This window comes from Xenorhabdus sp. NBAII XenSa04 (genome assembly GCF_963866145.1).
GTDB classification, from domain to species: domain Bacteria; phylum Pseudomonadota; class Gammaproteobacteria; order Enterobacterales; family Enterobacteriaceae; genus Xenorhabdus; species Xenorhabdus indica.
Genome location: NZ_CAWMEB010000003.1, coordinates 1 through 57671 on the forward strand (window position 1 = coordinate 1; position 57671 = coordinate 57671).

The window sequence follows — 57671 nt, forward strand, 5'->3', positions numbered from 1 at the left end:
ACGGATTGAATACGTGACCTTGATTATCCAATATGTCATTTGTGTATTAGCTTATAGCTAAACGATATAAATATACAGTAAAGACAAATGAAAAGTAATGAGTTATCTCACAATAAGAAATTCGTGAAGAGTTAGAGTAATGTTTTATATTCTTGAATAATAAATATAATGGAGGGTAAATTCATATAATAGATAAAACAGTGTCATAAAACTATAATACCCACTAATTAAGCTAATTCGCTTGTTATTCATTATTATGATGACATCGTAATTTGATATCGCTTTTCTGGTTAATCCACATGAATATATCTCATTGCCTTGAAAAGTATATTCTTTTTTTGTGCTGGAAAGGGTAATCACGACCAGTGTCGGTACGGCTAATAGGCTGTTGTTTTCTGCGATATTTTGATGAGATGTATCGTAGTCATATTATTCCCAATTGAGGACAATTATCCTTGTATATTGGATCTCCAGTGCTGAATAAAAAGATTTCTTTTCTTGACCTTTAAAAATCGTCGTTATCGATAGGAGCATAGAAAAGATGGTAAGAACCGGAAAGCAATATATGGAGGATTTACGTGATGGACGCACTATTTTTATCAATGGCGAAAAGATCACAGATCATGTAGATCACCCGGCATTCAGGAATGCGATTAGATCTGTAGCGAATTTGTATGATTATAAAATTCAGTATGCGGATAAGATGACTTTCACAACAGAAGCTGGCGAGCAGTTGAGTTTATACTGGCAGTTGCCTTCTACCCCTGAACAGCTAATTGCGCGCGGTTATGCAGCATATGAATGGGCTAAGCAGACGGTGGGCTGGCTTGGCAGAAGCCCCGATTACACGTCATCGGCGTTAGCCGGAATGCTGACACATATTGAGTTATTCGAATCTTACTCTCAAGAACGCGCTGATGCTTTGCGAAAATATTTTGCCTATGCGAGTAAGAATGATCTTTATCTGGCTTATGCCCTGATTAATCCGCAAGGTGATCGTTCAAAGACACCTGGTGGACATGATAAGAATATCTATCATGCTCTTGGTGTAGTGGAAAAGAATGCCGAGGGCATTATTGTCCGAGGTGCTAAAATGCTTGCTACGGGCGCTGTATTGGCTGATGAAGTATTGGTCGGTACTACTAAGCCGCTGAAAAAAGTTGTTGATGAACGCTATGCGCTCTCTTTTGCTATGCCACTCAATACGAAAGGCATAAAAATTATATCCAGACGCTCCTATGAGTTTGGTGCTAATCCCACAGATTATCCCTTGTCATCCCGGTTTGATGAAAATGATTCAATGCTCTATTTCGATGATGTTCTGGTGCCTTGGGAAAGAGTATTTATCTTTGAAGATATCGATATGTGCACTAAGCAGATGGAGTCAACGGCTACGGAAATTTTGATGGATATCCAAAGCCTGGCCCGTTATGCAGTAAAACTGCACTTTTTAGCGGGATTAGCGCAGGCGATGGCTGAAACCAATGGTGTCTGCGAGTATCCTGCTGTGAAGGAATCACTCGCACAGCTCGCCTGCTATGCCATGAATATTGAAGGGTTGTTTAAGAGTGTGCTTCATTGCCCAAAAGTTCATAATGGATTTTATTTGCCTGATAAGACCATGCTTTATACGTATCGGGTGATCTCGCAGTCAATGTATCCAAATGTATTGGAGACAATCAGAAAACTGGCGGGGGGAGGCGTTTTGATGTTGCCATCAAGTGCGGCTGATTTAGAGGATGATGAAATTTTAAGTGTTATTGAAAAAACACAGTATTCATCCATTGCTTCACCTGTCGAAAGGGTCAGGTTGATGAAGTTGGTGTGGGATGCGGTAGGTTCAGAGTGTGCTTCAAGACACCATCAGTATGAACTGTTTTATGCCGGAGCTCCTTATCAAACGTTGGGGCGTCTTTACAGTCAATACGACTGGGAGTCATCAAGGGAACTGGTTGAAAGGATAAAAACGCTTTAAAGTCATTTTTATCCTGTTGCTATGTTTGTTCATCCTATTGTTACGTTAAATTTACCGGATAATAATGAATGGTAATAGTTGATAATGAAATATTCGGTAGAAAAAAGTGCCAGCATTGAGTGTTGGCACTTCTTATTCCGTATCAGTATAACTTGTCAGAATTTGGCCAAAAATAATTTATTGATAAAGCGCTTGCCATCCTGCCTCAACAAGTCCATAATGCCGCCTCATTTTTGGGTAGGCAGAGGAAAATTTCTCCAGTAGTGTCTAGAATGGGGAAGTGGATTCCGTTTTTATTGCCAATACCTAATACTTTTCCAACGAAGTGCAATCTCTATTTTTTATCCACAGTATTTAACGTAACTACCCTATTGAGTTGTCCGGCATTGCTTTGATTGTTACACAGAGTTATCCACAGGCAATACGATGACATTTAAGCTTTGTAACCCATTATTTAAAATAATATCCATTAATTAACTAATTGATAAATTAGAATAATTAGCTATTATTCAAAAATATTGAATTAATATTTATCCTTTCTTTGCGCCTTGATCAACAAAGCGTTTTTATTTTATTCACAAGGAAACAGACGGTTTTTTTAATAAGAAATTAAGCTGATTGTATATTAAGCATCTCTGGGTAACCCTTTAGTAATTGCCCGTATTAATCGTTTCTGTTGCGACGTTTGGACTTCAATTGCATTAGCGCTCCGACGAGATATCTGTTGAGCAATGGCCCAGTGAATATGTTCATCTAATACATCACTCAAGCCGATTCTTTTTTCTAGAATTAGTACAATTTCATCCCGATAAGGTGCGTTACCTAACGCAACTGAAATATTGCGCAGCCAACGTAGATAACCGATACGTCGTATGGCTGAGCCTTCCGTTATGCGCAGGAACTTTTCTTCGCTCCAACTGAATAAATCGAGTAACTTAGGCGTATGCAGTACGGCACGAGGGCTGAAATCATCTTCATCCGTTAATTGTGAGAAACGATTCCAGGGACAAATAAGTTGGCAATCGTCACAACCATAAATCCGGTTTCCCATCAATGGACGAAATTCTTCTGGGATAGATCCGTCGAGTTCAATCGTCAGGTACGAAATACAGCGGCGTGCATCAATCGTATAAGGTTCTACAATTGCTCCTGTCGGGCAGGTAGTCATACAGGCGACACAACGCCCGCATTGTTCTTCTTGAGGAGTATCGATAGGTAAGGGAAGGTTAATCAGTAATTCTCCCAGAAAGAACCAAGAACCCGATTCCCTGTTTAATATAAGTGAGTGTTTGCCAACCCAACCAAGTCCGGCTTTTGCTGCCAATGGGCGTTCCATAATGGGAGCTGAATCGACGAAGGGACGAAAATTCAGAGTCCCTTGGTATTCATGGAAGCTGCAATAGTCCTGTATTTGTTCACCTAGCTTTTTAAGCCGTTGGCGTAGCAGCTTATGGTAATCTCTACCCAGTGAATAACGGCTAACATAGCCCAGTTCAGGGTCATTCAATGTACTGGCAAAAGCCGCTTTGGTGGGCAGGTAATTCATGCGTACACTAATAACCCGCAAAGTGCCGGGCAGTAATTCATGGGTGCGTGCTCGCATCATACCGTGACGTGCCATCCAGTCCATTTCACCGTGGTATTGCTTATCGAGCCATTCCTGTAATCTCGGCTCTTCTGTGGATAAATCAGTGTCACAGATGCCAACTTGCTGGAAACCGAGGGAAAGCCCCCATTGCTTGATGTTTGTTGCCAGAAGACTCAGATCGAGAGGGGTTGCCATTAAATATTAATTTACTGCTATAAAAGGAGCGTAGAGTAACACAGGATAGATTGAAGACAAAAAATGTGGTATCCGGCTTGGTGTCAGCACAGAAGATGCTAAATGATAATAGCTAAGTTATGTTATGGTTATTGATTAAACTAATATTATTTGGCTGATATGCCTTTTTATATACCTTATGGATTTCAGGTCTCGACTTGAAAGAGGATGTGTATATTTCAATATCCTTCAATTTAATAAATACAATAGATAATTTTCGATGAAAGAACTCGTTTTATCACTTCCAAATGAAAATGCTACGGTTGCACTCGGCAATGCAGTGGCGGCAGCTTGCGAACGCGGCTATGTTATTTATTTATATGGTGATCTTGGTGCAGGAAAAACGACATTCAGTCGTGGTTTCCTGCAAGCTCTCGGTCATCAGGGACATGTAAAAAGCCCTACTTATACGTTGGTGGAACCTTATACCTTGCAACCACGTTCTGTTTATCATTTTGATTTGTACCGTCTGGCTGATCCAGAAGAATTGGAATTTATGGGGATTCGGGATTATTTTCATCAGGATGCCATTTGTTTGGTGGAATGGCCGCAGCAGGGGGCAGGTTTTTTGCCTGAAGCTGATATTGAGTTGCATTTGACCTATAACAATGAAGGTCGACAAGCGCGTTTTGTGGCGTTATCTGAATATGGTGAAAATTTACTGGATAATCTGAAATCCTTATGAAGGAATCCCTGACCATGATGAATGCCTTCTTCTCCGTGAAGACGATACAAAAATGGCAACCCCATTGGCTGATGGTGTGTATGTTGTTTGTGATATTAAGCCAACTGGTTATGACAACAGCAATGGCGTCTACGCTGTCAAATGTGCATGTGAGCAATAGTCCATCTGAAGCGACTGTGACGTTGGGGTTCACAGGCGGGCATCCTGAGTATCGTTTTTTCCCTCTGCATAGCCCTGAAAGACTGGTGGTGGATATTCTTCAATCTGCTAATTTCACAGGGTTGCCAATGCATTTATCAGGCCAGGGTCAGGCAAAACAAAATTTAGTAAAAGTAGTCCGAACCAGTCAGCCACCTGATTTACTTCATAAGCGAATTGTGCTGGAGTTGGCACAGAAGGCAACAGCAACTTCCGTTGTGAAGCAATCAGGCCATCAGTACCAGATTATCTTTACTCTGAAAGTAGAGGGTACTGCGAGTCCTTCATCAACATTGAAAGAAAAACCTGCATTCAGGAAAAATCCAGTATCAAATGAAGGTAAGCAATTACTAACAAATAAGCCAACTTCTGGTACAATGCTGACAAAACAAGCTGCTAAAACTGCGTCTGCTCATGGTGAACAATTTGCTCATGGTGAACAAGTAGTGAAAAAACAGCTAACTAAGGCAACTAAAGGAAAATATCCAATTGTTATTGCCATTGATGCCGGGCATGGAGGGCAAGATCCGGGGGCAATCGGGCAGCGAGGATTGCGGGAAAAGAATGTTACCATCAGTGTAGCGCGTAAACTGGAAGTACTCCTGCGCAATGATCCCATGTTCAAACCTGTCCTGACACGGAATGGTGATTATTTTATTTCGGTAGCAGGACGATCGGAGGTCGCCCGTAAACACAAAGCCAATATGCTGGTTTCCATTCATGCGGATGCTGCACCCAATCGTAGTGCCAAAGGAGCTTCTGTTTGGGTATTGTCCAATCGTCGTGCGAACAGTGAATTGGGGAATTGGCTGGAGCAGCATGAGAAACAATCTGAATTGTTAGGTGGTGCGGGAGATGCTCTTGCCAATGGTACTGATCCTTTTTTGAGTCAGGCTGTGCTGGATCTGCAATTCGGGCATTCACAACGGGTAGGTTATGACGTTGCTGTTCAGGTTTTGCATCAGTTAACTCAGGTTAGTTCTTTGCATAAACGCACACCAGAGCATGCCAGTTTGGGGGTTCTGCGTTCACCGGATATTCCTTCCATCTTGGTAGAAACGGGTTTTATCAGTAACTCGTCAGAAGAAGGGTTGCTGAGTTCTGATCAGTATCAAGAAAAATTGGCGCAAGCCATCCATCTGGGGTTACGTCACTATTTTCAGACTAATCCGTTGCAAACAGCACCAAAGTAATTTTAAACCGTGAGCAAGAAACTATACGTAGAATTAACATGTAAGAATTAACACGTAAGAAACAGTGAATAAGGTCGAATGATGGCTATCAGGATATTACCCCCACAATTGGCAAATCAGATTGCTGCTGGTGAAGTGGTTGAACGCCCTGCATCGGTGGTGAAGGAGTTAGTGGAAAATAGCCTTGATGCTGGCGCTACCCGCATTGACATTGATATTGAGCGCGGTGGCATAAAATTGATCCGTATTCGTGATAACGGCTGTGGTATTAGCAGGCAAGACCTCACGTTGGCATTGGCTCGGCATGCTACCAGTAAAATAGCATCTCTTGATGATCTGGAAGCCATTGTCAGTATGGGATTCCGAGGGGAGGCGCTAGCCAGTATCAGTTCCGTTTCACGGCTGACGCTAACATCTCGTCCTGAAAATCAGGCCGAAGCATGGCAGTCTTATGCTGAAGGCCGTGATATGGAAGTAACGGTAAAACCAGCTTCTCACCCTGTTGGAACGACGGTTGAGGTTTTAGACCTGTTTTATAACACGCCTGCCCGTCGAAAATTTCTGAGAACGGAAAAAACGGAGTTCAGTCATATTGATGAAGTCATGCGTAGAATCGCACTTGCCCGGCTGGATGTGGCGATCAATTTGAATCACAATGGAAAATTGGTTCGTCAGTATCGCCCGGCCAAAGAAGCATCTCAGCATGAACGTCGATTGGCAACAATTTGTGGCGCGGCATTTGTGCAGCAGGCTCTTGCACTATCATGGCAGCACGATTCTTTATCTATCAAAGGTTGGGTGGTTGATCCTATGAATACCGCTGTGGCTGGTGATACTCAGTATTGCTATGTTAATGGACGTATGATGCGGGATCGGCTGATTAATCACGCTATTCGTCAGGCTTACCAAGATCTGCTACAAGGAGAGCAGCAACCTGCTTATGTTCTGTACTTGGAGATCGACCCGCATCAGGTCGATGTCAATGTGCATCCGGCTAAACATGAAGTACGTTTTCATCAGGCGCGTTTGGTGCACGATTTTATTTATCAGGGCGTAGCAGCAGTATTGAAACAGCGGAGCAATGGCACTGAACCAGGACTTGATTGTCAGGAGAATACCGCTAATTGGATACCGGAAAATCGGCCTTCTGCGGGAGAAAACCATTTTCACCGACAACCAAAGACATTATCGGCAGAGTCGCCTTCAAATACACCATCATCTTCCCGTTCTCTATCTTCATCTTCGTCCGGGCAGCATGATAAGCAAAGGCAAGAACCACTCAAAAATCCATCTTCAGGCCAGTGTTCAGAACATGTCTCTAATCGGCAGCCTTATCATGGGGAAAATTATCAGAAAAAACAGGGGGAGTTGTATCAGAAACTGATGCAGTTTGCGTCGGAGGAAAAACAACCATTATTTCCTGAAAAGGCAACGCCTGAGAAACGGGGTTCTGGAAACCCAACGCCTGACACGGAAAAAACAACATTAACACCAACTCATTTAACTGCCGTACAGGGGAAAAGTAGTAGTTATAGTTTCGGCAAGGTATTAAGTATCTATGATTCTCACTATGCTTTGTTTGAGTCGGTGTCAGGCATTGGATTGTTGTCTTTACCTGTTGCGGAGCGTTGGCTGAGGCAGGCACAGTTAACTCCGGGAGAACAAGGGCTAAAATCACAACCACTGCTTATCCCATTGAAACTGTCTCTCGATCCGGCAGAAATGCGCGTCTTAAAGCAGAATAGTGAACTATTAAAGACTTTTGGTATTGAATCTACTGTCGCGCATGGAAAAGTAACCATTCATGCGGTATCGTTGCCTCTGCGCCAACAGAACCTGCCAAAACTTTTTCCGGCCTTGTTGGGTTATCTGATAGAGCAGCCATCGGCCTCTGTAGAACAGGTGGCGATCTGGCTTTCCCGTCATTTGGGGAGCGAACACGAAACGTGGAATGTTGCGCAGGCTGTTCAGCTTTTAGCTGATGTCGAACGTCTTTGCCCTCAGTTGGTGGAATCTCCGCCTGAGGGATTATTACAATTTATTGACTTACAAGCAGTGGTGGCACTTTTTAATCATGAGTGATTTAAAAACTCAACAATTGCCTACAGCCATTTTTATCATGGGGCCAACTGCCTCAGGAAAAACGGCATTATCAATCGCTTTACGTCATCATCTTCCGGTTGAACTGATTAGCGTTGATTCTGCATTGATTTATCGTGGCATGGATATTGGTACAGCGAAACCTTCCACAGAAGAACAGGTACAGGCACCTCATCGTTTGATTGATGTTTTGGATCCTGCCGAAGTTTATTCTGCTGCTGATTTTCGTCGTGATGCGGTGGAACACATGGCAGAAATTACGGCCGCCGGGAGAATTCCACTCTTGGTTGGCGGAACCATGCTATATTTCAAAGCATTACTAGAAGGATTATCGCCATTGCCTTCTGCAAATCCTAACGTGCGGGCACAGATTGAGCAGCAAGCAGCGGAAGAGGGGTGGGACGCATTGCATCGGCAGTTGCAGGAGATTGATCCGGTCGCTGCCGCAAGAATTCACCCAAATGATCCACAACGTCTTACTCGTGCACTGGAAGTTTTTCGGATTTCGGGTAAAACTCTAACTACATTGATTGAAACGTCTGGAGAAGTATTGCCTTATCGTGTTCATCAGTTTGCGATTGCGCCTGCAAGCCGTGAAGTTCTGCATCAGCGCATTGCTGCCCGTTTTGAACAAATGATCAAATCAGGGTTTGAAGATGAAGTTAAAGCGCTTTATGCTCGTAACGATTTGCATACAGATTTACCTTCCATTCGTTGTGTTGGTTATCGTCAGATGTGGTCTTATCTCGCAGGCGAAATCTCTCATGATGAGATGGTTTATCGTGGTATCTGTGCGACTCGCCAGCTAGCGAAGCGTCAGATCACATGGCTCAGGAGTTGGGACAATGTGACTTGGTTGGACAGTGATCAACCTGAACAAGCACTAAATACAGTCATGCAGGTTATTAGTACATAAATTTATTGATTGTGTACAATTGATCAGTACAAAGTGTCATTTTTGAGTAGTTAATTTTTCGAACCAATGGGTTCTTAGTTAAAAACAACAAAATAAGGAAAATATAGAATGGCTAAGGGGCAATCTTTGCAAGATCCATTCCTGAACGCATTACGACGTGAAAGGGTCCCGGTTTCTATTTATTTAGTCAACGGCATCAAATTGCAGGGTCAAATTGAATCTTTTGACCAATTTGTCATTTTGCTGAAAAACACAGTCAGTCAGATGGTTTATAAACACGCCATCTCTACTGTTGTGCCTTCTCGCCCAGTGTCTCACCATGGTAGCAATGCAAATGTGGGAGCCAGTGTAGGAAATTATCAGGCTAATACTAGCTCGGCGGCACAGCAGGAAAATGATATCGCTGAATAAATCAGTGATAGTGCCTGATGTAAATAAAAACATAGGTAGGGAGCCTTTACCTATGTTTTTCCTATGGATTTTACTCAGCCTGAGGGGTTGCACCGTTGTTTGATCGTTATGAAGGCGGAGAACTAGCTGTTCTGGTGCATGTTTTTTTCTCACAGGAAAAAGATACGGAAAATCTCGGTGAATTCGAATCATTGGTGACTTCCGCAGGTGTTTCTCCTGTGCAGATAGTGACAGGTAGCCGTAAGGCTCCGCATCCGAAATATTTTGTCGGGGAAGGCAAAGCAGAAGAAATTGCTGAAGCAGTCAAAAACAGTGGCGCAGATGTGGTGTTGTTTAATCATACACTCAGTCCTGCTCAGGAACGTAATCTTGAACGCCTGTGTCAATGCCGTGTTGTTGATCGCACGGGTGTGATTCTGGATATTTTTGCCCAGCGGGCAAGAACGCATGAAGGTAAGTTACAGGTAGAACTTGCACAATTGCGTCATTTATCCACCCGTTTAGTTCGGGGTTGGACTCACCTTGAACGCCAGAAAGGGGGGATTGGTTTACGTGGTCCGGGAGAAACCCAGCTGGAATCAGACCGCCGTATGCTGCGTGACAAGATCAAGCAGATTCTGGGGCGTCTCAATAAAGTAGAAAAGCAACGCGAACAGGGGCGTCAGGCACGTAATAAAGCGGATATTCCTACTGTTTCCCTCGTCGGTTATACCAACGCAGGGAAATCAAGTTTATTCAATAGAATAACCTCAGCTGAGGTATATGCTGCTGATCAGCTTTTTGCTACTCTCGACCCTACATTGCGTCGGATCAATGTGAATGATGTCGGTCCGGTTGTCTTGGCTGATACCGTTGGTTTCATTCGTCATTTGCCTCATGATTTGGTTGCAGCGTTTAAGGCTACTTTGCAAGAAACCCGGCAGGCAAGATTGCTGCTTCATGTTGTTGATGCGTCAGATAATCGTTTGGATGAAAATATCCTTGCTGTTGATAGTGTCCTGGAAGAGATTGAGGCGCATGAGATCCCTTCCCTACTGGTGATGAACAAAATCGATATGTTGGCTGATTTTGTTCCCCGTATTGACCGTGATGAGGAAAATCGTCCGGTGAGAGTCTGGCTTTCTGCTCAGACTGGAGAAGGTATCCCTCTGTTATTACAGGCGCTGACTGAGCGTCTTTCAGGGGAAATTGCGCATTATGAATTGCATCTTCCACCAGAAGCAGGGCGTTTACGTAGTCGTTTTTACCAGCTTCAGGCGATTGAACGTGAGTGGATGGAAGAAGATGGCCAGTTGGGGCTTGAAGTCAGGATGCCAATGGTTGATTGGCGTCGTCTGTGCAAACATGAGCCAAATTTACCAGACTATGTTGTCTGATTGATTGGCGCAGGACGACAAACAAGGTATCATTTTGTCTGCCATTTCAAGGTGCTTAAAGTCATGGAGTAGCGGTGATGGAATGGTGGTGATGAAATGACTGTGCCAGAATTGCAGTGACGAAATCAGCACTGTCAAAAGTATCACCCAAAAATATTGGTTGCTTACGAAACGATGAAAGTTATCGTTTCTGCCCATGGAGGCCGCTGTCAGACCTGTCAGGGACAGGCAATGGCCTGTGAAGTGGGAAGCCTCACCCGTCAGGGTGGAGAGCAGTCACCTCTGAAAAACCAGTGAAAAATTAAAAGTGGAGCTAAAACATGGCGTGGAATCAGCCCGGTAATAACGGACAGGACCGCGACCCGTGGGGAAGCAGCAATAATAATGGCGGCAACTCCGGCGGCAACAATAAAGGTGGTCGAAACCGTGGGGCAACTGATCTCGACGATCTGTTCCGTAAACTGAGTGAAAAACTCGGTGGTCTCGGTGGAAACAAAGGTGGAAATGGTTCTGGACAGAACTTTAAATTTGGTGGGCGTCTTATTGGTCTCGCTGTTGCTGCTGCAGTTGCTGTTTGGGTTGTAAGTGGTTTCTATACCATTAAAGAAACAGAACGTGGCGTTGTTACCCGATTGGGTAAATTTAGCCATATCGTGCAGCCCGGCTTGAACTGGAAGATGACATTTATCGACAGGGTTCGTGCTGTTAACGTTGAATCTGTTCGTGAATTGGCAACATCGGGTGTCATGTTGACATCGGATGAAAACGTAGTACGTGCTGAAATGAACGTTCAGTATCGTGTTACTGACCCTGCCGCTTATCTTTTCAATGTCACTAATCCTGATAACAGTCTGCGTCAAGCGACCGACAGTGCTGTGCGCGGGGTTGTCGGCAAATACACAATGGAAAAAATCCTGACTGCGGATCGTACTATTGTGCGTAACGATACCCAAAAGGTACTGGAAGAAACCATTCGTCCGTACAATATGGGGATCACTTTGTTGGATGTTAACTTCCAGACTGCGCGTCCACCTGAAGAGGTGAAAGCGGCGTTTGATGACGTTATCGCAGCCCGCGAAGAAGAGCAGAAAACGATTCGTGAAGCAGAAGCCTATAAAAACTCTGTCTTACCGATTGCCAAGGGTGACGCTCAACGTATTATCGAAGAAGCTAAAGCCTATAAAGTCAGTGTCGTATTGAATGCACAGGGTGAAGTGGCAAGTTTCGCTAAAATCCTGCCAGAATATAAAGCTGCACCGGAAATTACCCGTGAGCGCCTTTATATTGAGACAATGGAGCGTATTCTAAGTAATACCCGTAAAGTGATTGCAAATGAAAAGAGCAACAACATGCTGGTATTGCCACTGGATCAGGTTCTGCGTAGTCAAACTGAAGCCGCAAAGGTTAAGCCATCAGAAGTAAAGGTAACATCGGAGCAACGCAGCTCGACACATTCTACACCAACACACGGGCCATCTAGTTATAGCAACTCTGGTTATGGCAGTTCTGGCTATGATGATTCAAACAACCTGCGTGGTGATACGACAAGACAAGGGAGACCATAATCATGCGTAAGTCGTTCGTCTTTGCTATTGCCGCCGTATTGGTTGTGCTGTATTCATCGATATTTATCGTATATGAAGGTCAGCGTGGTATTATGCTGCGCTTTGGTAAAGTGGTGCGTGATGCTGAAAATAAGCCAATGGTTTATCAGCCCGGCCTGCATTTTAAAATTCCATTTATTGAAACTGTCAAAACACTTGATGCTCGTATCCAGACGATGGATATCAAGGCTGATCGCTTTCTGACAAGTGAAAATAAGGACCTGATTGTTGACTCTTATCTGAAATGGCGGATTAAAGATTTCAGTAGCTATTATCTGGCAACGGGGAATGGTTCGATTTCTCAAGCTGAAGTGCTGTTAAAACGTAAATTCAGTGACCGCCTGCGTTCTGAAATTGGTCGTCTGGATGTTCGTGGTATTGTGACAGACTCCCGTGGTCGTTTGACGACGGATGTGCGTAATGCTCTGAACCTGGGTACAAGTGACGATGATTCTTCCGCAGACAGTGCAATCGTCTCTGCTGCTGCCCGTGTGAAGAAAGAAACTAAAGGTGAACAACCCGCTTTCAACCCGAACAGTATGGCTGCGTTAGGAATTGAAGTTGTGGATGTCCGTATCAAGCAAATCAACTTGCCTGATGAAGTTTCTGGTGCAATCTACCAGCGTATGCGTGCAGAACGTGAAGCGGTAGCTCGTCGCCATCGTTCGCAGGGTATGGAAGAAGCTGAGAAGGTCCGTGCAGCGGCTGACAAATCTGCTACTGAGATTAAAGCAGCGGCATATAGTCAGGCACTGGTTTTACGTGGTGAAGGCGATGCAGAAGCCACTAAACTGTTTGCTGATGCTTTCAATAAAGATCCTGATTTCTACGCTTTTATCCGTAGCTTGCGTGCTTATGAGAAAAGTTTCAAGAATGAGGGGAATATCATGGTTCTCAGTCCGGATACTGATTTCTTCCGTTATATGAAAGAGCCGACTAAACAGCGTGATCATGTTAACCGTGTTGATCACTAATGAGTTCTGATAGGTGAATTGTTTTATATTCGCCTGAATTGAAAAAAGAAATCTCATCTGAGCCACTGTAAGAAAACTTACAGTGGCTTTTTCATGCTAGTTTTTTGTTTGCCATCATCACCAATATTTACTTAGCAGCCCATTAATATGACGAAACGAAATAACAGAAGTGAGAAAAAATACTGAAAGGTGCTAAATGAGATGTTAGAATCCATTTTTAAGCAACCGAGTGAACTTTTGAAATGGGTAAGAACGTTGTCGTATTGGGCACCCAATGGGGTGACGAGGGCAAGGGTAAAATCGTCGACTTGCTGACTGAACGGGCTAAATATGTGGTTCGTTATCAGGGCGGCCATAATGCAGGCCATACACTAGTCATCAACGGTGAAAAAACCGTTCTCCACTTAATCCCATCTGGGATCTTACGTGAAAATGTCATTAGCATTATCGCAAATGGGGTCGTTTTAGCACCAGATGCTTTAATGAAAGAGATGAAGGAGCTTGAATCACGTGGGGTTCCTGTACGTGAGCGCTTGCTTATTTCCGAAGCTTGTCCGTTGATCCTGCCTTATCATGTTGCATTGGATAATGCTCGCGAAAAGGCACGCGGTGCTAAGGCTATCGGTACAACTGGCCGTGGTATCGGGCCTGCATACGAAGATAAAGTGGCTCGTCGTGGCCTGCGTGTGGGCGATCTGTTCGATAAAGAAACTTTCGCAGTTAAGCTGAAAGAAATCATTGATTACCATAATTTCCAATTGGTTAACTATTACAACGAACCTGCTGTTGATTATCAGAAAACGCTGGATGATATTCTGGCAGTTGCGGATATTCTGACTGGCATGGTAGTTGACGTTTCTGACCTGCTTTACAAAGCAACTCAGAAAGGTGAACTGGTAATGTTCGAAGGTGCGCAGGGTACATTGCTGGATATCGACCACGGTACTTATCCTTATGTAACTTCTTCCAATACTACCGCGGGTGGTGTTGCAACTGGTTCAGGTCTGGGACCACGTTACGTTGATTACGTACTGGGTATCATTAAAGCTTACTCTACCCGTGTTGGCGCTGGCCCATTCCCAACTGAACTGTTTGATGAGACCGGTGAATATCTGCGCCAGAAAGGTCAAGAATTCGGTGCAACCACAGGGCGTAGCCGCCGTACTGGCTGGTTGGATATTGTTGCTATTCGTCGCGCGATCCAAATTAATTCTCTGTCTGGTTTCTGTATGACTAAACTGGACGTACTGGATGGCCTGAAAGAAGTGAAAATCTGCGTTGGCTATCGTAAGTCTGATGGTACTGTTATTGAGACGACTCCTTTGGCCGCAGAAAACTGGGAAGGTTTGGAAGCGGTATATGAAACTCTGCCAGGTTGGGATGAAAGCACTTTCGGTGTTAAAGAACACAGCCAGTTACCAGCAGCAGCATTGAATTATATCAAACGTGTTGAAGAGCTAACCGGTGTTCCTGTTGATATTATTTCTACAGGCCCAGATCGTTCTGAAACCATGATCCTGCGTGATCCATTTGATGCTTAATTGATGATTTTAAATCTTTAAAGTATTTACAACCGGGCTTTATGCCCGGTTTAAGTCACTGGCAAGTCCACAATGCCTACCTACTTATTGCTGTTGCCTTGTTCTTCTTCAAGTTAATGATCCCTTTTCCAGCAGCCATTTTGTGTTTAGCAGTAGCTGCGAGAAAAAATAGATTGTTGATCCTGGCGTATCTCATTCAGAATTGCTTGGGACCAATCCCTGGATTGATTTTTCGGCAGACAAGCCGAAGTGTTTGATAAAGTGAAATAAATTGATATTTAGATAATCTGCTGGTGAGCTAAGACGCTCATCAGCTTCTTGTAATGATTGCCCTTGATTTTTTCTCTTGCAAAGTCGTATAGCTTCGAATTTTATCACTCTCCACAAAAAGTTATGTTTACTATCTGATTTTGTGTTTTGAGGAGATAGAAGGAAAAGAGAGCCACTCGTTTTGCTTAATTTTTAAAATACCCACATAATGTGACCAGCTAATGATAAACCAATAATATCTGTTTGTTTGGTTATCAATAACCCCCCGTTATATTCAGCCACCCAGAGGTAAGTGTGCAGTTAACCAGTTTTACCGATTATGGCTTACGTGCCCTGATTTATATGGCTTCTTTACCAGAAGGCCAGATGACAAACATTACTGAAGTAACGGAAGTTTACGGTGTCTCACGTAATCATATGGTAAAAATAATTAATCAACTGAGTAACTTGGGGCTAGTTAATGCTGTTAGGGGGAAAAATGGCGGCATTAGTCTGGGTAAGGCTGCCAGCGAGATTAAAATCGGTGATGTGGTTCGTGCATTAGAACCACTTGGATTAGTTAATTGTAGTAGTTGCCATATTACACCTGCTTGTCGTTTAAAATCAGTATTGAATCGAGCAGTAGAAAATTTTTTGGCAGAATTGAATCAATATACTTTGGCCGATATGGTCGAAGACAATCGTCCCCTTTATAAATTGTTGCTGACAAAATGAAACAAGAAATGAAATATGGGGATAAACAGCTTACTGATGACAACAGAGGAATTGCGATGTCAAAAGATCCTTTTCAGGAACGAGAGGCTGAAAAATACGAATCTCCTATCCCAAGTCGGGAATATATCTTGGATATCCTTTCTAAACACACCACTCCGGTAAGTCGTCAGGAACTAGCACAGGAACTTCAGTTAACCAGCGCAGATGCACAGGAAGCATTGCGCCGTCGTTTGCGGGCAATGGAACGTGATGGACAATTAGTTTTCACTCGCCGCCAGTGTTATGCGTTACCAGAAAGATTGGACTTATTGAAGGGTATAGTGATTGGTCATCGTGATGGCTACGGTTTTCTGCGAGTGGAAGGCCACAAAGAAGATTTTTATTTGTCGGCAGAGCAGATGAAAATGGCGATCCATGGCGATGTTGTACTGGCACAACCTTTGCGTCCGGATCGTAAAGGTCGGGTTGAAGTTCGAGTTGTAAGAGTGTTGGAGCCAAAGAACAGCCAAATTGTTGGGCGGTATTTTATTGATGCTGGTATGGGGTTTGTTGTACCTGATGATAGCCGTTTGTGCTTCGATATCTTGATCCCTAAAGAGGAGATCTGTGGAGCAAGAATGGGTAATGTCGTCGTTGTGGAATTGACGAATCGCCCGACTCGCCGTACTAAAGCGATTGGCAAAATTGTTGAGGTACTCGGTGAAACGATGGGAACAAGCATGGCGGTTGATATTGCTCTTCGAACCCATGAAATTCCCTATAATTGGCCGCCAATGGTGGAAAAACAGGTCGCTGATCTGGATGAGAATGTACCCGAATTGGCTAAACAAGGGCGAGTTGATTTACGAGAATTACCATTGGTTACTATTGATGGTGAAGATGCTCGTGATTTCGATGACGCGGTTTATTGCGAAAGAAAACGGGGCGGTGGCTGGCGGTTATGGGTAGCGATTGCAGACGTCAGTTATTATGTGCGCCCACAAACTCCTTTGGATACCGAAGCACGCAGCCGTGGTAACTCAGTTTATTTTCCATCGCAAGTTGTGCCGATGTTGCCGGAAGTTCTGTCGAATGGATTGTGTTCACTTAACCCGGAAGTTGATCGCCTGTGTATGGTATGCGAAATGACAGTTTCCGCCCAAGGGAGACTCTCTTCATACAAGTTTTACGAAGCTGTAATGAATTCTCATGCTCGTTTAACTTACACCAAAGTATGGAAAATCTTGCAGGGCGATCAAGAGCTGCGTGAGCATTATAAACCATTAGTAAAGCATATTGAGCATTTACATGAACTTTATCAGGCATTGGATAAGTCGCGTGATGAGCGTGGTGCTATTTCGTTTGAATCTGAAGAAGCAAAGTTTATCTTCAATGCAGAACGTCGTATTGAACGGATTGAGCCGGTAGTACGTAACGATGCTCACAAACTCATTGAAGAGTGCATGATCCTGGCAAATATTGCGGCAGCCCGTTTTGTTGAAAAGCAGCGTGAACCTGTTTTGTATCGTATTCATGACCGACCGAAAGAAGAAAGTATTCTGAATTTACGCTCAGTCTTTAATGAATTGGGGCTGAGTCTATTGGGAGGTATGACACCAGAGCCAAAAGACTATGCTCAATTGATGAAAATAGTTGCTGAACGACCTGATCATGAACTATTGCAGACGATGTTATTGCGCTCTATGAAACAGGCCATTTACGATCCGGAAAACCGTGGGCATTTTGGTCTTGCTCTGCGTTCTTATGCACATTTTACATCGCCAATCCGCCGTTATCCTGATTTGGCATTGCATCGTGCGATTAAATACCTGCTGGCACAAGAGGATGGCACTGTTGAGCAGCATTGGACACCAACGGGTGGCTGGCACAATGATATGGAGCAGATGCTACAATTGGGTGACCACTGTTCGATGACTGAACGTCGGGCTGATGAAGCGACAAGAGATGTGGCAGATTGGCTAAAATGTGATTTCATGCAAGATCAGGTAGGTAATATTTTCACTGGTCTGATTACCAGTGTAACTGGTTTTGGTTTCTTCGTCAGACTGCATGATCTTTTCATTGATGGTTTGGTGCATGTTTCAACATTAGATAATGACTATTACCGATATGATAATGTCGGCCAGCGTCTGATAGGTGAATCTTCCGGGCAGACTTACCGACTCGGTGATGAAGTGGAAATTCGTGTAGAAGCGGTGCACATGGATGAGCGCAAGATTGATTTTATTCTGCTTTCTAGCACCCGCAAGGCTCGTAATAAAGGTAAGACTGCAAGAGATAAAGAGAAAAAAGGCGTTTCTGAACGTAAAAGTGCCAAAAAAGGGCGAGATTATAAAAAATCAGCCAATTTCGAGTCAGATCGTGTTTTCCGTCAAGACAGTGAGTTCCGTAAGAAGAAAAAAACGGAACAAGACAAACCAAACAATAAATCAGGTAAGAAGAAAAAAGTTTCAGACAAAACCAAAAAGATCACGGCAAAATTGAAAGCAAAACGCGCGAAAAAAACGCGAGAAAATAGCTGACAGCCAAAAAGCTAACAACTACAGATAATCAGGGGCGGTTTCTGCCGCCTTCTATTTTTTTAGGTATCATCCAGTCATGAGTGAAATTATCTACGGTATTCATGCCGTTAAAGCCTTATTGGAACGTGATCCACAGCGTTTTATGGAAGTTTATGTATTGAAAGGGCGCGAAGATCGTCGTTTAACTCCGCTGTTACAGGAATTGGAAAATATCGGTGTTTCAGTTCAACTGGCTAACCGTCAATGGTTGGATGTGCAGACAGAGAACGCGGTACACCAGGGTATTATTGCTAAGGTTAAGCCTGGACGACAATATCAGGAGAATGACTTACCTGATCTGTTAGCTCAATGGGAACATCCTTTCTTGTTGGTGCTGGATGGTGTCACCGATCCGCATAATTTGGGAGCTTGTCTGCGGACTGCCGATGCGGCAGGAGTTAATGCAGTTATTGTCCCTCGTGATCGTTCTGCTCAGTTGAACGCAACCGCAAAAAAAGTTGCCTGTGGTGCGGCAGAAAGTGTTCCGCTGATCCGTGTCACGAACCTTGCCCGTACTCTGCGTTTACTACAAGAAAATAATGTTTGGATTGTGGGAACTGCGGGGGAAGCCACGCATGCTTTATATCAGAGCAAACTGACAGGCCCGATGGCTCTGATTATGGGGGCTGAAGGTGAAGGTATGCGTCGATTGACCCGTGAACATTGCGATGAACTGATTAGCATTCCAATGGTGGGTTCAGTCTCTTCTCTGAATGTATCGGTAGCAACAGGAATCTGCCTGTTTGAGATTGTGCGCCAAAGAGGCGCCCAATAGTTGCTTGAGTTTTTTTTATTGTGCGGGTATAGTGACGCGTCAATTTTTCAGCCGTACTCAACACGTTCCTTGCCTCCATGGGCCACGGCTGACCCTGACAGGAGGCTGAATAATCCGTAAGGAGCAATGATAATGCGTCATTACGAAATCGTTTTTATGGTCCATCCTGATCAAAGCGAACAGGTTCCGGGCATGATCGAGCGTTACAGTGCGACTATCACTAACGCGCAAGGTCAGATTCACCGTCTGGAAGACTGGGGCCGTCGTCAACTGGCTTATCCAATCAACAAACTGCACAAGGCTCACTACGTTCTGATGAACGTTGAAGCGCCACAAGAAGCGATTGATGAGCTGGAAACTAACTTCCGCTTCAACGATGCCGTTATCCGCAGCATGGTTATGCGCGTTAAGCACGCAATAACTGAACCATCACCAATGGTTAAGGCTAAAGACGAACGTCGCAGCCGTGACCTGGTCTTGGAAGAAGACCTGGTTGATGATGTTGATGAAGCTGGGGATTCTGAAGAGTAATCATCGTGACAACCAATCGTTTGGTGCTTTCTGGCACAGTGTGCAAAGCACCGATACGAAGAGTCAGTCCATCCGGTATTCCGCATTGTCAGTTTGTGCTTGAACACCGTTCACAGCAACAGGAAGCCGGATTAAACAGGCAATCATGGTGCAGAATGCCCGTTATTGCCAGTGGACAGTTGTTACAGGAATATACTCACAGTATAACGGTCGGTAGTCGAATAACCGTTTCAGGATTCATTAACTCCCACCAAGGGCGCAATGGTCTTAACAAACTGGTTCTTCATGCCGAGCAGATTGAATTGATAGATTCTGGAGACTAGCCAAATGGCACGTTATTTCCGTCGTCGCAAGTTCTGCCGTTTCACAGCGGAAGGCGTACAAGAGATTGATTATAAAGACATTGCTACGCTGAAAAACTACATTACCGAAAGTGGTAAAATTGTACCTAGCCGCATCACCGGCACTCGTGCAAAATATCAGCGCCAGCTCGCTCGTGCTATCAAGCGTGCGCGCTACCTGTCTTTGTTGCCTTACACTGATCGTCATCAGTAATAGGCACAGTCCATTCACGACTTTGAGAGGATAAGGTAATGCAAGTTATTCTGCTTGATAAAGTAGCAAACCTGGGTAGCCTGGGTGACCAAGTTAGCGTTAAAGCGGGTTATGCCCGTAACTTCTTAGTTCCACAGGGCAAAGCTGTTCCTGCAACTAAGAAAAACATCGAATTCTTCGAAGCTCGCCGTGCTGAACTGGAAGCTAAACTGGCTGACATTCTGGCAGCAGCGCAAGCTCGTGCAGAGCAAATCAACGCACTGGGTTCTGTCACTATCGCTTCTAAAGCGGGTGACGAAGGTAAATTGTTCGGTTCTATCGGTACTCGTGACATCGCTGACGCAATTACTGCGGCTGGTGTTGCTGTATCTAAGAGCGAAGTTCGCCTGCCTAACGGCGTTCTGCGTACTGTTGGTGAACACGAAGTTCACTTTCAGGTACACAGCGATGTATTCGCACAGTTGAACGTTAACATCGTTCCAGAAGCTTAATCTCTGATTAGCGACAGAACATGTGAACACAAAAAACGCTGGCAATGCTGGCGTTTTTTGTTGATTATAATTCAAAAAATATTTTACAAGAGCAAAACTTCCTTTTAAATCCCTTCACGCGTTTACCCATCCAGACAGGGCTGTTATGCTTGAACCTTTATCCATTTAATAACAGGTAATTTCATGACAAAACCTTCTTTTGAATCTATTGAGGCGCGGGCAAGCTACGGTATTGGATTGCAGGTTGGGCAACAATTGCAGGAATCTGGTTTGCAGGGATTGGAGCCAGAAGCGCTGTTGGCAGGTTTGTGTGATGCATTGGAAGACCGTGCTCCGGCACTTCCTGTGGAAGAACTGCATCGTGCTCTGCGTGAAGTACATGAACGTGCTGATAGCGTTCGTCGTGAACGCCAGCAGGCGATGGCAGAAGAAGGCAAAAAGTTCCTGGCAGAAAACGCACAGCGTGAAGGTATAAACAGCACAGAATCTGGTTTGCAATTCTCTGTTCTGACTCAGGGTAATGGCACAATCCCTGCCCGCAATGATCGTGTCCGTGTTCACTATACTGGCCGTCTGATTGATGGCACTGTGTTTGATAGCTCTGTACAACGTGGAACACCAGCAGAATTCCCTGTCAGTGGTGTGATCCCAGGTTGGATTGAAGCGCTGACTCTGATGCCTGTTGGTTCCAAGTGGGAACTCTATATTCCGCATAATCTGGCTTATGGTGAGCGTGGTGCCGGTGCTTCTATTCCTCCTTATAGTACATTGATCTTTGAAGTCGAATTACTTGAGATTCTGTAATTCTGATCAATAAAATAGCTGGCTACTGGCTAGCCGGCTATTTTATTTTAGAAAATGCAGAGGTGTAAGATGTTACAACAGATCTGCCAATTGGCACGGGAAGCAGGAACAGCAATCATGGCGGTTTATCATGATGAGCAACCGTTACAAGTAAAACATAAAACGGATGATTCACCTGTTACCGCGGCGGATTTTGCCGCCCATAAGATCATTAAAGCGGGTTTGACGCGTATTTCGCCTGATATTCCGTTGCTGTCAGAAGAAGATCCGCCAACATGGGATGAACGAAAAAACTGGCAGCGTTATTGGCTGGTGGATCCGCTGGATGGAACAAAAGAGTTTATTAACCGAAATGGTGAATTCACCGTTAATATTGCACTGATTGAGGATGGTGTACCCGTAATGGGGGTGGTTTATGTGCCCGCACATGATGTTCTTTATTCAGGGCAGGAACGTCAGGCGTGGAAAGAAACGAATGGGCAGAAATTTCCCATTAAAATTGTTGCTGCAATACCGCCCACTGTTGTAGTTAGTCGTTCGCATATGGATGATGAACTGAAAGATTATCTTACTCAATTAGGTACGCATCAGACGCTATCAGTCGGATCTTCACTTAAATTTTGTATGGTTGCTGAAGGGAAAGCACAGCTTTATCCCCGTTTCGGGCCAACAAATATTTGGGATACTGCCGCGGGTCATGCTGTTGCAATCGCTGCGGGTGCACATGTAACAGATTGGGCCGGTAAAACACTAAGTTATGTACCGCGTGAATCTTTTTTGAATCCGGGGTTCAGAGTGACGATTTTTTAATGAGTAATACGAATCGTAGCTCAATTTTAATATTACCGTTTTAACACCACCGTTTTAACACCAATTGTCTTTATCATAATAGCTAAAAGTGATAATGGTTCCTGCCACGAAACCATTATCACCAGTTCAATATGATAGAAAAATAAAAAGATAATTAATTTTTCAGTTCTTCTTTGATCAAAGCAAGAACGTGTGTGATCTCTTCATGACTTAATTTGCCATCTTTGACAAATTTCACATTACCATTCTTATCCAACACAATGATTGCTGAACTTTTGGGTTCCAGCTCCCATGCTTTTTTGGCAACACCATGACTATCAACAATAAATTGTGACCACGGAAACTCTTTTTTACTGTCTTCAAGACTGCTGCGGACGAAAGCACTGGTGCCAAAAATAGCATCATCGGTATTTACAATACTGGTGGTTTGATATTGATCTTTCGGGAGATCAGCCGCTTTCAAGGCCTGAATGAGGGGATCATTCATCTCTTTGGCTGAGCTGCGCCCGGCAATATGCTGGATAGTTCTTACTTTCCCTGGAAGTTCTGCACTGTTCCATTTCTGATAGCTAAACTTATTGTCATTGAGAAGTAGTTCACCTTTATCTGTTACGATGACAACAGGAACGGGTTTTTCGACAGTAATATTGTGGGCAAACGCAGATATTGAAGCTAAGCCCAATATTAAAGGTAATGTTATGTTTTTTAGCATGTTTATTCCTTATTTGGCATGATATGGCATGTTATCAAGGTGCATCATATTCAGCATAGCGCGTGTTGGCGGGTCTGTCCTTACAAAATACAACAATTTATTAACATTCAAAATAAAATATAAGGTAATCTTCAGACAATATAACATAATGCTCTCTTTTTTCATCATGTTACGTAAAAGTAGTGATTGAATCTTCAATGTTGGGGAACAAATTGTCGGATATAGAGTCTATACATCGTACACAGCAGTGATGTGTTTGATCACGCAATGCAGTAAACAACAATGCAACAAAAAAATGCAGTAAAAAAATAGTATCGTAAGAAGCACGGAGGAATAAAAAAAGATGAAAATCTTTCGCCACTATAATCCACTAAAAATTGCTCTCTACGTAAAAACCCTATTCCGTGGGCGGTTGTATATTAAGGATATGGGTGCTTTTGAATTTAATTATGGGAAAATTTTACCTCCAAGGATAAAAGATAAACGTCATTTCCATGTAATGAGTGAAGTTAACCAGCACGTGTTGCTCCTACAGGCTGAAATGGGATAGCTTTTTGACAGCTAACTTAATGGTTTTATATGCTTATATATCATGATTGACGCAACATAATTGGTATAATAAACGGCCTTTCCTTTCGGCCGTTTTTTTGTAAGGAGAGTTTTTCTAATGACAGTTTTTCTTTGAGTTTGTTACTCAGATACTGCCTGCTCAGTAGGGCCTGAACTGGAAGGAGATGGTGTATCCACAATTTTGGTTACCAGTAATTGATCAATTTTGTAGTTATCAATATCGACTACTTCAAATTTGTAACCTTCAAATTTCACATAATCTGTGCGTTTTGGGATCTTCCGCAAACGGAACATCATAAACCCGGCAATCGTTTCATAATTGTTGGAATCCGGGAAATCATCGATATCCAGAACTCGCAGCACATCCTCAATAGGTGTGCCACCTTCTACTAACCATGAATTTTCATCGCGGACAACAATCTGTTCTTCCTGACCCTGACCAATCAGATCTCCCATTAAAGTTGTCATGACATCATTCAAAGTTATCACACCCATCACCAGTGCGTATTCATTGAGAATGATGGCAAAATCCTCTCCGGCAGCTTTGAAACTTTCCAGGGTGTCAGACAACGAGAGAGTATCAGGGATCATCAGAGCATTGCGGATTTGAACGCCATTTTTTAAGCTGAGGTTCTGCCCATTCAGAACACGGTTCAGTAAATCTTTGGAGTCTACATAACCAAGGACATGATCAATATCACCATCGCAGACGAGGAACTTTGAGTGTGGATGGGTAGAGATCTTTTCTTTGATACTGTTTTCGTCTTCATTTTTATCAAAATAAACCACGCTTTCACGGGACGTCATGGCAGAAGGAACAGTACGGGACTCCAGTTCGAAAACATTTTCGATCAACTCATGTTCTTGTTTACGTAATACTCCAGCGACGGCCCCTGCTTCAACCACAGCATAAATATCATCAGAGGTGATATCTTCATTGCGTGCCATCGGGATTTTGAAGACTTTGAATATGCAGTCAGCGAGCCCATTGAACAACCAGACTAATGGACGACATACTGCCAAACAAAAACGCATTGGATTTACAATTCTGATTGCAACAGCTTCGGGTTTAATCATTCCAAGGCGTTTAGGGGTCAAGTCAGCAAGTAAAATAAAGAAGCTGGTTACGATAGTGAAAGAACAAATAAAGCCAAGTTGTTCTGCCCATTCATAAGGCATAAATTTGAGTAGTAATGATTTAATGGCAGGAGAAAAGGCAGATTCTCCGACAACACCTGCGAGGATGGCTACTGCATTCAGGCCAATCTGTACGACAGTAAAAAACATGCCCGGCGTTTCTTGTAATTTGAGAACATGAGCTGCATTGATATTTCCCTCGTTAGCCATCAGTTTTAATTTTATTCTTCTTGAAGCGGCGAGAGAAATTTCAGATAACGAAAAAAATGCGCTAATCGCACAAAGCAAAAGTATGACTAATAAACTGTTTAACATAAAGTATCCGTGTCTTATCTCCAGTGGCAGGGTAGGTTTTTTATTTGAATAACACTGGAGGAAGATATGAAAAATTACACAAATAATATCTTACGGCACATTGCCGTAAGACAAATGAATTTAGTCCGATAATTATAACTTGAGTTTATTAAATCAGCTAGTTTCTGGACGGAGGTGGAAAACAGATGCCTGTGCCTCCTAATCCACAATACCCTTCTGGATTTTTCATCAGATATTGCTGGTGATAATCTTCTGCAAAATAGAATGGCCCGGCTTGCCGGATCTCTGTGGTAATTGTGCGCTTATCGTCATTATCATCCATTGCTTGCTGGTATTGCTCGCGACTTGAGAGTGCCTGCGCATATTGTTCAGGAGAAATCGTGTAAAGGGCTGAGCGATATTGTGTACCGATATCACCTTGTTGACGCATACCTTGTGCAGGATCATGGTTTTCCCAGAACAACTTCAATAACTGCCCATAGGTGATTTTGTTCGGGTCAAATACAATTTTGACGATTTCGGTATGCCCGGTTAACCCTGAACAGACTTCCTCATAGGTCGGATTTGGCGTGGTGCCTCCACTGTAACCAACAGATGTGGTATACACGCCTTCCTGCTGCCAGAAAAGACGTTCGACACCCCAGAAGCAACCCATGCCTACATAAGCAATTTCCATATTATCAGGTATGTTATTTATCGCATGCTGTGTAACGTAGTGATAGGGTGATACAGTTAATGGTATTTCTCGGCCTGGTAATGCATTCTGTTCAGAAACATGTTGGCTTTCGTTGGCTGAATTTGGCAAGATTCTCTCCCGTTTGTCATCTATTTTATGGTTATGAGTTGCTTGTATATCTTTCAAACTTTACCAGAATTAATCCATGGCAGTATTCTTTTATGCTGCTGAATCTTACCCCTAAATAAATATTAGGAGTTCGCGTGTCACGATACCCTTTCATGTTTATTTTTTGTGTGTCTATCGCAGCTCCATCGGCTTATAGTGCAAATTTACGATTGAAAGTGGAAGGACTTTCTGGCGAGCTGGATAAAAATGCCAGAGTGCAGCTCTCAAACATCAGTACTGATGAAGTTTCTCCCGATGGACGTTTTCGGGCCCGTGTCGAAAAAGCCATACGAAAAGGGTTAAGGCCATTGGGGTATTATGATCCCACCATTGAATTCACTTATCAGGAAAATACTCCACCTTTCCGTCCTGTTTTGACAGCAAAAGTCACACCAGGTGAACCAGTGCGGGTTGCTGAAGTTAAGGTTGATTTAGAGGGGGGAGCTAAAACCGACCAGGATTATGCTGCACTTATCAAAAAAAATACGCCGAAGAAAGGGACAATTCTAAATCATGGCGAGTATGAAAACTTTAAGAGTGGGTTAAATAATCTGGCGCTCAGGAAGGGATATTTTGATGCCGAGTTAAAAAAAAGTGAATTGGAAGTATCCCAGGAACGGTATGAATCCTTCTGGGATTTTGATTTTGATAGCGGAGAGCGTTATCGCTTTGGTCCTGTTAAGTTTCAAGGCTCACAAATCCGAGAAAGTTACCTGAATAATCTTGTGCCGTTTAAAGAAGGAGATTATTACTCTTCGGAAGAACTGGCAGAATTTAACCGACGTCTGGCAGATACTGGATGGTTCAACTCAGCGGTTGTCGTGCCTGATTTTACTGCGGGGCGTGATAGTAAAGACAAGATATTGCCACTGGATGCTTCTTTGGTTCCCCGTTCTGCCAATTATGTTGAGTTGGGAGGAGGATATGCAACAGATGTTGGTCCTCGTATTCAGGCAAAATGGAAAAAGCCGTGGCTCAATTCCCGTGGGCACAGTTTGAGTACTAGCATCAATATTTCCAGACGTGATCAATTGATTGATGCATCTTATAAAATGCCACTTAAGGCTAATCCACTTGAACAATATTATGAGTTGCAAACAGGTTATAAGCGTAAAGATATCAACGATACCATCTCGGATACCGCAACTTTAAACCTTTCTCGTAACTGGGATCTCTCCACAGGATGGCGATACAGTATCAATTTGCGCTGGAGCCTCAGCCACTTTACTCAAGCTAATGTAACGAATACAACAACGTTGCTTTATCCGGGTGCGAATATCAGTCGAATTCGCCAGCGTGGCGGTACTATGCCTTATTGGGGAGACAGTCAGCGTTATTCAATTGATGTTTCCGATACGACCTGGCGATCAAATGTAGATTTTCTAGTCTTACAGGCTCACCACGTTTGGATTAGAACGTTTCGTGATAAACACCGTTTTGTTTTACGGGGAGATCTTGGTTGGATAGAAACCAATCAATTCGAGAAAGTGCCGCCTGATTTGCGTTTCTTCGCCGGAGGAGATCGTAGTATCCGTGGTTATAAGTACCAGAAGATTTCCCCTAAAGATAGTAATGGTAAGTTAACAGGGGCGTCAAAGTTGGTTATTGGTTCGCTGGAATATCAATATAATATCTATGGTAATTGGTGGAGTGCATTGTTTGTGGATACTGGCGAAGCAGTGAATGATATCAAGAAGAGCAATTTTAAAACAGGTGCAGGCTTAGGCATACGTTGGGCTTCCCCCGTTGGGCCGATTAAATTCGACCTGGCAACCCCCGTGAGAGATAAAGATAATCATGGCATTCAATTTTATATCGGTTTAGGGGCTGAACTATGAGGTGGGCAAAAAGGCTGAGCATTGCTTTCCTATTGGTTGTTAGCCTGTTGTTGATAGCGATTGCGGGATTAGTGGGTACACGAACTGGTCTACATTTTATGATTAACAGCGCGACACGCTTAGTTCCGGGACTGGAGATAGCAGATATCAGTGGCGGTTGGCGCGATTTAACATTACAAGGTATAAAATATAAGATATCGGGTGTTGATGTTAATGCTGACAAAATACACCTTTCGTTGCGCCTCTCTTGTTTGAAACACAGCCATGTTTGTGTCAGTGCTCTGACGACGGAAGGGGTATCTGTTTTAGTCAATACGGCAGAACTTCCGCCATCAGAAAACCCGTCAGAATCAGAGCCATTAACTGAACTGAAAACACCATATCCTATTTCATTGGATCTGCTTTCTTTAAAGAATACCTATGTCAAAGTAGATGATACAGTCATTGATTTAGACGAGTTCAAAGCGGGTGCTCAGTGGCAGGCAAAACATCTGACTTTAAAACCCATACGAGTCAATAAGTTATTGGTTGCATTGCCGAGAACCCCTCCTGGACATACTGCACAGAAAACTCAGCAGAAAGCTGAACCAGAGGAATCATTGGGAGAAGTTTTAAAGACACTGTTTTCTAAGCCACTATTGACTGAATTGCCTAATGTTCCTATTCCCCTTGATATTACGGTAGAAAATATTCACGGCCGTCAACTTCGTCTGACGGGAGATACCGCTATCATTCTCAATGATCTGAAACTGCAAGCCAGTAATCAGGGGCAGCAGGTAGATATCAAAACCTTCAGCGTAAGTGCACCGGAAGGCTCCTTCACGATACAGGGAACGGCAAAACTGTCCGAACAGTGGCCAGTCAATTTGTCAGTTAAGGGCGATACTCAGCTGGATGAACTGAACGGGCAACAGGTTGAGGCAAAACTGAACGGATCTTTATTACAGCAGCTTAATCTGGCATTGAATCTTTCAGGGCCAGTGAATGCTAATTTGGATGCTCAGGTCGAATTAGCTAAAGCGGGCCTGCCTGTACGCCTGACATTGGCAGGTAAACGGTTACAGTGGCCATTGGCAGGTAAATCTGAATATCAGTTAAATGATGTCAAATTACGTCTGAATGGTAAGGCCAGTGGTTATGATCTTTTCCTGCGTTCTGATATTAAGGGTGAAGAACTTCCATCGGCATTATTGGTACTGGATGCAAAGGGAAATGAAGAACGACTCAGATTAACTCGATTGCGTCTATCTGCGTTGCAGGGGCATGCGGATCTCACAGGTGTAGTTGACTGGAGCAAAGCCATTAGCTGGAATGCGTTGTTGACGCTTAATAGCGTTGATACTGCTAAACAGTGGCCGGAATGGCCTGCCAAAATAGATGGCAAGGTGGCAGTACGTGGCAGTTTATATGGAGGCAGTTGGCAGCTCCAACTTCCTGAAATATCCCTTGATGGTTATATAAAACAGAATACTGTCAAAGCACATGGCAAAGTTTCCGGCAATGCGGCCGGACAATGGGATATTCCCCAATTTAACTTTATTTTTGGTCGTAACACGCTGGATATTAAAGGATATCTTACCGATGAAAAATGGAATTTGGATGGCGATATCAATGCCCCACAATTAAATGGCTTGCTGCCGGGATTGTCCGGAGTGGTTGTCGGTGATGTGAAGCTACGTGGCAACCTGAAAGCACCGCAAGTTGTGGCAGATTTAAATGCACATCGTGTGGGCTGGCAGAATATGCTGAGGGTGGATAGCGCTGTTATTAAAGGAAATGTGCGTTCTGTCGATCAGATTGAAGGGCAGTTATCGATTGTTATTCGTCAATTGAAGCAGTCAGATCTGATCATCAGTAACTTGATGCTCAATGCCAAAGGAACAGAAAAACAGCATGACTTACAATTGCAGGTGGATGGGAATCCCGTATCAGGTAAGCTGGCGCTCAATGGGAGTTTTGACCGTAAACAAGAACGCTGGAAAGGCAATATCAACAATACCTATTTTGAGACTCCGATTGGTGAGTGGCGCTTAAGTAAGGCGATCGCTATTGATTATCAGAAATTACAGCAAAAAGTGATCGTTGGTACTCATTGTTGGTTGAACCCGAATGCTCAACTTTGTATTCCGAAACCGATTGAAGCTGGCCCCAGTGGGCGGGCTGATATTGTGTTTGAGCGTTTTGATCTTGCCATGATCCAGCCATTCCTGGATAAAACAACCCAACTTAAAGGCGTCTTTAGTGGGAGTGCCAATGTCAAATGGACAGCAGGGCATCAATTACCACAAGCGAACGTGACTCTGCAAGGAAACGGCGTCCAGATTCGGCAGGTTGTGGAAGGCACTACGTTACCTGTTGATTTTGAAGCATTGACTTTGAGTGCTGGTTTGACAAATGGTAAGGCGGATTTAACGTGGTTATTTAAACTGGCAGATAATGGACAACTGAATGGTCATGTTCAAATTGATGATTTAGAAGGCCGTCGTAAATTAGCGGGTAATGTAGATATCCAGTCCCTTTCTCTGAGGTTGATGAAACCGATTCTGGATAAAGGGGAAAAAGCTGAAGGGAATTTAAATGCGAACTTGCGCCTTGGTGGTAATGCTAAGAATCCGTTGTTATTTGGCATATTAAAAGCAGATGTTTTTCAGGTCAGTAGCCACTGGTTGCCGTTTGATATCAACCAAAGTCAGGTAGCGGTTCATTTTGATGGTGTCCGTTCCGATCTGGATGGTGTGATCAAAACTCCGCAAGGGCAACTTAATCTTCATGGTAATGCAGACTGGCACAATCTGGACGCATGGTATGCCAGAGTGACAGCGTATGGTGAGAAACTGCGTGTGACAGTACCACCAATGGTAAAAATTGATGTGAGTCCTGATTTGGTTTTTGAAGCGACGCCTCAATTATTGAAGCTCAATGGCAATGTGGATATTCCGTGGGCACGCATTACCGTACAGGAATTACCGGAATCTGCGGTAGATGTTTCTCCTGACGAAGTGATGCTGGATAAAAATCTACAGCCGATAGAAAAGAAAAAATCTTCCATTTTGATTCAAAGTAATTTAAATATTCACGTAGGTGATGATGTCCGCTTGAGTGCATTTGGTTTGAACGCTCAGTTGAAAGGAGATCTGAAAGTCATTCAGGATCAACAGGGATTGGGGCTGAACGGTCAAATTGATATTCCGGATGGTCGCTTTCGCGCTTATGGGCAGGATTTACAGGTACGCAAGGGAATTATTTTGTTCTCTGGTCCACCAGATCAACCTATGTTGAATATTGAAGCGATCCGCAACCCCGAATCGACAGCGAATGATGTTATTGCTGGTGTGAAAGTGAGGGGATTGGCAGATAAACCTAAGATTGAAATTTTCTCTGAGCCAGTCAAATCACAAGAGGAAGCGTTATCTTACCTGTTGCGTGGTGAAGGGTTAGAGAAGGGGGGTTCTGATAACTCCCAGATGACTTCTGTGTTGATTGGTTTGGGTGTCGCGCAGAGCGGTAGATTAGTGGGCAAAATTGGTGAAACCTTTGGTGTCTCTGATCTGGCTCTGGATACACAAGGAATTGGTAACAAATCGCAGGTTGTTGTGAGCGGCAAGATTACCAACGACTTACAGGTCAAATATGGTGTTGGTATTTTTGACTCTCTGGCAACTCTGACGTTACGTTACCGTGTGATGCCGAGATTGTATCTGGAAGCGGTATCTGGTATTGATCAGGCTTTAGATCTGCTCTATGAGTTTGAGTTTTAAAGATGCGAGTTATTGTTTATGGCAGCCTGAGGCGCAAACAAGGTAATCACCACTGGATGACCTATGCTCAACTTTTGGGGGAGCACAGGTTGGAAGGTTATGAAATTTATGATTTGGGACATTATCCAGCGGTGATCCGTGGCGAAGGAACAATTGAATGTGAGGTTTATCGCATTACGTCATCCATTTTGACTGAATTGGATGATTTGAAAAAGAATACTCAGGAATATCAAAGGGAATTGGTCAAAACCCCTTATGGCAGCGCATGGATCTATTTATACATGTTATCAGTTGAGGGAGTGCCTCGAATAGAAAGCGGTGACTGGCTGAAGCGGCACGAAGAGAGATAAAAATCAGCGATGTTACTGTTTTTATATCATTTTTAACAGGTTAACCAATACAACCAAATAAAAAAATCTCTGTACCAATAAATAAAAGTACAGAGGTTTTTTATAATCAAAACTTGCTGTTATCCGTCAGGATTATTTTTTCGCAGCGCGTTCGAAAGAAGATTGGATTTCTGCTTTAGCAGCTTCGGCATTCTCCCAACCATCAACTTTTACCCACTTACCTTTTTCCAAGTCTTTGTAGTGTTCAAAGAAATGTGTAATTTGAGCACGCAGCAGCTCTGGCAGATCGTTTACATCTTTGATGTGGTCGTATTCTTTAGTCAGTTTAGAATGAGGAACAGCAACCAGTTTAGCGTCTTCACCAGATTCGTCGGTCATTTTCAGAACACCAACTGGACGGCAGCGAATAACGGAGCCCGGCTGCAATGGGTATGGAGTTGGAACCAGTACGTCAACAGGGTCGCCATCAAGAGACAGGGTATTGTTGATATAACCGTAGTTGCATGGATAGAACATGGAGGTCGCCATGAAACGGTCTACAAACAGAGCGCCGGATTCTTTGTCTACTTCATATTTGATTGGGTCGGCGTTTGCAGGGATCTCAATAATAACGTAGATGTCTTCTGGCAGTTCTTTACCCGCCGGTACATTGTTCAGGCTCATAAAAGGTTTCCTTCAATTTCAAACCAAAATGGAGTGCGGGATATTATAGCCAAAACAGACTTAAAGTAATTCCATTTTTCTGTATTATGCCTGTACTCCTATAGATTAATGGTGGTAGAGGATCCCTGTTCAAAAATCATTCATGAACAAAGAAAAAAAGAGTGAACAAAACTAGGTTGGGACAAGTCAAAAAATACTGATAAATATTACAGAGATAACTGGGTAGTTGTTTGTATTGGAGTAATAGTGTTGGAGTAATAATAGAAAGAGGCGAATCCTCACCTCTTCTTATATTAGAACCAATTAATCAACCAGTTGACTTATATTACTCATCCGGATCATCTGGAAACTCAGCCATAAAGCTTTCGGCTTTTTCTACCATAGATTTGGTTCCGACGAAAAAAGGCACTCGCTGATGCAGCTTGCTTGGTACGATATCTAAAATCCGGTTAATGCCATCACTGGCTTTGCCGCCGGCTTGTTCAGCCAGGAAAGCAATTGGGTTGCACTCATACAGCAGACGGAGTTTGCCAGTCGGGTGACTTGCTGTACTTGGGTAGATATAGATACCACCTTTTAACAGATTGCGGTGGAAGTCGGCAACCAGTGAGCCAATATAACGGGTAGTATAAGGGCGTTGAGTTGCTTCGTCTTGTTCCTGGCAATACTTAATGTACTTTTTCACTCCCAGAGGGAATTTGATGTAGTTCCCTTCGTTAATCGAGTACATATTACCTTTTTCCGGGAACTGGACTTTCTCATGGGTCAGACAGAATACACCAAGGGAAGGATCGTAAGTGAAAGTATGAACACCATAGCCAGTGGTGTAAACCAACATAGTGGACGAACCGTAAACCACATAACCCGCTGCAACCTGACGATGACCCGGTTGCAGGAAGTCTTCTTCGGTAACGGGTTGCCCAACTGGCGTAATTCGATGGTAAATGGAGAAAATAGTCCCAACGGAAACGTTTACATCAATATTTGAAGAACCATCCAGTGGATCCATCAAAACAACATACTTCGCATTTTCTGCCCGGTCACCATCAAAGATGACGATTTCGTCTTCTTCTTCGGAAGCAATACCAGCTACTTCACCGCGTGCTTTTAATGCCGCTTTGAGTTTTTCATTGGCATACAAGTCCAGTTTCATCTGAACTTCACCCTGAACATTAGAAACACCGCTGGTGCCTAAAATATCGACCAGGCCAGCTTTATTAATGTCCCGATGAATGATTTTGGCACCCAATTTAATGGCAGAAAGTAGTGCGGTCAGTTCACCCGTAGCATGAGGAAAGTCGTGCTGTTTCTCGACGATGAATTCGCCTAATGTTTTCATGACGAAGGCCCTGATTTGGTTATGGTTTTAAAATCGTGCTACATATTCTGGTAGCACTTAAGTGCGGGCAGTTTAGCTAAAGAATAAAATGATTGATAGGCTATTGCATTTCTAATCTGTGATTTGATGGTTAGAATAGTGATACACTTCATGATATCGGATAGAAATAAATGCGTATTCATATTCTTGGCATCTGCGGTACTTTCATGGGAGGGCTGGCGATACTCGCTCGTTCATTAGGTCACGAAGTTACCGGCTCTGACGCCAATGTGTATCCTCCTATGAGTACTCTGTTGAAAAATCAGGGTATTGAACTGATCCAAGGGTACGATCCTTCACAACTCGATCCTGTGCCAGATATGGTGATCATCGGTAACGCGATGACACGTGGTAATCCTTGTGTTGAGGCGGTGCTGGATCGCGGTATTCCTTATACATCCGGCCCACAGTGGTTACATGATTATGTTTTACCTGAGCGTTGGGTTTTGGCTGTTGCAGGAACACACGGTAAAACAACAACTGCGGGTATGCTGGCGTGGATCCTGGAAGCCTGTGGCTATAAACCGGGATTTCTGGTCGGTGGTGTGCCGGGCAATTTTGATGTTTCAGCGCAGATTGGTGAAAGCCCGTTTTTCGTGATTGAAGCGGATGAATACGATAGTGCTTTCTTTGATAAACGTTCGAAATTTGTTCATTATAGCCCTCGTACGCTGATCATAAATAATCTTGAATTCGATCATGCTGATATTTTCGAAAATCTGGCTGCCATCCAAAAGCAATTTCACCATCTTGTCAGAATCGTACCGGGTATAGGTAAAATCCTTGTGCCCGATAATGACATAAATCTGAAACAAGTGCTTGGAATGGGATGCTGGAGTGAGTTGGAATCCCTCGGAGAAACAGGGGATTGGCACGTCCAAAAAACCACTCAGGACAGTAGTACCTATCGAGTATACCATCATGGTGAATTGGTTGGCGAAGTTAACTGGTCATTGGTGGGGGAACACAATATGCATAATGGCTTAATGGCTATTGCAGCCGCTCACCATGTAGGAATTCAGCCTGAGGATGCTTGTCAGGTATTAGGTGACTTTATCAATGCTCGTCGCCGACTGGAATTACTCGGCAAAGTGAATGATATTTCGATTTATGATGATTTTGCCCATCATCCAACCGCAATTTTGGCAACACTGGAAGCTCTGAGAAGCAAAGCGGGCAGTATGGCGCGCATTTTTGCAGTACTGGAACCACGTTCAAATACCATGAAACTGGGTATAAGCAAAAATGATATTGCACCTTCCCTGGGCCGGGCGGATGAAGTTTTTCTGTTTCAGCCTGGTAATATCCAGTGGCAGGTTGCTGAAATTGTGGAACAATGTGTTCAACCTGCTCGCTGGAGTGCAGATATTGACACGTTGGTACGTATGATTGTGGAGGCAGTACAGCCGGGTGACCACATACTGATCATGAGTAATGGTGGTTTTGGTGGTATTCATGAGAAATTATTGGCGGCGTTGAATAAGAAAGCACACGCTGCTTAATTGATCACAAGCGTTAAATTAAGAGGATCGCAATAATCAAGCGATCCTCTCGCACAGAACCTCTGGCAAAATTTTCTCTGGTAAAATGGTATGTAGTGATACCGTGTTTTTACATGATCTTGATGGACGATTGATTTACAGTTCTTGCTCAAACAAGTTGAGGATAGCCTCATAGAGCTGTTTGGTTGTGAGGGCTTGTGTCGGTGTAGAAAAAACAGTGTCATCTCCTGCAATACTGCCAAGGATCCCTTCTGCTTTTCCTAATGAATCCAATAAACGCGCGATCAACTGTGCTGCGCCAGGACTGGTACGAATAACAACTACGGAATGATTATAATCAATATCTAATACCAAATTTTTCAATGGACTGGTGGCAGTAGGAACACCTAATTCTGCTGGCAGACAGTAGGCCATTTCCATTTTTGCATTACGGGTTCTGACAGCACCAAATTTTGTCAGCATTCTGGAAACTTTAGATTGATTAATGTTTTTAAAACCTTCTTCTTGGAGTGCTGCAACTATTTCGCCTTGAGAACTGAATTTTTCTTCCTTTAATAATGCCTTGAAAGCTTTGATCAAATCTTCCTGTTTCGAAGGAATTCGCATATTTCACCATCGTTGAATCCACTATGAAGCCAATATTATGCAAAAAGTGAATTTTTATGCAAGAAAGAGAAGAAAAACCCAATAGAGAGCATAATTACATTATTGAACCCAGTAAATTTATTGTTAATAAAATTGCATTATTCAGGGGAAAGGAAAAGGGCAAGTTAATCAACAGAGCAATTAATAAGATAACAGGAATAATTCCTAAAAAAGTGTCCATTATCTCATTAACAGATAAGCATTTTGTCTAAAATAAAAAACTTTAGTATTCCATCATTAGGCTATTAGGTAGATAATCTGTCTGTTAACAGATTGTTTTTAATACGTAGTGATGAGTAAGGCTGAGAGCGTATCCCATACTTATACTTTGTATGGGAAATATGAGTCTCTTAACCAGACAGGTTTAAGTTTTTTACAGCACTTATTTAAAGGAGTATCAGGATGAAAGTTGCAGTTCTCGGTGCAGCCGGTGGTATTGGTCAGGCACTTGCCCTTCTACTCAAGACCCAGCTTCCTTCAGGTTCAGAACTTTCCTTGTATGATATTGCTCCGGTGACCCCAGGTGTGGCTGCCGATTTGAGCCATATCCCAACAGCCGTGAAGGTCACTGGTTTTGCTGGTGAAGATGCAACTCCTGCATTGGTAGGAGCGGATGTTGTATTGATTTCTGCAGGTGTAGCACGTAAACCTGGTATGGATCGCTCAGATCTGTTCAATATTAATGCAGGCATTATCCGTAATCTGGTTCAACAAATTGCCAAAACATGTCCAAAAGCATTAATCGGAATTATTACTAATCCTGTGAATACCACTGTGGCAATCGCTGCCGAAGTTCTGAAAAAAGAGGGCGTTTACGACAAGAATCGTCTGTTTGGCGTAACTACTCTGGATATTATTCGCTCTAATACGTTTGTGGCAGAACTGAAAGATAAGAAACCAGAAGAGCTGGACGTTCCTGTTATCGGCGGTCACTCCGGCGTAACTATTCTGCCATTATTGTCTCAGATCCCGGATGTCAGTTTCACTGACGAAGAAGTAGAAGCGTTGACGAAACGTATTCAGAACGCAGGTACTGAAGTTGTTGAAGCAAAAGCAGGTGGTGGATCTGCAACCTTGTCTATGGGTCAAGCAGCAGCACGTCTGGGTCTTTCTTTGATCCGTGGTTTGCAGGGTGAAAGCAATGTTATCGAATGCAGCTATGTAGAAGGTGACGGCAAATATGCTCGTTTCTTTGCACAACCTGTTCGTTTGGGCAAAAATGGTGTTGAAGAACGTTTAGATATTGGTCAATTGAGTGAGTTTGAACAGAAAGCATTGGATAATATGCTGGATGTTCTGAAAAAAGATATTGAATTAGGCGAAAGATTTATTAATGGTTAATTTATTCTTAATTTATTAATATACGAATTAATTTAAATATATTAGATAACGAAAACCGCTAGTTTAAAAAAGCTAGCGGTTTTTCTTTCAATAATTATATTGGTAGCTAATTATTCTTTTTTCTCTCTTACTTTCCTTTCTAATAACTCTCCAGTATGAGGATTGAAATAACGGCTTGGCCATATTTCAGACGGATGAATACCTAAGTAGTTTGCTATTATCCATTCTCCCTTGGGCCATGAGCGAGAAAGAGTATTCGCCAAAGTTGATGAGCTTAGTCCTGATTCACGAGAAACAGCGGCCAGAGTTGTTCCACGTTTACGTAAAGCAGCAATAATATCAGCAGGATGCCAATCCGATTTCATAGAAATCATTTTTTTAATCCTTTCCTATTAAATTTAGAGCCACATTAGTGGTATAACTAAAGCGTTAGAGTGAAATTAATAACGAACATGGATCTGTTATTAAGAAAATAAAATAACATTATTTTTTCTAAAAATATTTTTAATTTTTTCTTAATAACTTCTTTTTTGAACTTGGTTACAAAAATAGAGAAACATTATGAAAAAAGAGTGGTATACGGCAATGGAGTTGACCGGTGTAGGTGAGTTACCTAGATCACCACAAGGAGTGAATGCCAGAGCCAAACGTGAAGAGTGGTTGAGACAAAAACGAACAGGTGTTCAAGGAAGGGCGATTGAATATCACTATTCATGTTTTCCTGAAACAACATTGGCAGCTCTGGAACTTAATGAAATATCACCTGAATATCAGGTTCAGAAACAAGACCCACTATCCATTTGGGTAAGTGCGTTTAATCTACTCACGGATGAAGAAAAGGAGATAATTACAGAAGTGATACTACGAGATGGAATAAGAAGTTTTTTGGAAAAAATCGTAGCTACCTGAGGCAGCTTTTGAAAAGCTAAATGTTTAAAATTTGGCTTCCTCTTTACTGCTCCGGTACAAAGCGAGGAGAAAGAGAGATGAAAAAAGAATGGTATTCTGCAAAGGAACTCATTGGCCTCGCTGGTCTGCCATCGTCCCCCCAGGGAGTAAACCTGATGGCAAGACGTGAAGGTTGGGAACAACGCCGTAAGCGTGGAGTGCAGGGAAAAGCTCTCGAATATCATATCAATAGCTTGCCCGAAGATGTTTTGAATGTACTGACCGTTAGTGAGAGCTCGGTTGAGTATTATCGGAACAAACGACAGGATCCGTTTATGATTTGGGTGGAAGCTTATTATCAATTGACCAAGCCAGAAAGGGAGCGAATGGTTAAGTTCATTTTACGTAAAGGACTTGCCAGCATTGTGCAGTATATAGGAATTCAAGAAGTTGAAAACAAAGGCGTATCCCAGACTGAATAGTCTGGGATACTTATACCCAGGGCATACTATCTTGGGTCTGGCTCAGGAAAGTCGCTGTACAGCGATGTGGGCCAATCCCACAAGGGCCGCTTTGTATGGAGACTCATCAAGTACTTGTAACGCTGAGATTGCTTTATCCGCTTCTTCCTCCGCCCGTTGGCGGGTGTAATCAAGTGAACCACACTGTTTCATCGTTGTAAGCACAGTATCCAGCAAATGGCGGCCATTGCCTTTCTCAATAGCTTCGCGGATCAATGCTGACTGTTCAGGTGTTCCGTGATTCATTGCATGTAAAAGTGGGAGAGTTGGTTTACCTTCGTTTAAATCATCTCCGGTGTTTTTCCCAAGTGTATTATCATCGGAATCGTAGTCTAACAGGTCATCAATCAATTGAAATGCAGTACCAAGATAGCGACCATAATCACGTAGTGCTTCTTCTTGCTCCTGAGTTGCACCAGACAAAATAGCAGCAGAATGCGCAGCTACTTCAAACAGGCGTGCAGTTTTACTGTAAATTACGCACATGTAGTCATCTTCTGAAATGTTCGGATCGTTACAGTTCATCAACTGCATTACTTCACCTTCAGCGATAACATTCGTGGCGTCAGACATCAATTTCAGCACTCGCATAGAATTGAGGTCTGTCATCATCTGAAACGAGCGGGTATAGATAAAATCGCCAACCAGAACGCTGGCTGCATTGCCATACATAGCATTGGCAGTTGCTTTACCGCGGCGCATATCGGACTCATCTACGACGTCATCATGGAGTAGGGTTGCTGTATGGATAAATTCGATCAGGGCAGCAATTTTGATATGTTTATTTCCCTCATAATGCAGTGCCTTACCAGCCAACACTGCGATCATTGGGCGAATACGTTTACCACCGCCGCTGATAATGTAATAACCAAGCTGGTTGATTAGCGCTACATCAGAATTTAATTGGTTAAGAATTGTTTCATTAACCGCTGCCATATCATCAGCTGTAAGTTTAATTATAGTTTCTAAGTTCATGTTTTGGCTTCGGACTCTGATTCAGAACTGTGCTCATTAATTAGTGTATCAATAGATATCGCGATAGGTTGATTGTACTTGAAAAACCGTTCAAATAAATGACAATCGAAAAACTCGGCTTTTTTCTCCTCTGCTCTAATTCTGCTCTTGTCTTCCAAGTGGTTTTTGCGTAGAATTCGCGCCCTATTGTGAATATTTTATAGCGCGCTCTGGAAAGAATTTTAGGGAGTGTGCGGAAAGCGGAGTTTATATGTACGCGGTTTTCCAAAGTGGTGGTAAACAACACCGAGTAAGCGAAGGTCAAACTATTCGCTTGGAAAAGCTGGACATCGCAACAGGTGAAACTGTTGAGTTTGACCAGGTTCTGATGGTCGCTAATGGTGAAGACATCAAAATCGGCGCTCCAGTAGTTGAAGGCGTTAAAGTTAAAGCTGAAGTTGTTGCGCACGGTCGTGGCGAGAAAGTTAAAATCGTTAAGTTTCGTCGTCGTAAACACAGCCGTAAGCAGCAGGGCCACCGTCAGTGGTTCACTGATGTTAAAATCACTGGCATCGCTTAAGATATTAGGAGAGCAGATTAATGGCACACAAAAAGGCTGGCGGCTCGACTCGTAACGGTCGCGATTCTGAAAGCAAACGTCTGGGTGTAAAACGTTTTGGTGGTGAATCTGTTTTGGCAGGTAGCATCATCGTTCGTCAACGTGGTACTAAATTCCACGCAGGCAACAATGTAGGTTGTGGCCGTGACCACACCCTGTTTGCATTAGCTGACGGAAAAGTTAAATTCGAAGTTAAAGGTCCAAAAAACCGTAAATTTATCAGCATCGTAGCTGAATAAATTTTTTGAACTTCGATCGAATCGGAAGCCCTGCAATATGTGTTGCGGGGCTTTTTATATTTTGGATTATGCCATCTCTGGGTACGATCTGCCATCCAGCTTTATAGTGGCTATCCTACGGAGAAAAATGATGAAATTTGTAGATGAAGCCAGGATACTGGTTGTAGCGGGAGATGGTGGCAATGGCTGTGTCAGCTTCCGTCGTGAAAAATATATTCCAAAAGGTGGGCCGGACGGCGGTGATGGCGGTGATGGCGGTGATGTTTATCTACTGGCAGATGAAAACCTCAATACACTAATTGACTACCGTTTTGAGAAGTCCTTCCGTGCTGAACGTGGGCAAAATGGGCAAAGCCGCGATTGTACTGGCAAGCGTGGTCAGGATATTACCATTAAAGTACCAGTAGGGACTCGTATCCGTGATATCGCGACAGGGGAAATTCTGGGCGATATGGTACGTCATGAGCAACGCTTGATGGTTGCGAAAGGTGGTTTTCATGGATTGGGTAACACCCGTTTTAAATCCTCTGTTAACCGCGCTCCTCGCCAAAGAACCATGGGAACGCCGGGAGAAAGTCGTGAGCTACTGTTGGAGCTGATGTTGTTGGCTGACGTAGGGATGTTGGGAATGCCAAATGCGGGTAAATCTACCTTCATCCGCGCTGTTTCAGCAGCAAAACCTAAAGTCGCTGATTATCCATTTACGACGTTAGTACCAAGTCTTGGTGTCGTACGTATGGATAACGAGCAAAGCTTCGTCGTAGCGGATATCCCAGGTTTGATTGAAGGTGCATCAGAAGGTGCCGGTTTGGGTATCCGTTTTCTGAAACACTTGGAGCGTTGCCGTGTACTGTTGCATTTAATTGATCTCTGTCCAATTGATGAATCTGATCCAGTAGAGAATGCTCGTATTATCATCAATGAACTGCATAAATACAGTGAAAAACTGGCTGAAAAACCACGCTGGTTGGTATTCAATAAGGTTGATCTGACCGATCCGGAAGAAGCTAAATTGAAAGCGAAGGCAATTGCTGATGAACTGGGTTGGGAAGGCGATTACTACATGATTTCAGCGGTGAATCGTCAGGGAGTGAAAGAGCTCTGCTGGGATATCATGGAATTCATCAAGGCTCAGCCTCGCCAAGTAGATGCCGAGGAAGGATCTCAACCGAAGAAAGTGGAGTTCATGTGGGATGACTACCATAAGGAACAGTTGCAGCAATCATCTGATACTGATGATTGGGATGACAACTGGGATGAAGAAGATGACGAAGGCGTTGAATTTATTTACAAACGCTAAGTTCTCACACCAGATATCTAAATGACGGAAAAGGGCGTATTTGAAGCGCCCTTTTTTTCTTATTCTCTCAGAAGGCATTTTCGTCAATTGTTTTTGTATAGTGATTTATATAAATGGCTTTCAAAACGAGTCAGAGGAACACGGCGCTGACGCTGATCTTCAGGAGAGACGGAGTAAGACGAAATAAATTGAACAAAAGCGATCTGTTGTCCGCTGGCAGCTTTCATAAAGCCAGCAAGATTATATACACCTTGCAAAGATCCTGTTTTCGCAAAAACTTTACCATTAACGCCAGCTTCATGCAGGCCGGGGCGATAGGCTAGTGTGCCATCATAACCGGCTTGCGGCAGCATGGAGATAAAATCCAGTTCGTTATTGTGTTGGGCAATGAATTGTAAAATCTCCATCATGGTTGAAGGAGTGATAAGGTCATGACGTGAGAGTCCGGAACCATCAACTAAGACGGTATTACCAAGATCAATACCTGCTTTTTGTTTTAAGATCTGACGAACAGCATCAGAGCCGGAGCGCCAGGTGCCGGGAACGTTAAAGTAATAATGTCCCAGGGTGCGAAAAACGGTATCAGCTATCATATTATCTGACTTTTTTAGCATGATTCTAAGCAGATCATGTAAAGGTATTGATTGATTCAATGCGAGGATCTTTTCCGGTTGTTCAGGAAGCGATTGGCGTCGTAGATGGCCTTTTAACTCAATTCCAGCAAGATGTAGTTCATTTTTCAGAATAGCACCCACATAGCTTGCTCCATTCTGGATAGCAAATGCCAGTGGTAAGGGTTCACTACGTTGTGTCAGACAGCCAGTCAGCGTATATCGGTTTAATTCTCCTGTTGTCACATCAAGTTCACAATACTTTGCTTCTGGAGAACCTTTCGCAAGTGTTTTTACTTCACTGAATATATTGACAGGATAATACGAAGGAACATGGACAGTGGCTAATGCATCAGCTTGTTCAGCGCTGTAGAGTAAGACTGAAAAACAGTTTTTATCCACAATAGCGGCAGCAGGAGGGGCACTAAAACATTGTGTCATATCATTCCATACCCAACCGGGGGCTTTATCGTGGCTGGAAAAAATGGAAATATCCATGATGAGATCACCCTCGATCTGCTGTACACCAGATTGTTTTAACTTTTCTACCATATTACGCAGTTGTGTGCGTGTTAGCGATGGATCACCAACGAAACGGGCGATAAGATTGCCTTTTAATCTGCCATCTTCAACATGAGCGTCACTTTCTAATGTAGTCACAAAACGGAAATCTTTGCCAAGCTGCAATAAGGCAGCTAATGCTGTCACAATTTTCTGAGTACTGGCAGGTAATGCCAATTGCTGTCCATGATAATCAATGAGAGGTGTTTTTTCGCCGGCTTTCTGGGCGATAAATGAAAAATTAGTTCCCGCTGGCAAATATTGAATATTTTCTTCAATTGAAGATGCATTTGCACTGAAAATACTCAGGCTCAAACTGAGCACACAAGCTATTCTGCTGATAATCTTTAAAAGAGCCATAGATCTCGCATATAAATGTGGATGTATTCCGATAATATTTGTATCAATAATACTAAGATGCAATTCAGGAAAAAGTAAACGATGATCCATCATCAACTCTACGTTAAAATGATAGATTAGCAGTTTAAATATGTATGTGAACTATCAGAGTATTCTGTAGTTTATACTCTTTTTATTGTCTGGAAGCCCGCCTGATAGGGTGTGCTCATTGTGTTGTAATCTATTGCAAGATATTGTTATTGCAAGAGAAGTGATGCTATTGCAAAAATCAGGAAGATGTTGTCTGGGCTTAGGATTGATTTAGAGGTTTGATAAATGAAACAAATTCCGATGACGGTACGTGGCGCAGATAAATTGCGCGAAGAATTAGAATATTTGAAAAATGTACGTCGCCCTCAAATTATTACTGCAATCGCTGAGGCGCGTGAGCACGGTGACTTGAAAGAAAATGCTGAATATCACGCTGCTCGTGAGCAACAGGGATTCTGTGAAGGCCGTATTCAAGAAATTGAAGCTAAACTTTCTAATGCACAAGTGATCGATATCACTAAGATGACCAACAATGGCCGTGTCATTTTTGGTGCAACGGTAACGGTGTTAAACGTTGATTCTGATGAAGAACAGACTTACCGCATTGTGGGGGACGATGAAGCGAATATCAAAGAAAACCTGCTGTCGGTTAACTCGCCTATTGCCCGTGGTTTAATTGGAAAAGAAGTGGATGATGTTGCTGTGATTGATACTCCGGGCGGCAAAGTGGAATATGAAGTTCTGAACGTTGAGTATATTTGATATTCAATTTAAAGGTTGAATTAACCTTCCCGCTTGTAGAGCGGGGAGGGGCGTAGAAAACAGCGATTATATATTGATGATGGAAATAAAAAGGCCTGATTTGGCCTTTTTTATCATGGTAGAATGGCACTTTTGTATAAATATGTTGAGATTATTTCGGTAAACTAATCTTGCGTTCTTTCGATGGGCGGTAGAGAACTAGCATTTTTCCAATAATTTGCACATTATATGCGCCAGTTTCACGAACAATAGCTTCCGCGATCAAAGTTTTGATTTCACGGTCTTCGCCTGCAACCTTGACTTTGATAAGCTCGTGATGCGAAAGGGTTTGTTCGATTTCGGCCAATACGCCTTCAGTCAGTCCGTTGTTACCGATCATAACAACAGGCTTTAATGAATGAGCGAGACTTTTCAGGTATTGCACTTGTTTCTTGTTAAGAGTCATCGTTTTTTTGCTTAGTTGGGATTGAAAACGACATATTCTACCGCCATCTCCTATCTATCACCATAAGTGTGTGGTGTGGTTTGATAAGAGAATGCAAAAATAGGGCTCTTTATTAGTATAGTTGGAAAGAACAATGGCCAATAAAAAACGCTCAGCAAGCTCAAGTCGCTGGTTACAGGAACATTTTAGTGATAAATATGTTCTTCAGGCGCAGAAAAAAGGGCTTCGCTCCCGCGCTTGGTTTAAACTTGATGAGATACAGCAAAGCGACAAAATCTTTAAACTGGGCATGACCGTTGTTGATTTAGGCGCTGCCCCAGGTGGGTGGTCTCAGTACGTAGTCAGTCAGATTGGTGATCGTGGTCGGGTAATTGCCTGTGATCTTTTGCCGATGGATCCCATTGTCGGAGTTGATTTCCTACAGGGGGACTTCCGTGATGAGGTTGTATTGAAAACATTGTTTGAGAGAGTTGGTGATAATAAAGTCCAGGTCGTCATGTCGGATATGGCTCCCAATATGAGTGGAACCCCCGCGGTCGATATTCCTCGATCCATGTATCTGGTTGAGTTAGCGTTGGATATGTGTCGTGATGTGCTGGCCCCTGGGGGTAGTTTTATCGTCAAAGTGTTTCAGGGAGAGGGCTTTGATGAGTACCTGAGGGAAATACGCTCCCTTTTTACGAAAGTCAAAATTCGTAAACCAGACGCTTCGCGGGCACGATCACGTGAAGTATACATTGTAGCGACAGGGCGGAAAGTGTAGTACCCTGCTGCTATTTGTTAACACAGTTGTAATATGAGGTTAATCCCTTGAGTGACATGGCGAAAAACCTGATTCTCTGGTTAGTCATCGCAGTTGTCTTGATGTTATTGTTCCAGAGTTTTGGTCCCGGCGATTCCAGTGGTCGTAGGGTGGATTACTCGAACTTCATCAGTGAGTTATCACATAATCAAATCAGTGAAGTACGTATTTCGGGTCGTGACATTGATTTCACTAAGAAAGACAACGGTGGAAAATATAGCACGTATATGCCAGTTCAGGATGAGAAGCTGCTGGATACGCTGCTCAACAAACAGGTAAAAGTTGTTGGTGAACCACCAGAGCAACAGGGCCTGTTAGCGACTCTCTTTATTTCATGGTTCCCAATGCTACTGCTGATTGGCGTTTGGATCTTCTTTATGCGCCAAATGCAAGGTGGCGGTGGTAAAGGAGCGATGTCTTTCGGTAAAAGCAAAGCCCGTATGTTAACGGAAGATCAGATCAAAACCACGTTTGCTGATGTTGCTGGTTGTGATGAAGCAAAAGAAGAAGTAGGTGAATTGGTTGAATACCTGCGTGAACCCGGCCGTTTCCAGAAACTAGGTGGTAAGATCCCGAAAGGTATCCTGATGGTAGGGCCTCCGGGTACAGGTAAGACTTTACTGGCGAAAGCAATTGCAGGTGAGGCTAAAGTACCATTCTTCACCATTTCTGGTTCTGACTTTGTTGAAATGTTTGTTGGTGTTGGTGCTTCTCGTGTTCGTGACATGTTTGAACAAGCGAAGAAAGCCGCTCCTTGTATTATCTTTATCGACGAAATTGATGCCGTAGGGCGCCAACGTGGCGCTGGTTTAGGTGGTGGACACGATGAACGTGAACAGACGTTGAACCAGATGCTGGTTGAAATGGATGGCTTTGAAGGTAACGAAGGCATTATCGTTATCGCTGCAACTAACCGTCCTGATGTTCTGGACCCTGCTCTGTTGCGTCCGGGCCGTTTCGACCGTCAGGTTGTCGTTGGTCTGCCAGATGTTCGCGGTCGTGAACAGATTCTAAAAGTTCATATGCGCCGTATTCCATTGAATACTGACATTGATGCTTCCATTATTGCCCGTGGTACACCTGGTTTCTCTGGTGCGGATTTGGCAAACCTAGTGAACGAAGCAGCTTTGTTTGCCGCTCGCGGCAACAGACGCGTCGTCTCTATGGTGGAATTTGAGAAGGCAAAAGATAAGATCATGATGGGTGCAGAGCGCCGTTCAATGGTCATGACAGAAGAGCAGAAAGAAGCCACCGCTTACCACGAAGCAGGACATGCCATCATTGGCCGTCTGGTTCCTGAACATGATCCTGTCCATAAAGTGACAATCATTCCCCGTGGTCGCGCATTGGGTGTAACTTTCTTCTTGCCAGAAGGTGATCAAATCAGTGCCAGCCGTCAGAAATTAGAAAGTCAGATTTCTACTTTATACGGCGGCCGTCTTGCAGAAGAGATCATCTACGGTCCAGATAATGTTTCTACGGGTGCTTCCAATGACATTAAAGTGGCGACATCTATTGCCCGTAACATGGTGACACAATGGGGCTTCTCGGAAAAACTAGGTCCACTGTTGTATGCGGAAGAAGAAGGCGAAGTTTTCCTTGGCCGTTCTGTGGCTAAGGCAAAACACATGTCGGAAGATACTGCACGTTTAATTGATCAAGAAGTGAAAGTTATCATTGATCGTAACTATCAGCGTGCACGTCAGATTCTGATGGATAATCTGGATATCTTGCATTCAATGAAAGATGCTTTGATGAAGTACGAAACCATTGATGCGCCTCAGATTGATGACCTGATGAACCGTACTACAGTCCGTCCACCGGCGGGTTGGGAAGGCGATAACGATAATGGCGGTAATAGCAGTAATAATCGTCAGAATACATCGTCTCAGCAGCAAGCCACGAAACCTGCGGATGGTAATCCAACTGCATAATCTATTCAAACCAAGGGCGATCATTGATAGAAGGTTGCCTCTGGTTTTGACAGACCGTACTTACTAAACCCTAGGTTTGTCCTGGGGTTTTTAACATTAAGGCCCCCTAGCGATGAAACTGACTTCCAGAGGCAGCATTCTTGACTTTTCCCATCCGCAAGTCATGGGAATTCTGAATGTTACCCCTGATTCCTTTTCAGATGGTGGTACTCACAGTACCCTTAATGCGGCACTACAACATGCTGCCAGAATGATTGAAGAAGGAGCCACTATTATTGATGTTGGTGGCGAATCGACGCGTCCCGGTGCTGATGATGTCAGTGAACAGGAAGAACTAGATCGCGTTGTACCTGTAATAGAATCCTTGGCACAGCGTTTTAAGGTGTGGATCTCTGTTGATACGTCAAAAGCTATCGTAATGCAGGAAACTGCCAAAGCAGGGGCTCATATCATTAATGACATCCGTTCATTGCAGGAGCCGGGTGCACTAGAGGTGGCCGTAAAAGCAGAGTTACCAGTTTGTTTAATGCACATGCAGGGACAACCCCGAACAATGCAGGTAGAGCCCCACTACGAAGATGTTGTGGCAGAAGTCAAAACGTACCTAGAAGAGCAGATTGAACGCTGTGTTGCGGCAGGCATTAAAAGAAACAAGCTGATGATAGATCCGGGATTCGGTTTTGGTAAGAATTTATCACATAATTATCAACTATTGGCTCATTTGAAAGAGCTCCACCATCTTGGCTTGCCGATTCTGGCTGGTATGTCACGTAAGTCTATGATTGGTCAGTTACTTCATGTTCCACCACAGGAGAGAGTAACGGGAAGTGTTGCTTGTGCTGTCATTGCGGCTATGCAGGGAGCTCATATTATTCGCGTGCATGATGTAAAAGAAACGGTGCAGGCAATGCAGATTGTTCAGGCAACCTTGTCAGAGAAGACGATTGTTCGTCAGTAGAGACCTCCCGGAAAAATTATCAGCAAGACACAGATTGTGAACAAAGAATACGTTCAGCAAAGGAAGAAAGAAATTTATGAGTAGCCGTAAATATTTTGGTACTGATGGAATCCGTGGCAAAGTCGGTAATAGTCCGATTACCCCTGATTTTGTTTTAAAACTTGGTTGGGCCGCGGGTAAGGTACTGGCGCGTCATGGTTCTCGCAAAATTATTATTGGTAAAGATACCCGCATTTCCGGCTACATGTTGGAATCTGCTTTGGAAGCGGGATTGGCAGCCGCGGGACTATCAGCATCGTTTACTGGCCCGATGCCGACGCCAGCCGTAGCATACCTGACTCGTACTTTCCGCGCTGAAGCGGGAATCGTTATTTCTGCTTCCCATAATCCTTACTACGACAACGGTATTAAATTCTTTTCCATTGATGGCACTAAACTTCCTGATGATGTGGAAGAAGCCATTGAAGCCGAAATGGAGAAGCCGCTGACTTGCGTAGAATCCGCTGAATTAGGGCGTGCTAATCGTATCGTTGATGCGGCAGGCCGTTATATCGAATTCTGTAAAGGCACATTCCCTAGTGAACAAAGTCTAAATGGATTAAAAATTGTATTGGATTGTGCTAATGGTGCTACCTACCATATCGCACCGAATGTTCTCAGAGAGTTGGGCGCCGATGTGATAACCATTGGTTGTGAGCCCAATGGCATCAATATCAATGAAGAATGCGGTGCGACAGATGTCCGGCTATTACAGAAACGGGTTTTGGAAGAGCAGGCAAATGTCGGTTTGGCATTTGATGGCGATGGTGATCGGATAATCATGGTTGATCATTTAGGTCAGAAAGTGGATGGAGACCAGATACTTTACATCATCGCACGTGAAGCATTGCGACAAGGGCAACTGCGCGGTGGAGCAGTGGGAACGTTGATGAGCAATATGGGATTGGAGTTGGCGTTGAAACAGCTTGGTATTCCATTTGAACGTGCCAAAGTCGGTGACCGCTATGTACTGGAGACGTTGCAAGAAAAAGGCTGGCGTTTAGGCGCAGAAAATTCAGGCCATGTCATATTACTGGATAAAACCACAACAGGTGATGGTATCGTTGCTGGTTTGCAGGTATTGAGTGCTATGGTGCGCAACAATATGAGTCTGCATGATCTATGTAGTGGCATGAAATTGTTGCCCCAAGTGCTGGTCAATGTTCGTTTTAGTGGTGATAACGATCCTTTGCAATCAGAACGAGTACTCGAAGTTGTTAAAGAAGTTGAAGCTGAGTTAGATGGTCGTGGTCGGGTACTGTTACGCAAATCGGGCACGGAGCCACTAATCCGTGTGATGGTAGAAGGTGAAGATGAGGAACAGGTTACGACACTGGCACATCGTATCGCAGATGTTGTGAAAAAATAGCCTGATTTGCTGTTTTTTTCTTCGATCAGCATCAGTATTTGAAATTAACCTTGCTTGTCTGAAACGCTTTGGTTAGTATTCACACCCGCTCAATAAGTTAATTTTTTTAATTTTGAGCGGGTGATGCAGTATAACGTTACCAGAGTTATGACGTTACCAAAGTTATGGCAAATCCCACGAGGAAACGGGTACAACATATGTATGAAGCTCTTTTAGGTATATTCTTGCTGGTCGGTATCGGGCTCATCGCTCTGGTTCTGCTGCAGCAGGGGAAAGGTGCTGATATGGGTGCTTCCTTTGGTGCGGGTGCGTCTGCAACAATATTTGGTTCATCGGGTTCTGCGAATTTTATGACCCGTATGACAGCAGTTTTTGCAACACTGTTTTTTGTTATTAGTTTGGTTCTGGGTAATATGACCAGTAACAGAACTGGTTCAAGCGGTAAGTGGGAAAATATTGCTGAACCTGCACAAGTTGAGAAACAAACAGAAGTTCCAGTAGTGCCAGCAAAGCCGACTAAACCGAATAGTGATATCCCACAGTAACTCTTGATAGAAAGTTTTCGGTAAAAAGAAATAGTCAGAAAAAGAATTGAAGTAGGGTTGTTAATTTAAACAGTTGGTATCTTAACAGATTAAGATAACAGTTCTACAATCAGTGCCGAGGTGGTGAAATTGGTATACACGCTACCTTGAGGTGGTAGTGCCTAAACAACGGGCGTACGGGTTCAAGTCCCGTCCTCGGCACCATTAATCTAGAAACTTGCGTTTTTAGTGTTATCAGCGTAAGATTTGCCACGTTTTCGAACGCGGGATGGAGCAGCATGGTAGCTCGTCGGGCTCATAACCCGAAGGTCGTCGGTTCAAATCCGGCTCCCGCAACCACTTCTTAACAACATATACCCTTTCAAATAGTTATGATTTAGCAGCCTAGGGTATCAATCCTGATTTGACAGGTTGCTTCCAGAGGTATAGCTTTGAGAGGTATAAAAGAAGTTGGTTGAGACCACTGGCAGTAAATAGGGTCCAGTTGCATAAAGCCCCGGTTTTCGGGGTTTTTTGTTATTTGACAGCAGAACTACTGGGCTAATATAGCCCTTTTTTTATGTCTTGGGGGTGGGCTTGTCCACATTAGAGCAAAAATTAACAGCGATGATTTCAGCACCAGTTGAAGCTTTAGGTTTTGAATTAGTGGGCCTGGAGTTTATTCGCGCACGTGTATCGACACTGCGGGTCTATATCGATAGTGAGGAGGGTATCACTGTTGATGATTGTGCTGATGTTAGCCATCAGGTCAGTGCAGTACTCGATGTCGAAGATCCGATCTCAGGGCTTTATAACCTGGAAATATCTTCACCGGGGCTAGATCGTCCACTGTTTAAGGCTGAACACTACCAGAGTTTCATGGGGGAAGAAGTCAGCTTGATGTTACGCATGGCAATGCAAAACCGTCGTAAATGGCGAGGAATTATCAAAGCTGTTGATGGTGAAATGATTACGGTTACGGTGGATGGAAAAGACGAAGTGTTCGCACTGAGCAACATCCAGAAAGCGAATCTGGTACCCCACTTTTAAAGTTCAGATGAGGCAACTAGGATGAATAAAGAAATTCTGGCTGTTGTGGAAGCGGTTTCTAATGAAAAATCTCTCCCTCGTGAAAAAATCTTCGAAGCATTAGAGATTGCATTGGCGACAGCCACCAAGAAAAAATATGAGCAGGAAATCGATGTCCGTGTTTGCATCGATCGTAAATCCGGTGATTTTGATACCTTCCGCCGTTGGTTAGCTGTTGAAGAAGTCACTCTGCCGACGCGTGAAATCACATTGGAAGCTGCAAAATTTGAAGACCCAGAAATTGAACTGGGTGGTTATATTGAAGATCAAATTGAATCAGTAACTTTTGACCGTATTACAACTCAGACTGCAAAACAGGTTATCGTGCAGAAAGTACGTGAGGCTGAACGTGCAATGGTTGTCGATCAGTTCCGCGAACAGCAGGGTGAGATCGTGACTGGTCAGGTCAAAAAAGTAAATCGTGATAATATTACGCTTGATTTGGGTAATAATGCTGAAGCGGTTATTTTGCGTGAAGACATGCTGCCACGTGAAAACTTCCGTCCGGGTGACCGCGTGCGTGGTGTCTTGTATGATGTGCGTCCAGAGGCACGTGGCGCACAGCTTTTCATTAGCCGTTCTCGTCCAGAGATGCTGGTTGAATTGTTCCGCATCGAAGTACCGGAAATTGGTGAAGAAATTATTGAAATCAAAGCTGCTGCCCGTGATCCGGGTTCCCGAGCCAAAATCGCGGTGAAAACTAATGACAAGCGTATCGATCCGGTCGGTGCTTGCGTAGGTATGCGTGGTGCAAGGGTACAGGCCGTTTCCAGTGAGTTGGGTGGCGAACGAATTGATATCGTATTGTGGGATGACAATCCTGCGCAATTTGTTATTAATGCAATGGCTCCGGCGGATGTTGCATCTATCGTTGTTGATGAAGATAACTGTACGATGGATGTTGCCGTGGAAAACAGCAATCTTGCTCAGGCGATTGGTCGTAATGGACAAAACGTCCGTCTGGCGGCACAATTGCTGAAAAAACATCGTGGTGATGACAAGTGGGAATTGAATGTCATGACTGCGGAAGAGCTGCAAGCGAAACATCAGGCAGAAGCTCATGCTTCTATTGATACATTTACTAAGCACCTCGACATTGATGAAGATTTCGCCACTGTATTGGTCGAAGAAGGTTTCTCCACACTGGAAGAGTTGGCTTATGTGCCAATCAATGAACTTCTGGCAGTGGAAGGCCTTGATGAGGAAACCGTTGAAGTTCTCCGTGAACGTGCAAAAGCGGCCTTGACGACGCTGGAACTGGCTCAGAAAGAGAGTCTTGGTGATCAGCAACCAGCCAAAGATTTACTGGATCTGCCTGGCATGGAGCGTACTTTGGCGTTTAACCTGGCTGCCCGTGGCATCTGCACTCTGGAAGATCTTGCCGAGCAGGGTATCGACGACTTATCTGATATCGAAGGACTGAATGATGAGAAAGCAGGAGAACTCATTATGGCAGCCCGTAATATCTGTTGGTTTGGCGATGATGCATAAATAAACTGTAGCAGGAAGGAACAGAATGACAGAGGTAACCGTAAAATTACTGGCAGAAGAGATCCAGACATCGGTTGAACGCCTGATCCAGCAATTCGCTGATGCTGGCATTCAGAAAACCGCAACTGACTCTGTTTCCCAGAAAGAAAAAGAAGCTTTGCTGGCCCACCTGAACCGCGAACAAGGCGGTACTGGCGGTCAGCCAGGTAAATTAACACTACAGCGTAAAACGCGCAGTACACTGAACGTCCCTGGCACCGGTGGCAAAAGTAAATCGGTAGCGATTGAAGTCCGTAAAAAACGCACATATGTGAACCGTGACGCGATTGAACAAGCTAAAGCGGAAGAACAGGCGAAGCGTGAAGCGGAAGAGCAGGCTCGGCGCGAGGCAGAAGAAAAGGCGCGGCTTGAAGCTGAAGCGAAGAAACTCGCGGAAGAGCAAGCGAAACGTAACGCGGAAGAACAGGCAAAACGCGAAGCAGAAAAGCAAGCTCAACGTGAAGCAGAAGAAAAAGCCAAACGTGAAGAGGCTGAAAAGGCTCAGCGTGAGGCAGCGGAAAAAGAAAAAGTGACTAAGCAACATACCGAAAAGAAATCGAAACCAGTGCAAACTGAGCCAGCAGCGCAAACTGAAAAAGCGCGTCGTGAAGCTGAAGCAGCAAATTTAAAACGCAAAGCTGAAGAAGAGATGCGTCGTAAAGTTGAAGCGGAAGCAAGACGGGTAGCAGAAGAAGCTCGCCGCATGGCAGAAGAAAATCAGGATAAATGGTCTGACGACTCTGATCTTAATGACAGCAATGACTATCATGTAACCACTTCCCGTCATGCCCGTGATGCGGAAGATGAGAATGACGCTAAAGTTGAAGGCGATCGCCGTGCCCGCAGCCGTGGCGGCAAATCCTCCCGCCAGAAGAAGAATAATAAACATTCTGAATCGAAAGCTGATCGTGAAGAAGCACGTGCAGTCGGCCGTACCAAAGGCAAACAGCGCAAAACCTCTGCTTTGCAGCAGAGCTTTACCAAACCTGTAGCAGTCGTTAACCGTGATGTAGTAATTGGTGAAACCATTACCGTTGCTGAACTGGCTAATAAGATGGCTGTTAAAGGCTCCCAGGTCATCAAAACCATGATGAAGATGGGGGCAATGGCGACCATTAACCAGGTTATCGATCAGGAAACAGCTCAACTGGTTGCCGAAGAAATGGGGCACAAAGTTATTCTGCGTCGTGAGAACGAGCTAGAAGAAGCGCTGATGAGCGATCGTGACACTGGTGAAACTCAGGCTGAGCCCCGTGCGCCTGTGGTTACCATCATGGGTCACGTTGACCATGGTAAAACCTCTTTGTTGGATTATATCCGTTCAACCAAAGTGGCTTCCGGTGAAGCGGGCGGTATTACACAGCATATCGGTGCATATCATGTGAAAACTGAAAAAGGCATGATCACCTTCCTGGATACTCCAGGCCATGCTGCATTTACCTCCATGCGTGCTCGTGGTGCTAAAGCAACCGACATTGTTGTTCTGGTTGTCGCTGCGGATGATGGTGTGATGCCTCAGACTATTGAAGCTATCCAGCACGCCAAAGCAGCTAGTGTGCCGGTAGTTGTTGCGGTTAATAAAATTGATAAACCAGAAGCTGATCCGGATCGCGTGAAGAATGAACTGTCGCAGTACGGCATTATTCCGGAAGATTGGGGCGGTGAAAACCAGTTTATCAATGTATCTGCTAAAGCAGGTATTGGTATTGATGAATTGCTGGAAGCTATCTTGCTGCAAGCTGAAGTTCTGGAGCTGAATGCGGTTCGTACTGGTATGGCAAATGGTGTGGTCATTGAATCCTTCCTGGATAAAGGCCGCGGTCCTGTTGCAACCATTCTGGTGCAGTCCGGTACTCTGAACAAAGGTGATATCGTTCTGTGCGGCTTCGAATATGGCCGTATCCGTGCGATGCGTAACGAACTTGGTCAGGAAGTCATGTCTGCCGGCCCATCTATGCCAGTGGAAATACTTGGTCTGTCCAACGTGCCATCTGCGGGTGATGAAGCAACTGTTGTACGAGATGAGAAGAAAGCCCGTGAAGTGGCATTGTACCGTCAAGGCAAATTCCGTGAAGTGAAACTGGCTCGTCAGCAGAAATCTAAACTGGAAAACATGTTTGCTAACATGGAAGAAGGTAAAGTATCTGAACTGAACATCGTCCTGAAAACCGACGTTCAGGGTACGTGCGAAGCGATTTGTGATTCACTGATGAAGTTGTCTACTGACGAAGTGAAAGTGAAAATTATCGGTTCCGGTGTGGGTGGTATCACTGAAACTGACGCAACGCTTGCGGCAGCATCCAACGCAATCATTTTGGGCTTCAACGTCCGTGCTGATGCTTCTGCACGTCGTATCATTGAAAACGAAAGTGTTGATCTGCGTTATTACTCCGTTATCTATAGCTTGATTGATGAAATCAAACAGGCAATGAGCGGTATGTTGGCTCCAGAATACAAACAGCAAATCATGGGGCTGGCAGAGGTCCGTGATGTCTTTAAGTCACCGAAATTTGGTGCAATTGCTGGCTGTATGGTGACAGAAGGTACCATTAAACGTAATAATCCAATCCGTGTTCTGCGTGATAACGTGGTTATCTACGAAGGTGAACTGGAATCCTTGCGTCGCTTTAAGGATGACGTTAACGAAGTTCGTAATGGCATGGAATGTGGTATTGGTGTGAAGAACTACAATGATGTCCGTGTTGGCGATATGATAGAAGTCTTCGAAGTTGTTGAAATTAAACGCTCCATCGATTAAAAAACCACAATTACCCAATAGATTTCAGGTAGTAGCTTGAAAGACGGGTATAGATTCATCCATTCTTGGGGGGCTTAATGCCCCCCAAAATGTCAGGAGATAAAACAATGGCAAGAGAATTCAGTCGTACTCAGCGCGTTGCACAAGAAATGCAAAAAGAGATTGCCATCATTTTACAGCGTGAAGTCAAAGATCCCCGTATCGGTATGGCCACTGTTTCTGGTGTTGAGGTTTCCCGCGATCTGGCTTATGCCAAAATATTTGTGACTTTTCTTAATGTGTTAGTAGAAGAACATGATTCAGATAAGGTTCAAGAGGGTATTAAGGCATTGAATGAAGCCTCTGGATTTATTCGTTCTTTACTGGGCAAAGCGATGCGTCTGCGTATTATTCCTGAACTGACGTTTTCTTACGACAGTTCTTTGATAGAGGGGATGCGTATGTCAAATTTGGTGACTAATGTCGTAAAAAATGATGAGCAGCGTCGTGCTTCTGCGGATCATAACGAGGAAAAGTAATGGGGCGTCGTCGGGGTCGTGCGATACACGGCGTACTGTTGCTGGACAAGCCGCAGGATATTTCCTCCAATGATGCTTTACAGAAAGTAAGGCGGGTCTTTAATGCCAGCAAAGCAGGTCATACAGGTGCGTTAGATCCGCTGGCAACTGGAATGTTGCCGATTTGTCTGGGTGAAGCGACCAAGTTTTCTCAGTTTTTGCTGGATTCTGACAAACGCTATAGAGTCATTGCCCGTTTAGGACAGCGCACTGATACTTCCGATTCTCATGGAAAAATCATTTGTGAACGTGAAGTTCAGGTGACTCTGGCTCAGCTTGATGAGGCATTGGAAACATTCCGTGGTGATACCATGCAGGTTCCTTCCATGTACTCTGCATTAAAACATCAGGGAAAACCGCTGTATGAATATGCTCGTCAGGGCATTGAAGTTGAGCGGGAAGCGCGTCCAATTACTGTTTATGAATTGCAGTTCATTCGCTGGGAAGGTGATGAACTGGAGCTGGAAATCCACTGTTCCAAAGGGACTTATATCCGTACTATCATTGACGATTTAGGAGAGTTGTTGGGTTGTGGTGCCCATGTGATTTATCTGCGTCGTTTGCAGGTTGCCAATTATCCTAATCATAGAATGGTGACATTGGAACAGTTATATGAGTTAAAAGAACAGGCGGAAAGACAACAGATTGAAACAGGAGAATTGCTCGACCCATTACTGTTACCGATGGATACGGCAGTTGTGCATTTCCCTGTAATTCATCTGACATCTGTTGTTGCTGCTTATTTTAAGCAGGGACAGCCTGTTCGTAGCCAGCACCGTTTACCATCTGGTGAGTGGGTACGTATTACCGAAGGAGATGAAAACAAATTCATCGGTATTGCCGTGATTGATGATGATGGCTTAGTGGCTCCGCGTCGTTTGGTAGTGGAAGATAATGTTAGTTAAAACTTATGATAGTAAAAACCGAATGATGGTTGAATTATATCAAAAGTAAGCATTTATGGGGTTATCTTGCGCTTCACCTATTTGCAGCGTAGAATAATGCGCCTGTATATGAGTGGCTGAATTAGAGATCGGCACTCGTCATTCATAATCTATTATTTGGAGTTATACTATGTCTCTAAGTACTGAAGCAAAAGCGCAGATTATTGCTGAGTTTGGCCGTGGCGCTAACGACAGTGGTTCTAGCGAAGTTCAGATTGCCCTGCTGACTGCACAAATCAACCATCTGCAAGGTCACTTTGCAGAGCATAAAAAAGATCACCACAGCCGTCGTGGTCTGCTGCGTATGGTTGCACAGCGTCGTAATCAACTGAACTACCTGAAGCGTAAAGATCTGGCACGTTACACCGCGCTGATTGAGCGTCTGGGACTGCGTCGCTAATTGATGAGTTTCAGTGGAAAGGGGCCTATCGGGCCCCTTTTCTTCTAGAAAGTAGAATTTAAGAAACTTAAATTCCGTTTCTGAAATATTTGAACCTCTTCAGCTACAGTGACTCGCG

Annotated in this window: 55 protein-coding genes and 2 tRNA genes; 46 read left to right on the plus strand and 11 right to left on the minus strand. The window is 43.8% G+C overall.

From position 1 onward, the window contains the following. Positions 1-541 precede the first annotated feature (541 nt). Positions 542-1975, plus strand: coding sequence for a 4-hydroxyphenylacetate 3-hydroxylase family protein (locus AAC147_RS00160; RefSeq protein WP_047684306.1), 1434 nt, complete (start codon positions 542-544; stop codon positions 1973-1975). 625 nt (positions 1976-2600) lie between these two features. Here AAC147_RS00160 and queG read toward each other — a convergent pair. Continuing rightward, positions 2601-3758 carry a tRNA epoxyqueuosine(34) reductase QueG gene (queG, locus tag AAC147_RS00165; RefSeq protein ID WP_047684310.1) on the minus strand — a complete coding sequence of 386 codons (1158 nt, stop codon included), beginning with the start codon at positions 3756-3758 and terminating at the stop codon, positions 2601-2603. 259 nt (positions 3759-4017) lie between these two features. Between queG and tsaE the strand changes: the two genes are divergently transcribed. The 19 genes from tsaE to cysQ all read left to right on the plus strand — a co-directional run bounded on the left by tsaE (position 4018) and on the right by cysQ (position 22306). Further along, entirely contained in the window at positions 4018-4482 is a 465-nt protein-coding gene (gene tsaE, locus AAC147_RS00170; RefSeq protein WP_047684312.1) for a tRNA (adenosine(37)-N6)-threonylcarbamoyltransferase complex ATPase subunit type 1 TsaE, read from the plus strand. Between the two features lie 14 nt (positions 4483-4496). Continuing rightward, on the plus strand, positions 4497-5873 hold the full coding sequence (gene amiB, locus AAC147_RS00175) for an N-acetylmuramoyl-L-alanine amidase AmiB (RefSeq protein WP_047684315.1): 1377 nt from the start codon (positions 4497-4499) through the stop codon (positions 5871-5873). 81 nt (positions 5874-5954) lie between these two features. After that, the gene (gene mutL / locus AAC147_RS00180; RefSeq protein WP_047684318.1) at positions 5955-7955 is read left to right on the plus strand and encodes a DNA mismatch repair endonuclease MutL; all 2001 of its coding nucleotides are present in this window, start codon (positions 5955-5957) and stop codon (positions 7953-7955) included. Continuing rightward, a complete protein-coding gene (gene miaA / locus AAC147_RS00185) occupies positions 7948-8889 on the plus strand; it encodes a tRNA (adenosine(37)-N6)-dimethylallyltransferase MiaA (protein ID WP_047684321.1) in 942 nt (313 codons plus the stop codon). Before mutL ends, miaA begins: the two co-directional genes overlap by 8 nt. 108 nt (positions 8890-8997) lie before the next feature. After that, positions 8998-9300: an RNA chaperone Hfq gene (gene hfq, locus AAC147_RS00190; protein WP_047684324.1), complete on the plus strand. Its 303-nt coding sequence runs from the start codon at positions 8998-9000 to the stop codon at positions 9298-9300. A gap of 95 nt (positions 9301-9395) precedes the next feature. Next, positions 9396-10676 carry a ribosome rescue GTPase HflX gene (gene hflX, locus AAC147_RS00195; RefSeq protein WP_047684327.1) on the plus strand — a complete coding sequence of 427 codons (1281 nt, stop codon included), beginning with the start codon at positions 9396-9398 and terminating at the stop codon, positions 10674-10676. A gap of 174 nt (positions 10677-10850) precedes the next feature. Continuing rightward, positions 10851-10973, plus strand: a complete 123-nt coding sequence (locus AAC147_RS00200) for a hypothetical protein (protein WP_255347682.1) — start codon at positions 10851-10853, stop codon at positions 10971-10973. 23 nt (positions 10974-10996) lie between these two features. Continuing rightward, entirely contained in the window at positions 10997-12241 is a 1245-nt protein-coding gene (gene hflK / locus AAC147_RS00205) for an FtsH protease activity modulator HflK (RefSeq protein ID WP_047684330.1), read from the plus strand. Positions 12242-12243: 2 nt separating this feature from the next. Beyond that, positions 12244-13254 (plus strand): protease modulator HflC, encoded by a 1011-nt coding sequence (hflC, locus tag AAC147_RS00210; RefSeq protein WP_047684333.1) that lies wholly within the window; start codon positions 12244-12246, stop codon positions 13252-13254. A 242-nt stretch (positions 13255-13496) separates the two neighbouring features. Then, a complete protein-coding gene (locus tag AAC147_RS00215; RefSeq protein ID WP_047684335.1) occupies positions 13497-14795 on the plus strand; it encodes an adenylosuccinate synthase in 1299 nt (432 codons plus the stop codon). A 564-nt stretch (positions 14796-15359) separates the two neighbouring features. Beyond that, positions 15360-15779 (plus strand): nitric oxide-sensing transcriptional repressor NsrR, encoded by a 420-nt coding sequence (gene nsrR / locus AAC147_RS00220; RefSeq protein ID WP_047684338.1) that lies wholly within the window; start codon positions 15360-15362, stop codon positions 15777-15779. 56 nt (positions 15780-15835) lie between these two features. After that, entirely contained in the window at positions 15836-18301 is a 2466-nt protein-coding gene (gene rnr / locus AAC147_RS00225; RefSeq protein WP_047684545.1) for a ribonuclease R, read from the plus strand. 76 nt (positions 18302-18377) lie between these two features. After that, the gene (gene rlmB, locus AAC147_RS00230; protein WP_047684341.1) at positions 18378-19115 is read left to right on the plus strand and encodes a 23S rRNA (guanosine(2251)-2'-O)-methyltransferase RlmB; all 738 of its coding nucleotides are present in this window, start codon (positions 18378-18380) and stop codon (positions 19113-19115) included. Positions 19116-19247: 132 nt separating this feature from the next. Further along, a complete protein-coding gene (gene rpsF, locus AAC147_RS00235) occupies positions 19248-19646 on the plus strand; it encodes a 30S ribosomal protein S6 (RefSeq protein ID WP_038261402.1) in 399 nt (132 codons plus the stop codon). Positions 19647-19651: 5 nt separating this feature from the next. Next, on the plus strand, positions 19652-19969 hold the full coding sequence (gene priB, locus AAC147_RS00240) for a primosomal replication protein N (RefSeq protein WP_072032548.1): 318 nt from the start codon (positions 19652-19654) through the stop codon (positions 19967-19969). A gap of 4 nt (positions 19970-19973) precedes the next feature. After that, entirely contained in the window at positions 19974-20201 is a 228-nt protein-coding gene (gene rpsR / locus AAC147_RS00245; protein ID WP_000135199.1) for a 30S ribosomal protein S18, read from the plus strand. Positions 20202-20239: 38 nt separating this feature from the next. Then, positions 20240-20692 (plus strand): 50S ribosomal protein L9, encoded by a 453-nt coding sequence (rplI, locus tag AAC147_RS00250; protein WP_047684348.1) that lies wholly within the window; start codon positions 20240-20242, stop codon positions 20690-20692. Between the two features lie 183 nt (positions 20693-20875). Continuing rightward, a complete protein-coding gene (locus tag AAC147_RS00255; RefSeq protein ID WP_047684351.1) occupies positions 20876-21496 on the plus strand; it encodes a peptidylprolyl isomerase in 621 nt (206 codons plus the stop codon). Positions 21497-21565: 69 nt separating this feature from the next. Beyond that, positions 21566-22306: a 3'(2'),5'-bisphosphate nucleotidase CysQ gene (cysQ, locus tag AAC147_RS00260; RefSeq protein ID WP_047684353.1), complete on the plus strand. Its 741-nt coding sequence runs from the start codon at positions 21566-21568 to the stop codon at positions 22304-22306. A gap of 154 nt (positions 22307-22460) precedes the next feature. Here cysQ and AAC147_RS00265 read toward each other — a convergent pair whose 3' ends face one another. Beyond that, a complete protein-coding gene (locus AAC147_RS00265) occupies positions 22461-23018 on the minus strand; it encodes a YtfJ family protein (protein ID WP_047684355.1) in 558 nt (185 codons plus the stop codon). A 343-nt stretch (positions 23019-23361) separates the two neighbouring features. On the opposite strand from AAC147_RS00265, the gene AAC147_RS00270 reads away from it, so the two are divergent. Then, on the plus strand, positions 23362-23568 hold the full coding sequence (locus AAC147_RS00270; protein ID WP_038261417.1) for a DUF1107 domain-containing protein: 207 nt from the start codon (positions 23362-23364) through the stop codon (positions 23566-23568). A 140-nt stretch (positions 23569-23708) separates the two neighbouring features. On the opposite strand, the gene AAC147_RS00275 is transcribed toward AAC147_RS00270, so the two are convergent. Together AAC147_RS00275 and msrA are read right to left on the minus strand one after the other, a co-directional pair. Further along, the gene (locus tag AAC147_RS00275; RefSeq protein ID WP_047684358.1) at positions 23709-25040 is read right to left on the minus strand and encodes a hemolysin family protein; all 1332 of its coding nucleotides are present in this window, start codon (positions 25038-25040) and stop codon (positions 23709-23711) included. Positions 25041-25197: 157 nt separating this feature from the next. Then, a complete protein-coding gene (msrA, locus tag AAC147_RS00280; RefSeq protein WP_047684547.1) occupies positions 25198-25845 on the minus strand; it encodes a peptide-methionine (S)-S-oxide reductase MsrA in 648 nt (215 codons plus the stop codon). A 134-nt stretch (positions 25846-25979) separates the two neighbouring features. Between msrA and tamA the strand changes: the two genes are divergently transcribed. From tamA to AAC147_RS00295, 3 genes are read left to right on the plus strand one after another with little or no spacing between them, the layout of a single operon-like run. Further along, complete coding sequence (gene tamA / locus AAC147_RS00285; protein ID WP_047684361.1) at positions 25980-27722, plus strand: autotransporter assembly complex protein TamA; 1743 nt, start codon at positions 25980-25982, stop codon at positions 27720-27722. Beyond that, complete coding sequence (gene tamB / locus AAC147_RS00290) at positions 27719-31480, plus strand: autotransporter assembly complex protein TamB (protein WP_047684364.1); 3762 nt, start codon at positions 27719-27721, stop codon at positions 31478-31480. Before tamA ends, tamB begins: the two co-directional genes overlap by 4 nt. A gap of 2 nt (positions 31481-31482) precedes the next feature. Next, positions 31483-31830 carry a gamma-glutamylcyclotransferase family protein gene (locus AAC147_RS00295; protein ID WP_038261434.1) on the plus strand — a complete coding sequence of 116 codons (348 nt, stop codon included), beginning with the start codon at positions 31483-31485 and terminating at the stop codon, positions 31828-31830. 132 nt (positions 31831-31962) lie between these two features. Here AAC147_RS00295 and ppa read toward each other — a convergent pair whose 3' ends face one another. Then, positions 31963-32493 carry an inorganic diphosphatase gene (gene ppa, locus AAC147_RS00300; RefSeq protein WP_047684367.1) on the minus strand — a complete coding sequence of 177 codons (531 nt, stop codon included), beginning with the start codon at positions 32491-32493 and terminating at the stop codon, positions 31963-31965. A 325-nt stretch (positions 32494-32818) separates the two neighbouring features. Beyond that, positions 32819-33832 (minus strand): class 1 fructose-bisphosphatase, encoded by a 1014-nt coding sequence (gene fbp / locus AAC147_RS00305; RefSeq protein ID WP_047684370.1) that lies wholly within the window; start codon positions 33830-33832, stop codon positions 32819-32821. 170 nt (positions 33833-34002) lie between these two features. Between fbp and mpl the strand changes: the two genes are divergently transcribed. Continuing rightward, positions 34003-35373 (plus strand): UDP-N-acetylmuramate:L-alanyl-gamma-D-glutamyl-meso-diaminopimelate ligase, encoded by a 1371-nt coding sequence (mpl, locus tag AAC147_RS00310; protein WP_047684373.1) that lies wholly within the window; start codon positions 34003-34005, stop codon positions 35371-35373. Positions 35374-35508: 135 nt separating this feature from the next. Here mpl and argR read toward each other — a convergent pair whose 3' ends face one another. Further along, on the minus strand, positions 35509-35979 hold the full coding sequence (gene argR, locus AAC147_RS00315) for a transcriptional regulator ArgR (protein WP_047684374.1): 471 nt from the start codon (positions 35977-35979) through the stop codon (positions 35509-35511). 56 nt (positions 35980-36035) lie between these two features. Between argR and AAC147_RS00320 the strand changes: the two genes are divergently transcribed. Further along, positions 36036-36230, plus strand: coding sequence for a hypothetical protein (locus AAC147_RS00320; protein WP_047684377.1), 195 nt, complete (start codon positions 36036-36038; stop codon positions 36228-36230). Positions 36231-36420: 190 nt separating this feature from the next. Then, entirely contained in the window at positions 36421-37359 is a 939-nt protein-coding gene (gene mdh, locus AAC147_RS00325; RefSeq protein ID WP_047684380.1) for a malate dehydrogenase, read from the plus strand. 110 nt (positions 37360-37469) lie between these two features. Here mdh and AAC147_RS00330 read toward each other — a convergent pair whose 3' ends face one another. Continuing rightward, the gene (locus AAC147_RS00330) at positions 37470-37733 is read right to left on the minus strand and encodes a helix-turn-helix domain-containing protein (RefSeq protein ID WP_047684383.1); all 264 of its coding nucleotides are present in this window, start codon (positions 37731-37733) and stop codon (positions 37470-37472) included. 187 nt (positions 37734-37920) lie between these two features. On the opposite strand from AAC147_RS00330, the gene AAC147_RS00335 reads away from it, so the two are divergent. Further along, positions 37921-38268, plus strand: a complete 348-nt coding sequence (locus tag AAC147_RS00335) for a DNA-binding protein (protein ID WP_047684385.1) — start codon at positions 37921-37923, stop codon at positions 38266-38268. A 77-nt stretch (positions 38269-38345) separates the two neighbouring features. After that, the gene (locus AAC147_RS00340) at positions 38346-38729 is read left to right on the plus strand and encodes a DNA-binding protein (RefSeq protein WP_047684388.1); all 384 of its coding nucleotides are present in this window, start codon (positions 38346-38348) and stop codon (positions 38727-38729) included. Positions 38730-38771: 42 nt separating this feature from the next. Here AAC147_RS00340 and ispB read toward each other — a convergent pair whose 3' ends face one another. Beyond that, entirely contained in the window at positions 38772-39743 is a 972-nt protein-coding gene (gene ispB / locus AAC147_RS00345; RefSeq protein ID WP_047684391.1) for an octaprenyl diphosphate synthase, read from the minus strand. A 250-nt stretch (positions 39744-39993) separates the two neighbouring features. Between ispB and rplU the strand changes: the two genes are divergently transcribed. From rplU to cgtA, 3 genes are all read left to right on the plus strand, one after another. After that, positions 39994-40302: a 50S ribosomal protein L21 gene (gene rplU, locus AAC147_RS00350; protein WP_045968299.1), complete on the plus strand. Its 309-nt coding sequence runs from the start codon at positions 39994-39996 to the stop codon at positions 40300-40302. 20 nt (positions 40303-40322) lie between these two features. Next, positions 40323-40580, plus strand: coding sequence for a 50S ribosomal protein L27 (gene rpmA, locus AAC147_RS00355; RefSeq protein ID WP_038261469.1), 258 nt, complete (start codon positions 40323-40325; stop codon positions 40578-40580). A gap of 130 nt (positions 40581-40710) precedes the next feature. Then, on the plus strand, positions 40711-41880 hold the full coding sequence (gene cgtA / locus AAC147_RS00360; protein WP_047684395.1) for an Obg family GTPase CgtA: 1170 nt from the start codon (positions 40711-40713) through the stop codon (positions 41878-41880). An 83-nt stretch (positions 41881-41963) separates the two neighbouring features. Here the strand turns inward: cgtA and dacB are convergent, their stop codons facing one another. Continuing rightward, entirely contained in the window at positions 41964-43412 is a 1449-nt protein-coding gene (gene dacB / locus AAC147_RS00365; RefSeq protein ID WP_047684550.1) for a serine-type D-Ala-D-Ala carboxypeptidase, read from the minus strand. Positions 43413-43727: 315 nt separating this feature from the next. Between dacB and greA the strand changes: the two genes are divergently transcribed. Next, the gene (greA, locus tag AAC147_RS00370; protein WP_038261474.1) at positions 43728-44204 is read left to right on the plus strand and encodes a transcription elongation factor GreA; all 477 of its coding nucleotides are present in this window, start codon (positions 43728-43730) and stop codon (positions 44202-44204) included. A 151-nt stretch (positions 44205-44355) separates the two neighbouring features. On the opposite strand, the gene yhbY is transcribed toward greA, so the two are convergent. Continuing rightward, complete coding sequence (yhbY, locus tag AAC147_RS00375) at positions 44356-44649, minus strand: ribosome assembly RNA-binding protein YhbY (RefSeq protein ID WP_047684398.1); 294 nt, start codon at positions 44647-44649, stop codon at positions 44356-44358. Between the two features lie 133 nt (positions 44650-44782). Here yhbY and rlmE point away from each other — a divergent pair, with 133 nt between their 5' ends. The 13 genes from rlmE (at position 44783) to rpsO (ending at position 57553) form a co-directional block, all read left to right on the plus strand. Further along, positions 44783-45412: a 23S rRNA (uridine(2552)-2'-O)-methyltransferase RlmE gene (rlmE, locus tag AAC147_RS00380; RefSeq protein ID WP_047684401.1), complete on the plus strand. Its 630-nt coding sequence runs from the start codon at positions 44783-44785 to the stop codon at positions 45410-45412. A gap of 47 nt (positions 45413-45459) precedes the next feature. Continuing rightward, the gene (gene ftsH, locus AAC147_RS00385; RefSeq protein ID WP_047684404.1) at positions 45460-47385 is read left to right on the plus strand and encodes an ATP-dependent zinc metalloprotease FtsH; all 1926 of its coding nucleotides are present in this window, start codon (positions 45460-45462) and stop codon (positions 47383-47385) included. Positions 47386-47497: 112 nt separating this feature from the next. Beyond that, positions 47498-48343, plus strand: coding sequence for a dihydropteroate synthase (folP, locus tag AAC147_RS00390; RefSeq protein ID WP_047684407.1), 846 nt, complete (start codon positions 47498-47500; stop codon positions 48341-48343). A 76-nt stretch (positions 48344-48419) separates the two neighbouring features. Beyond that, a complete protein-coding gene (gene glmM, locus AAC147_RS00395; protein ID WP_047684410.1) occupies positions 48420-49751 on the plus strand; it encodes a phosphoglucosamine mutase in 1332 nt (443 codons plus the stop codon). A gap of 197 nt (positions 49752-49948) precedes the next feature. Further along, the gene (gene secG, locus AAC147_RS00400; RefSeq protein ID WP_047684412.1) at positions 49949-50296 is read left to right on the plus strand and encodes a preprotein translocase subunit SecG; all 348 of its coding nucleotides are present in this window, start codon (positions 49949-49951) and stop codon (positions 50294-50296) included. Between the two features lie 114 nt (positions 50297-50410). Next, positions 50411-50500: transfer RNA gene (locus AAC147_RS00405), tRNA-Leu, on the plus strand. Positions 50501-50558: 58 nt separating this feature from the next. Beyond that, positions 50559-50635, plus strand: a tRNA-Met gene (locus tag AAC147_RS00410). 237 nt (positions 50636-50872) lie between these two features. Further along, positions 50873-51325, plus strand: a complete 453-nt coding sequence (gene rimP / locus AAC147_RS00415; protein ID WP_047684417.1) for a ribosome maturation factor RimP — start codon at positions 50873-50875, stop codon at positions 51323-51325. A gap of 21 nt (positions 51326-51346) precedes the next feature. After that, positions 51347-52855, plus strand: coding sequence for a transcription termination factor NusA (nusA, locus tag AAC147_RS00420; protein ID WP_047684420.1), 1509 nt, complete (start codon positions 51347-51349; stop codon positions 52853-52855). Between the two features lie 25 nt (positions 52856-52880). After that, the gene (gene infB / locus AAC147_RS00425) at positions 52881-55652 is read left to right on the plus strand and encodes a translation initiation factor IF-2 (protein ID WP_047684422.1); all 2772 of its coding nucleotides are present in this window, start codon (positions 52881-52883) and stop codon (positions 55650-55652) included. A gap of 107 nt (positions 55653-55759) precedes the next feature. Then, positions 55760-56170 (plus strand): 30S ribosome-binding factor RbfA, encoded by a 411-nt coding sequence (rbfA, locus tag AAC147_RS00430; RefSeq protein WP_047684425.1) that lies wholly within the window; start codon positions 55760-55762, stop codon positions 56168-56170. Beyond that, positions 56170-57114 (plus strand): tRNA pseudouridine(55) synthase TruB, encoded by a 945-nt coding sequence (truB, locus tag AAC147_RS00435; protein WP_047684428.1) that lies wholly within the window; start codon positions 56170-56172, stop codon positions 57112-57114. The genes rbfA and truB overlap by 1 nt, the downstream gene beginning before the upstream one ends. A 169-nt stretch (positions 57115-57283) precedes the next feature. Continuing rightward, positions 57284-57553, plus strand: a complete 270-nt coding sequence (gene rpsO / locus AAC147_RS00440; RefSeq protein WP_038261508.1) for a 30S ribosomal protein S15 — start codon at positions 57284-57286, stop codon at positions 57551-57553. Positions 57554-57671 lie beyond the last annotated feature (118 nt).

Excerpts from the sequence above, each read along its gene's own strand:
- AAC147_RS00160 (WP_047684306.1), top strand. The coding sequence starts at position 542 with ATGGTAAGAACCGGAAAGCAATATATGGAGGATTTACGTGATGGACGC.
- queG (WP_047684310.1), bottom strand. The coding sequence starts at position 3,758 with ATGGCAACCCCTCTCGATCTGAGTCTTCTGGCAACAAACATCAAGCAA.
- tsaE (WP_047684312.1), top strand. The coding sequence starts at position 4,018 with ATGAAAGAACTCGTTTTATCACTTCCAAATGAAAATGCTACGGTTGCA.
- amiB (WP_047684315.1), top strand. The coding sequence starts at position 4,497 with ATGATGAATGCCTTCTTCTCCGTGAAGACGATACAAAAATGGCAACCC.
- mutL (WP_047684318.1), top strand. The coding sequence starts at position 5,955 with ATGGCTATCAGGATATTACCCCCACAATTGGCAAATCAGATTGCTGCT.
- miaA (WP_047684321.1), top strand. The coding sequence starts at position 7,948 with ATGAGTGATTTAAAAACTCAACAATTGCCTACAGCCATTTTTATCATG.
- hfq (WP_047684324.1), top strand. The coding sequence starts at position 8,998 with ATGGCTAAGGGGCAATCTTTGCAAGATCCATTCCTGAACGCATTACGA.
- AAC147_RS00200 (WP_255347682.1), top strand. The coding sequence starts at position 10,851 with ATGAAAGTTATCGTTTCTGCCCATGGAGGCCGCTGTCAGACCTGTCAG.
- hflK (WP_047684330.1), top strand. The coding sequence starts at position 10,997 with ATGGCGTGGAATCAGCCCGGTAATAACGGACAGGACCGCGACCCGTGG.
- hflC (WP_047684333.1), top strand. The coding sequence starts at position 12,244 with ATGCGTAAGTCGTTCGTCTTTGCTATTGCCGCCGTATTGGTTGTGCTG.
- AAC147_RS00215 (WP_047684335.1), top strand. The coding sequence starts at position 13,497 with ATGGGTAAGAACGTTGTCGTATTGGGCACCCAATGGGGTGACGAGGGC.
- rnr (WP_047684545.1), top strand. The coding sequence starts at position 15,836 with ATGTCAAAAGATCCTTTTCAGGAACGAGAGGCTGAAAAATACGAATCT.
- rlmB (WP_047684341.1), top strand. The coding sequence starts at position 18,378 with ATGAGTGAAATTATCTACGGTATTCATGCCGTTAAAGCCTTATTGGAA.
- rpsF (WP_038261402.1), top strand. The coding sequence starts at position 19,248 with ATGCGTCATTACGAAATCGTTTTTATGGTCCATCCTGATCAAAGCGAA.
- rpsR (WP_000135199.1), top strand. The coding sequence starts at position 19,974 with ATGGCACGTTATTTCCGTCGTCGCAAGTTCTGCCGTTTCACAGCGGAA.
- rplI (WP_047684348.1), top strand. The coding sequence starts at position 20,240 with ATGCAAGTTATTCTGCTTGATAAAGTAGCAAACCTGGGTAGCCTGGGT.
- AAC147_RS00255 (WP_047684351.1), top strand. The coding sequence starts at position 20,876 with ATGACAAAACCTTCTTTTGAATCTATTGAGGCGCGGGCAAGCTACGGT.
- cysQ (WP_047684353.1), top strand. The coding sequence starts at position 21,566 with ATGTTACAACAGATCTGCCAATTGGCACGGGAAGCAGGAACAGCAATC.
- AAC147_RS00265 (WP_047684355.1), bottom strand. The coding sequence starts at position 23,018 with ATGCTAAAAAACATAACATTACCTTTAATATTGGGCTTAGCTTCAATA.
- AAC147_RS00270 (WP_038261417.1), top strand. The coding sequence starts at position 23,362 with ATGAAAATCTTTCGCCACTATAATCCACTAAAAATTGCTCTCTACGTA.
- AAC147_RS00275 (WP_047684358.1), bottom strand. The coding sequence starts at position 25,040 with ATGTTAAACAGTTTATTAGTCATACTTTTGCTTTGTGCGATTAGCGCA.
- tamB (WP_047684364.1), top strand. The coding sequence starts at position 27,719 with ATGAGGTGGGCAAAAAGGCTGAGCATTGCTTTCCTATTGGTTGTTAGC.
- AAC147_RS00295 (WP_038261434.1), top strand. The coding sequence starts at position 31,483 with ATGCGAGTTATTGTTTATGGCAGCCTGAGGCGCAAACAAGGTAATCAC.
- ppa (WP_047684367.1), bottom strand. The coding sequence starts at position 32,493 with ATGAGCCTGAACAATGTACCGGCGGGTAAAGAACTGCCAGAAGACATC.
- fbp (WP_047684370.1), bottom strand. The coding sequence starts at position 33,832 with ATGAAAACATTAGGCGAATTCATCGTCGAGAAACAGCACGACTTTCCT.
- mpl (WP_047684373.1), top strand. The coding sequence starts at position 34,003 with ATGCGTATTCATATTCTTGGCATCTGCGGTACTTTCATGGGAGGGCTG.
- argR (WP_047684374.1), bottom strand. The coding sequence starts at position 35,979 with ATGCGAATTCCTTCGAAACAGGAAGATTTGATCAAAGCTTTCAAGGCA.
- AAC147_RS00320 (WP_047684377.1), top strand. The coding sequence starts at position 36,036 with ATGCAAGAAAGAGAAGAAAAACCCAATAGAGAGCATAATTACATTATT.
- mdh (WP_047684380.1), top strand. The coding sequence starts at position 36,421 with ATGAAAGTTGCAGTTCTCGGTGCAGCCGGTGGTATTGGTCAGGCACTT.
- AAC147_RS00330 (WP_047684383.1), bottom strand. The coding sequence starts at position 37,733 with ATGATTTCTATGAAATCGGATTGGCATCCTGCTGATATTATTGCTGCT.
- AAC147_RS00335 (WP_047684385.1), top strand. The coding sequence starts at position 37,921 with ATGAAAAAAGAGTGGTATACGGCAATGGAGTTGACCGGTGTAGGTGAG.
- AAC147_RS00340 (WP_047684388.1), top strand. The coding sequence starts at position 38,346 with ATGAAAAAAGAATGGTATTCTGCAAAGGAACTCATTGGCCTCGCTGGT.
- ispB (WP_047684391.1), bottom strand. The coding sequence starts at position 39,743 with ATGAACTTAGAAACTATAATTAAACTTACAGCTGATGATATGGCAGCG.
- rplU (WP_045968299.1), top strand. The coding sequence starts at position 39,994 with ATGTACGCGGTTTTCCAAAGTGGTGGTAAACAACACCGAGTAAGCGAA.
- rpmA (WP_038261469.1), top strand. The coding sequence starts at position 40,323 with ATGGCACACAAAAAGGCTGGCGGCTCGACTCGTAACGGTCGCGATTCT.
- cgtA (WP_047684395.1), top strand. The coding sequence starts at position 40,711 with ATGAAATTTGTAGATGAAGCCAGGATACTGGTTGTAGCGGGAGATGGT.
- dacB (WP_047684550.1), bottom strand. The coding sequence starts at position 43,412 with ATGGCTCTTTTAAAGATTATCAGCAGAATAGCTTGTGTGCTCAGTTTG.
- greA (WP_038261474.1), top strand. The coding sequence starts at position 43,728 with ATGAAACAAATTCCGATGACGGTACGTGGCGCAGATAAATTGCGCGAA.
- yhbY (WP_047684398.1), bottom strand. The coding sequence starts at position 44,649 with ATGACTCTTAACAAGAAACAAGTGCAATACCTGAAAAGTCTCGCTCAT.
- rlmE (WP_047684401.1), top strand. The coding sequence starts at position 44,783 with ATGGCCAATAAAAAACGCTCAGCAAGCTCAAGTCGCTGGTTACAGGAA.
- folP (WP_047684407.1), top strand. The coding sequence starts at position 47,498 with ATGAAACTGACTTCCAGAGGCAGCATTCTTGACTTTTCCCATCCGCAA.
- glmM (WP_047684410.1), top strand. The coding sequence starts at position 48,420 with ATGAGTAGCCGTAAATATTTTGGTACTGATGGAATCCGTGGCAAAGTC.
- secG (WP_047684412.1), top strand. The coding sequence starts at position 49,949 with ATGTATGAAGCTCTTTTAGGTATATTCTTGCTGGTCGGTATCGGGCTC.
- nusA (WP_047684420.1), top strand. The coding sequence starts at position 51,347 with ATGAATAAAGAAATTCTGGCTGTTGTGGAAGCGGTTTCTAATGAAAAA.
- infB (WP_047684422.1), top strand. The coding sequence starts at position 52,881 with ATGACAGAGGTAACCGTAAAATTACTGGCAGAAGAGATCCAGACATCG.
- rbfA (WP_047684425.1), top strand. The coding sequence starts at position 55,760 with ATGGCAAGAGAATTCAGTCGTACTCAGCGCGTTGCACAAGAAATGCAA.
- truB (WP_047684428.1), top strand. The coding sequence starts at position 56,170 with ATGGGGCGTCGTCGGGGTCGTGCGATACACGGCGTACTGTTGCTGGAC.
- rpsO (WP_038261508.1), top strand. The coding sequence starts at position 57,284 with ATGTCTCTAAGTACTGAAGCAAAAGCGCAGATTATTGCTGAGTTTGGC.